The 44,906-nt window shown below is 65.4% G+C and carries 46 protein-coding genes; 18 read left to right on the top strand and 28 right to left on the bottom strand.

Annotated elements, in window-relative coordinates; genetic code table 11:
- Positions 1–216 precede the first annotated feature (216 nt).
- Entirely contained in the window at positions 217–1,086 is an 870-nt protein-coding gene (locus A0U87_RS15015; protein WP_048938356.1) for an FAD:protein FMN transferase, read from the top strand.
- 131 nt (positions 1,087–1,217) lie between these two features.
- Here A0U87_RS15015 and A0U87_RS15010 read toward each other — a convergent pair whose 3' ends face one another.
- The 7 genes from A0U87_RS15010 to A0U87_RS14980 form a co-directional block, all read right to left on the bottom strand.
- Complete coding sequence (locus A0U87_RS15010; protein ID WP_137405662.1) at positions 1,218–1,559, bottom strand: hypothetical protein; 342 nt, start codon at positions 1,557–1,559, stop codon at positions 1,218–1,220.
- A 262-nt stretch (positions 1,560–1,821) separates the two neighbouring features.
- On the bottom strand, positions 1,822–4,359 hold the full coding sequence (locus A0U87_RS15005) for a sulfite reductase flavoprotein subunit alpha (protein WP_137405661.1): 2,538 nt from the start codon (positions 4,357–4,359) through the stop codon (positions 1,822–1,824).
- Between the two features lie 101 nt (positions 4,360–4,460).
- Complete coding sequence (locus tag A0U87_RS15000; protein ID WP_004210495.1) at positions 4,461–4,730, bottom strand: SemiSWEET family transporter; 270 nt, start codon at positions 4,728–4,730, stop codon at positions 4,461–4,463.
- A 142-nt stretch (positions 4,731–4,872) separates the two neighbouring features.
- The gene (metH, locus tag A0U87_RS14995) at positions 4,873–7,476 is read right to left on the bottom strand and encodes a methionine synthase (protein ID WP_048938358.1); all 2,604 of its coding nucleotides are present in this window, start codon (positions 7,474–7,476) and stop codon (positions 4,873–4,875) included.
- Between the two features lie 83 nt (positions 7,477–7,559).
- Positions 7,560–8,606 carry a homocysteine S-methyltransferase family protein gene (locus A0U87_RS14990; RefSeq protein ID WP_048938359.1) on the bottom strand — a complete coding sequence of 349 codons (1,047 nt, stop codon included), beginning with the start codon at positions 8,604–8,606 and terminating at the stop codon, positions 7,560–7,562.
- A gap of 98 nt (positions 8,607–8,704) precedes the next feature.
- Positions 8,705–9,625, bottom strand: a complete 921-nt coding sequence (gene metF, locus A0U87_RS14985; RefSeq protein ID WP_037516237.1) for a methylenetetrahydrofolate reductase — start codon at positions 9,623–9,625, stop codon at positions 8,705–8,707.
- The gene (locus A0U87_RS14980) at positions 9,622–10,593 is read right to left on the bottom strand and encodes a metalloregulator ArsR/SmtB family transcription factor (protein WP_048938360.1); all 972 of its coding nucleotides are present in this window, start codon (positions 10,591–10,593) and stop codon (positions 9,622–9,624) included. Before A0U87_RS14980 ends, metF begins: the two co-directional genes overlap by 4 nt.
- Before the next feature lie 213 nt (positions 10,594–10,806).
- Here A0U87_RS14980 and A0U87_RS14975 point away from each other — a divergent pair, with 213 nt between their 5' ends.
- Positions 10,807–11,025, top strand: a complete 219-nt coding sequence (locus A0U87_RS14975; protein WP_004210488.1) for a hypothetical protein — start codon at positions 10,807–10,809, stop codon at positions 11,023–11,025.
- An 84-nt stretch (positions 11,026–11,109) separates the two neighbouring features.
- Positions 11,110–11,343 carry a hypothetical protein gene (locus tag A0U87_RS14970; RefSeq protein ID WP_048938361.1) on the top strand — a complete coding sequence of 78 codons (234 nt, stop codon included), beginning with the start codon at positions 11,110–11,112 and terminating at the stop codon, positions 11,341–11,343.
- A gap of 58 nt (positions 11,344–11,401) precedes the next feature.
- Here A0U87_RS14970 and A0U87_RS14965 read toward each other — a convergent pair whose 3' ends face one another.
- A complete protein-coding gene (locus tag A0U87_RS14965) occupies positions 11,402–11,845 on the bottom strand; it encodes a glycine zipper 2TM domain-containing protein (protein ID WP_010336747.1) in 444 nt (147 codons plus the stop codon).
- Between the two features lie 183 nt (positions 11,846–12,028).
- Here A0U87_RS14965 and A0U87_RS14960 point away from each other — a divergent pair, with 183 nt between their 5' ends.
- Positions 12,029–13,012 carry an esterase-like activity of phytase family protein gene (locus tag A0U87_RS14960; RefSeq protein ID WP_048938362.1) on the top strand — a complete coding sequence of 328 codons (984 nt, stop codon included), beginning with the start codon at positions 12,029–12,031 and terminating at the stop codon, positions 13,010–13,012.
- Between the two features lie 188 nt (positions 13,013–13,200).
- Here A0U87_RS14960 and rpmB read toward each other — a convergent pair whose 3' ends face one another.
- Positions 13,201–13,494 (bottom strand): 50S ribosomal protein L28, encoded by a 294-nt coding sequence (gene rpmB / locus A0U87_RS14955; RefSeq protein ID WP_004210484.1) that lies wholly within the window; start codon positions 13,492–13,494, stop codon positions 13,201–13,203.
- 153 nt (positions 13,495–13,647) lie between these two features.
- Between rpmB and A0U87_RS14950 the strand changes: the two genes are divergently transcribed.
- Together A0U87_RS14950 and A0U87_RS14945 are read left to right on the top strand one after the other, a co-directional pair.
- The gene (locus A0U87_RS14950) at positions 13,648–13,869 is read left to right on the top strand and encodes a hypothetical protein (RefSeq protein WP_048938363.1); all 222 of its coding nucleotides are present in this window, start codon (positions 13,648–13,650) and stop codon (positions 13,867–13,869) included.
- Positions 13,870–14,043: 174 nt separating this feature from the next.
- A complete protein-coding gene (locus A0U87_RS14945; protein WP_048938364.1) occupies positions 14,044–14,502 on the top strand; it encodes a nucleoside deaminase in 459 nt (152 codons plus the stop codon).
- On the opposite strand, the gene A0U87_RS14940 is transcribed toward A0U87_RS14945, so the two are convergent.
- Positions 14,464–16,377, bottom strand: coding sequence for a hypothetical protein (locus A0U87_RS14940; protein ID WP_048938365.1), 1,914 nt, complete (start codon positions 16,375–16,377; stop codon positions 14,464–14,466). The two genes, A0U87_RS14945 and A0U87_RS14940, sit on opposite strands and share 39 nt — an antisense overlap.
- 44 nt (positions 16,378–16,421) lie before the next feature.
- Here A0U87_RS14940 and A0U87_RS14935 point away from each other — a divergent pair, with 44 nt between their 5' ends.
- On the top strand, positions 16,422–16,838 hold the full coding sequence (locus tag A0U87_RS14935; protein WP_048938366.1) for a GtrA family protein: 417 nt from the start codon (positions 16,422–16,424) through the stop codon (positions 16,836–16,838).
- An 18-nt stretch (positions 16,839–16,856) separates the two neighbouring features.
- On the opposite strand, the gene A0U87_RS14930 is transcribed toward A0U87_RS14935, so the two are convergent.
- The gene (locus A0U87_RS14930; protein WP_048938367.1) at positions 16,857–17,750 is read right to left on the bottom strand and encodes an AraC family transcriptional regulator; all 894 of its coding nucleotides are present in this window, start codon (positions 17,748–17,750) and stop codon (positions 16,857–16,859) included.
- Between the two features lie 189 nt (positions 17,751–17,939).
- Here A0U87_RS14930 and A0U87_RS14925 point away from each other — a divergent pair, with 189 nt between their 5' ends.
- Complete coding sequence (locus A0U87_RS14925) at positions 17,940–18,671, top strand: SDR family oxidoreductase (RefSeq protein ID WP_048938405.1); 732 nt, start codon at positions 17,940–17,942, stop codon at positions 18,669–18,671.
- Positions 18,672–18,887: 216 nt separating this feature from the next.
- Here A0U87_RS14925 and A0U87_RS14920 read toward each other — a convergent pair whose 3' ends face one another.
- Genes A0U87_RS14920 through A0U87_RS14910 form a run of 3 tightly spaced genes read right to left on the bottom strand, consistent with a single transcriptional unit; the run spans position 18,888 to position 21,332 of the window.
- Positions 18,888–19,691, bottom strand: a complete 804-nt coding sequence (locus tag A0U87_RS14920) for a LytTR family DNA-binding domain-containing protein (RefSeq protein WP_004210477.1) — start codon at positions 19,689–19,691, stop codon at positions 18,888–18,890.
- A complete protein-coding gene (locus tag A0U87_RS14915) occupies positions 19,688–20,794 on the bottom strand; it encodes a histidine kinase (RefSeq protein ID WP_010336741.1) in 1,107 nt (368 codons plus the stop codon). Before A0U87_RS14915 ends, A0U87_RS14920 begins: the two co-directional genes overlap by 4 nt.
- A 55-nt stretch (positions 20,795–20,849) precedes the next feature.
- Positions 20,850–21,332, bottom strand: a complete 483-nt coding sequence (locus A0U87_RS14910) for a helix-turn-helix domain-containing protein (RefSeq protein ID WP_010336740.1) — start codon at positions 21,330–21,332, stop codon at positions 20,850–20,852.
- A gap of 121 nt (positions 21,333–21,453) precedes the next feature.
- On the opposite strand from A0U87_RS14910, the gene A0U87_RS14905 reads away from it, so the two are divergent.
- Positions 21,454–23,559, top strand: coding sequence for a bifunctional (p)ppGpp synthetase/guanosine-3',5'-bis(diphosphate) 3'-pyrophosphohydrolase (locus tag A0U87_RS14905; protein WP_004210474.1), 2,106 nt, complete (start codon positions 21,454–21,456; stop codon positions 23,557–23,559).
- Positions 23,560–23,626: 67 nt separating this feature from the next.
- Here the strand turns inward: A0U87_RS14905 and A0U87_RS14900 are convergent, their stop codons facing one another.
- A complete protein-coding gene (locus A0U87_RS14900; RefSeq protein ID WP_048938368.1) occupies positions 23,627–24,016 on the bottom strand; it encodes a hypothetical protein in 390 nt (129 codons plus the stop codon).
- Between the two features lie 371 nt (positions 24,017–24,387).
- On the opposite strand from A0U87_RS14900, the gene rplJ reads away from it, so the two are divergent.
- The 3 genes from rplJ to A0U87_RS14885 all read left to right on the top strand — a co-directional run bounded on the left by rplJ (position 24,388) and on the right by A0U87_RS14885 (position 26,941).
- Positions 24,388–24,903: a 50S ribosomal protein L10 gene (gene rplJ, locus A0U87_RS14895; protein ID WP_048938369.1), complete on the top strand. Its 516-nt coding sequence runs from the start codon at positions 24,388–24,390 to the stop codon at positions 24,901–24,903.
- Positions 24,904–24,975: 72 nt separating this feature from the next.
- Positions 24,976–25,350 carry a 50S ribosomal protein L7/L12 gene (rplL, locus tag A0U87_RS14890; RefSeq protein ID WP_004210471.1) on the top strand — a complete coding sequence of 125 codons (375 nt, stop codon included), beginning with the start codon at positions 24,976–24,978 and terminating at the stop codon, positions 25,348–25,350.
- Between the two features lie 169 nt (positions 25,351–25,519).
- Entirely contained in the window at positions 25,520–26,941 is a 1,422-nt protein-coding gene (locus tag A0U87_RS14885; RefSeq protein WP_137405660.1) for a carboxylesterase family protein, read from the top strand.
- A 15-nt stretch (positions 26,942–26,956) separates the two neighbouring features.
- Here the strand turns inward: A0U87_RS14885 and A0U87_RS14880 are convergent, their stop codons facing one another.
- Positions 26,957–28,396, bottom strand: a complete 1,440-nt coding sequence (locus A0U87_RS14880) for a porin (protein WP_048938370.1) — start codon at positions 28,394–28,396, stop codon at positions 26,957–26,959.
- Positions 28,397–28,642: 246 nt separating this feature from the next.
- On the opposite strand from A0U87_RS14880, the gene A0U87_RS14875 reads away from it, so the two are divergent.
- Both A0U87_RS14875 and A0U87_RS14870 read left to right on the top strand, forming a co-directional pair.
- A complete protein-coding gene (locus tag A0U87_RS14875) occupies positions 28,643–30,151 on the top strand; it encodes an ABC transporter substrate-binding protein (protein ID WP_048938371.1) in 1,509 nt (502 codons plus the stop codon).
- Between the two features lie 65 nt (positions 30,152–30,216).
- Complete coding sequence (locus A0U87_RS14870) at positions 30,217–30,639, top strand: DUF4112 domain-containing protein (RefSeq protein ID WP_010336734.1); 423 nt, start codon at positions 30,217–30,219, stop codon at positions 30,637–30,639.
- A gap of 6 nt (positions 30,640–30,645) precedes the next feature.
- On the opposite strand, the gene A0U87_RS14865 is transcribed toward A0U87_RS14870, so the two are convergent.
- Genes A0U87_RS14865 through A0U87_RS14835 form a run of 7 tightly spaced genes read right to left on the bottom strand, consistent with a single transcriptional unit; the run spans position 30,646 to position 38,391 of the window.
- A complete protein-coding gene (locus A0U87_RS14865; protein ID WP_048938372.1) occupies positions 30,646–31,353 on the bottom strand; it encodes a ribonuclease T in 708 nt (235 codons plus the stop codon).
- On the bottom strand, positions 31,346–32,200 hold the full coding sequence (nadC, locus tag A0U87_RS14860; RefSeq protein WP_048938373.1) for a carboxylating nicotinate-nucleotide diphosphorylase: 855 nt from the start codon (positions 32,198–32,200) through the stop codon (positions 31,346–31,348). Before nadC ends, A0U87_RS14865 begins: the two co-directional genes overlap by 8 nt.
- On the bottom strand, positions 32,197–34,323 hold the full coding sequence (locus A0U87_RS14855) for a prolyl oligopeptidase family serine peptidase (protein WP_048938374.1): 2,127 nt from the start codon (positions 34,321–34,323) through the stop codon (positions 32,197–32,199). The genes nadC and A0U87_RS14855 overlap by 4 nt, the downstream gene beginning before the upstream one ends.
- Before the next feature lie 32 nt (positions 34,324–34,355).
- Positions 34,356–35,759: a phospholipase D-like domain-containing protein gene (locus A0U87_RS14850; RefSeq protein ID WP_048938375.1), complete on the bottom strand. Its 1,404-nt coding sequence runs from the start codon at positions 35,757–35,759 to the stop codon at positions 34,356–34,358.
- 24 nt (positions 35,760–35,783) lie between these two features.
- The gene (gene nadA, locus A0U87_RS14845; protein WP_048938376.1) at positions 35,784–36,770 is read right to left on the bottom strand and encodes a quinolinate synthase NadA; all 987 of its coding nucleotides are present in this window, start codon (positions 36,768–36,770) and stop codon (positions 35,784–35,786) included.
- Positions 36,771–36,814: 44 nt separating this feature from the next.
- Entirely contained in the window at positions 36,815–37,528 is a 714-nt protein-coding gene (locus tag A0U87_RS14840; RefSeq protein WP_048938377.1) for a DUF4230 domain-containing protein, read from the bottom strand.
- Positions 37,513–38,391: an MBL fold metallo-hydrolase gene (locus tag A0U87_RS14835; RefSeq protein WP_048938378.1), complete on the bottom strand. Its 879-nt coding sequence runs from the start codon at positions 38,389–38,391 to the stop codon at positions 37,513–37,515. Before A0U87_RS14835 ends, A0U87_RS14840 begins: the two co-directional genes overlap by 16 nt.
- Positions 38,392–38,502: 111 nt before the next feature.
- Between A0U87_RS14835 and A0U87_RS14830 the strand changes: the two genes are divergently transcribed.
- From A0U87_RS14830 to A0U87_RS14820, 3 genes are all read left to right on the top strand, one after another.
- On the top strand, positions 38,503–38,793 hold the full coding sequence (locus tag A0U87_RS14830) for a GIY-YIG nuclease family protein (RefSeq protein WP_048938379.1): 291 nt from the start codon (positions 38,503–38,505) through the stop codon (positions 38,791–38,793).
- Between the two features lie 205 nt (positions 38,794–38,998).
- Positions 38,999–39,889 carry a tyrosine recombinase XerC gene (locus A0U87_RS14825; protein ID WP_048938380.1) on the top strand — a complete coding sequence of 297 codons (891 nt, stop codon included), beginning with the start codon at positions 38,999–39,001 and terminating at the stop codon, positions 39,887–39,889.
- 74 nt (positions 39,890–39,963) lie between these two features.
- Positions 39,964–40,257, top strand: a complete 294-nt coding sequence (locus A0U87_RS14820) for a hypothetical protein (protein WP_048938381.1) — start codon at positions 39,964–39,966, stop codon at positions 40,255–40,257.
- A 6-nt stretch (positions 40,258–40,263) separates the two neighbouring features.
- Here A0U87_RS14820 and A0U87_RS14815 read toward each other — a convergent pair whose 3' ends face one another.
- The 4 genes from A0U87_RS14815 to rsmI form a co-directional block, all read right to left on the bottom strand.
- Positions 40,264–40,863 carry a DedA family protein gene (locus A0U87_RS14815; protein WP_004210450.1) on the bottom strand — a complete coding sequence of 200 codons (600 nt, stop codon included), beginning with the start codon at positions 40,861–40,863 and terminating at the stop codon, positions 40,264–40,266.
- A gap of 141 nt (positions 40,864–41,004) precedes the next feature.
- The gene (gene gshB / locus A0U87_RS14810; RefSeq protein ID WP_048938407.1) at positions 41,005–41,979 is read right to left on the bottom strand and encodes a glutathione synthase; all 975 of its coding nucleotides are present in this window, start codon (positions 41,977–41,979) and stop codon (positions 41,005–41,007) included.
- A gap of 130 nt (positions 41,980–42,109) precedes the next feature.
- Complete coding sequence (locus A0U87_RS14805; RefSeq protein WP_010336721.1) at positions 42,110–42,463, bottom strand: YraN family protein; 354 nt, start codon at positions 42,461–42,463, stop codon at positions 42,110–42,112.
- Positions 42,460–43,317, bottom strand: a complete 858-nt coding sequence (gene rsmI, locus A0U87_RS14800; RefSeq protein WP_137405659.1) for a 16S rRNA (cytidine(1402)-2'-O)-methyltransferase — start codon at positions 43,315–43,317, stop codon at positions 42,460–42,462. The genes A0U87_RS14805 and rsmI overlap by 4 nt, the downstream gene beginning before the upstream one ends.
- 56 nt (positions 43,318–43,373) lie before the next feature.
- Here rsmI and A0U87_RS14795 point away from each other — a divergent pair, with 56 nt between their 5' ends.
- On the top strand, positions 43,374–44,534 hold the full coding sequence (locus tag A0U87_RS14795; RefSeq protein ID WP_199909726.1) for a penicillin-binding protein activator: 1,161 nt from the start codon (positions 43,374–43,376) through the stop codon (positions 44,532–44,534).
- Between the two features lie 37 nt (positions 44,535–44,571).
- Here the strand turns inward: A0U87_RS14795 and A0U87_RS14790 are convergent.
- Positions 44,572–44,906: ABC transporter ATP-binding protein (locus A0U87_RS14790; protein WP_137405658.1), on the bottom strand; the 335-nt coding region annotated here is incomplete at its 5' end.

The raw sequence follows: 44,906 nt of genomic DNA, 5'->3' as shown, positions 1-44,906 counted from the left end.
GGGCGCGCAGGGCGGCAAGCCGCAGGGCGCACCGCCCGCGCCGCCGGCCGGCCCGCCGCAGAAGCGCGCCTCCTACATCACCACGCTGGAAGTGCTGGCGCCCTGACCCGGCCCGCCGGCAATCCCGTCCGGATCGCGATAGCGCCCGACCTGTCGCCCGAGCAATTTGCCGGGCGCCAGCGTCAGGGCGCTATCGTCACTTTGGGCGGGCCGACCATGGGCACCACATGGTCGGCCCGCATCGTCGATCCGCCCGCCGACTGCCAGACCCATGTCGAGGCCGTGCTGGCCGCCGTCATCGGCGAGATGAGCAATTGGGAAGCCGGCTCCGACATCAGCCGCTTCAACCGCAGCCCGATCGGCCAATGGACCCGCCTGCCGCCCGCGATGATGGGCGTGCTGCGCGCGGGCCTGTCCATGGCTCGTCTGTCGAACGGCGCCTTCGACCCGGCGATCGGCGGCATCGTCGCGCGCTGGGGCTTCGGCCCGGCCCTCGCCGGCGGCAGCGCCACCGCCTCGGTCGCGCCCTGGACCTGCATCGAACTCAATGGCGACCGCGCCCGGCGCACCGCCGACGTCGCGCTCGATTTTTCCGGCATTGCCAAGGGCTATGCCGTCGACGCGGTCGCGGCCTGCCTGCGCAGCCTCGGCCTCCCCAACTTCCTGGTGGAGATTGGCGGCGAACTACGCGGCGAAGGGGTGAAACCCGATATCCAGCCCTGGTGGGTCGATGCCGAAGTGCCGCCGGGCCTCGACCTCCCGACGCTGCGGGTCGCGCTCTGCGGCCTTTCCATGGCCAGTTCGGGCGATTATCGCCGCTACCGGATGGAGGGCGATCGCCGCCTGTCGCACAGCATCGATCCCGCGACCGGCACGCCCATTGCGGAGGGCGTGGCTGCCGTCACCGTGCTCCATGCCTCGGCCATGCTGGCCGACGCCTGGGCGACCGCGATCACCGTGCTGGGCGCCGATCGCGGCATGGCCCTCGCCACCCGCCACAACCTCGCCGCCCGCCTCATCCTGCGCACCGAAACCGGCGGCCAGGAATATATGACCCCCACCCTCGCCGCCATGCTGGCCGACTGAGGCCGACTTTGGGCAAGGTGGCGCCCCAGAGGGCGGGAATGGGTGGATTTTAGTCAGTCAGCTTTTGGGGATATGACGGACCTTAGCTGACCTTGCGCCGTAAAAGACCTTTGGGCAACAATCGCCCGATTTCAGTCATACGCTGCGTCTGCGGCAAGCACAGCTAAGTCAGGCATCTCTCCCACACTTACTGATGGTAGGTAAGATGCCGCAGACAGAGCTTCTGGATCTTGTTCTATCCAGTGCGCGAACCCTGCATCCGTCCAAGAGTAGGGGACAATCTGCGCTCGATTAAACAAGAAGATGACGAGCCGTTCCGCTATGGTTTTACCCCACTCGGTCGCATCGTCATCAGATTGGCTTATGATCCATATACCGGTGCTCGACTCGTAACCTGTTCCTTCGCTGGCGTTTATCTTGGCTTCGCGAGGATTTTCGAAACCGAACCGGAAGAGACGCTTAGCGAGCATCAAGGCAAAGTAGCCTGACAACCGCGCCCGTCAACGGCAGTTGCCCACTTATTCGGACTTCGGCTTGTCATCTGAATGAGCGGCGGGTTCCAGGGATGCGGATGATCTGACGGAATGACGAGAAATGGTCGTTAGCCGCCCTACCCACATCCGTCATGCCGGGCTTGACCCGGCATCCCACTTTTCTATGCAACAGATAAAGAAGCGGGACCCCGGCTCAAGGCCGGGGTGACGATGGCAGCTTCTGGTCGCTTCCAATCCGTCCTTAATAGACGTCGCGCTTGTAGCGGCCGGCCTCGGCCAGGTCATTGAGCATCGCCTCGCCCAGGATCGCGATCAGCGCCTCATGGACGCTCTGCGCCATGCCTTCCAGGCTGCCGCAGACCAGGATGGTCGCGCCCTGGCCGATCCGTTCGCGCAGTTCCGCGCCGGCGTCCGCCAGCAGATGCTGGACATAGCGGCCGCAATCCGCATCGCGCGAGAAGCTGCGATCCAGCCGTGCCAGCGTGCCGTCCGCCAGCCAGGTCGACAGTTCCGCATCGAAATAACGCTCATGCGCCCGGCTGCGCTCGCCGAACAGCAGCCAGTGGCCGCCCATCCCGTCATGGGCGGCGGCGCGCAGATGGGCGCGCAGCCCGGCGATGCCGGTGCCATTGCCGATCAGGATCATTGCGCCGCGCGCCACCGGATCGGTGCGGAAGCCCGGATTGGGCCGCACCCGCATCATCGTCGTCTCGCCCGGCGCCATATGCGCGGTCAGCCAGCCCGAGCCGATGCCCAGCCGCCCGTCCCCATCGCGCACCTGCCGCACGACCAGGTCCAGCACGCCATCGGCCATGATCGATGCCGCCGAATATTCGCGCGCCGGCAGCGGGCGCAGCGCCCGCGCCGCCGCCATGGTGAGCGGGGTTCCGGCTTCGGGCAGCATCGCGCGTGCCAGTTCCGCCCGCAACTCCGCCGGCACCGCGATCAAGTCGCCCTCGGGCGCCTGGCTGGCCAGCAGCGCCTCGACCGCCTCGGGCGCGTTGCAGGGGTGCAGTTCCACGATATCGCCCGCCTGCCATTCGGGCACGTCCGTGCCGACCGGCTCGAACTGCAGATGATAGGCGGTGAGCGCCGGACTGTCGGGATTGAGCGCATGGCGCGCCACCAGTCGCCACGGCGTGAACGGGATCACCATCTGGCCCCGATCGCCCTCGCCCGCGCCCAGATCATGCAGCGCATCATGCCAGGCCCGCTCTGCCGCTTCATCTTCATGCCCCATGGCGATCAGCGGGAAGAGCGGCTGCGCGCCCGCCCCCGCCATCCAGCCGTCGACCGCGATGCCGAAGGCACAGAAATCGGGATATTCCCGGTCGCCGATCGCCAGCACGCCATAATGGAGATGACCAAGATCGATCGGGCCGCCGCGCAGCAACCGGCTGGCAAAGCCGCGCGCCATATCCGGCGGCTCGCCCTCGCCATAGGTCGAAACGACGAACAGGATTCGCTGCGCCCCCGCCAGCATATCGCGGGTCAGCCGGCCGACCGGCACCACCTGTGCCCGCACCCCGCCATGGGCCAGCGCCTGCGCCGCATTGCGCGCGCGGATCTCGGCCGTCCCGGTCTGGCTGGCATAGGCGATCAGCAGGTCGCCGCCGCCCATGTCGCCGCCCGCAACCGCCGCGGCATCGCCGGCCAGCGCCCGCGCCGCCTGCTTGCGCTTGCGGCGCGACAGATAGAGCAGGAAGCCGGTCACCGTGAACAGCGGCATGGTGAGGCTGGTCAGCATCATGATGATGCGGCCGGGCAGCCCGAAAAAGGCGCCGCGGTGCAGTTCATAGACGCTCTGGGTGATGATCACGCCCAGCGGCCGGCGATCATAGAGGTCGCGCTTCTCCAGCGCATAGCTGGCCGGATCATAGCTATATTTGTCGATCTGGCGCAGATGGCGCGCCCCTTCGGGCCGGGCGTCGAAGCTGATCGTCTTCATCGGCTGCGACGGCGCCGGCTGGGTGATGCGCACCCAGATATAGTCATTGCCGGTGGCGCGGCGGAAGGCGGTCCAGGCCGGATCGATCGACGGGCGCGGCGCGATCCCCTCGCGCTTTTCCGTCCGCCGCCCTTCTTCGCCCGGCGCCTTGCCGGTCAGGCTGTATATCACCCCCTGCCGATACCAGTCATAGCTCCACCACAGGCCAGTGAGCGCGCTCAGCAGATAGAAGAGCAACACCCAGGTGCCGATCACGACATGCAGCGCGCGCCACAGGTTGCGCCCGGTCTTGCGCAGGTCCAGCACCAGCCAGGCGCGCCAGTCCAGCGCCTGCCGCGGCCAGCGCAGATAGAGGCCGGACAAGGCGAAGAAGATCAGCGAGATCGCGCTGAAGGCGGTGATCTGCCGGCCGATGCCATTGCCGCCGCCCGGCAGCGCCAGCCAGCGATGCAGATCGTCCATCAGGTGGAAAAAGCCTTCGCCCGCCGGCGCACCCAGCCAGGCGCCGGTGGCCCGATCGACCTGCCCCTGCTTGCGGCCGCGCCCTTCGCTCGACGACAGGCGCACGCTGTGCGACCGGTCGCGCGCCATTTCCCAGTCCAGCCGCGCGATATAATAGCCCGGATGGTCGGCCTGCACCCTGGCGATCAACTGGTCGGGCGACAGGTCCGGCCCAGCCGGCACGCCGGGCGCATAGAGGCGCGGCGACAGCGCCTCGCTGATCTCATCCTCGAAGCTCATGGTCGCGCCGGTCACGCCCATCAGCGCCAGCACCAGGCCGGCGGTGATCCCCAGGAACCAGTGGATCTGGAACAATATGCGCTTGGTCACCTAGGCTCCGTTGGCTGTCATCCGAAAGCCCAGCCTATTACGCATCTGCAATATGAATGCAATTGCGACTTAGTTTCAAGCAGACCGGGTCAAGATCCGCCCTAAAGCGCGGTGTAGAGGCAGGTCGCGCCCAGGATGATACCGGGCACATTGGCGACGATGATCGGCCAGTCCTTGTCCTTGTGCAGCCAGCCATAGGCCGCCCACAGACAGGTATTGAGCACGGTCGCCAGCGGCTGGATCACCGATCCCTTGTCCCCGGCAAGGTTCATCCGGATCTGGTCCAGATAGGAACCATACATGAGGATGGCGGTGACGGTCGCGATCCAGCCGACCACCCGCAACGTCCGCTCGTCGAGATGCCGTGCCATCCTGCCCCCATGCCTGTCGTCGGCGGCACTTAGCCACCGACCGCCGCCCGCGCGCAAGACCGCAATTACCCGGAGACGCGCATGGCACCGCCGGGCATGGGGGAGCAGGCAACCTCCCCCCGATGGAGGGAGGCGCCGGGCGTCAGTCCAGGTTGGGGCGCAGATAGCGTTCGGCGGTTTCCAGGTCGATGCCACGGCGCTGGGCATAATCTTCCAGCTGGTCGCGGCCGACGCGGGCGACGCCGAAATATTCCGCCTGCTGGTGGCCGAAATAGAAGCCGCTGACCGCTGCCGTCGGCAACATGGCAAAGCTTTCGGTCAGGGTCGCGCCGGTCGCGTGGTGCGCGTCCAGCATCTCGAACAGGATCGGCTTCAGACTATGTTCCGGGCAGGCCGGATAGCCGGGCGCCGGGCGGATGCCGCGATATTCTTCCTTGATCAGCGCCTCGTTGGTCAGCTGCTCGCCCTCGGCATAGCCCCAGAGCGCAGTGCGGACATAATGGTGCAGCCGCTCGGCGAAGGCTTCAGCGAGACGATCGGCCAAGGCCTTCAGCAGAATATCCGAATAATCGTCGATCGCATTCTTGAAGCGAGCCAGATGCGGCTCGATGCCATGGATCGACACGGCAAAGCCGCCCATCCAGTCGCCATCATGACTGATGAAGTCGGCCAAGCACATGTTCGCCCGGCCTTCGCGCTTGGCGATCTGCTGGCGCAGCATCGGCAGGGTATAGTGCTTCTCGTCCTCGACATGAACGATGATGTCGTCGCCCTGACGACGGCAGGGCCACAAGCCGGCGACGCCGCGCGCGGTCAGCCACTTCTCGTCGATGATCTTGCCCAGCATCTTCTGCGCGTCGGCGAACAGGCTGCGGGCGCTTTCGCCGACAATCTCGTCCTCCAGGATGGCGGGATAATTGCCGGCCAGTTCCCAGGCGCGGAAGAAGGGGGTCCAGTCGATATAGTTGACCAGATCCTTCAGATCCCAGTCGGGGAAGCGGTGGGTGCCGGGCAGCAGCGGGCGCGGCGCCTTCAGGCTCTCGTCCATTTCGAAGGCGTTGGCGCGGGCGTCCTCAAGCGACAGGAGCTGGCTCTGCCCCTTGTTCGCGCGGGCGACGCGGACATGCTCATAATCATCCTTGGTCTTCTGGACGAAATCGGCCTTTTGCGTTTCGGAGACGAGCGCCGTCGCCACGCCCACCGCACGGCTGGCGTCGAGCACATGGACGACCGGGCCGGTGAAGGCGGGGTCGATGCGCAGCGCAGTGTGGACGCGCGAGGTGGTCGCGCCGCCGATCAGCAGCGGCATGGTCATGTTGGCGCGCTGCATTTCGGCCGCCACCGTCACCATCTCGTCGAGCGAAGGGGTGATGAGGCCGGACAAGCCGATCATGTCGGCGTCATTCTCGTTCGCTGCCTTGATGATGTCCTGCCAGGGCACCATCACGCCCATGTCGATCACCTCGAAGCCGTTGCACTGGAGCACGACGCCGACGATATTCTTGCCGATATCATGGACGTCGCCCTTGACGGTCGCCATGATGATCTTGCCCTTGCCCTTGGCGCCGGGTTCCTTGGCCGCCTCGATATAGGGCAGCAGATGGGCCACCGCCTTCTTCATGACGCGGGCGGACTTCACCACCTGGGGAAGGAACATCTTGCCCGCGCCGAACAGGTCGCCGACGACGTTCATGCCGTCCATCAGCGGGCCTTCGATCACCTGGATCGGCTTTTCGGCGGCGAGGCGGCATTCCTCGGTGTCTTCCACCACATACATGTCGATGCCCTTGACCAGCGCATGTTCGAGGCGCTTGGCGACCGGCCAGCCGCGCCATTCCTGCGCGGCCTTTTCCGATGCGGCATCCTTGCCCTTGAAGGATTCGGCGAGCGCGACGAGGCGATCGCCGGCTTCGGGATCGCTGTTCAGCAGCACATCCTCGCACGCCTGGCGCAGCGCCGGGTCGATCGCGTCATAGACGTCCAGCTGCCCCGCATTGACGATCGCCATGTCGAGGCCGGCGGGGATGGCGTGATAGAGGAAGACCGAGTGCATCGCCCGGCGCACCGGTTCGTTACCGCGGAAGGAGAAGGAGAAGTTCGACAGGCCGCCCGAGATATGGACGTGCGGGCAGCGCTTCTTGATCTCGCGGCAGGCTTCGATGAAGTCGACGCCGTAGTTGTTATGCTCCTCGATTCCCGTCGCGACGGCGAAGATATTGGGATCGAAGATGATGTCTTCGGGCGGGAAGCCGATCGTCATCAGTAGCTTGTAGGCGCGCTCGCAAATCTCGACCTTGCGGGCCTGGGTGTCGGCCTGGCCGGTCTCGTCGAAGGCCATGACCACCACGGCCGCGCCATAGGCCATGCAGAGACGGGCGTGATGCAGAAAGGCCTCTTCACCTTCCTTCATGCTGATCGAGTTGACCACCGGCTTGCCGGAAACGCATTTCAGACCCGCTTCGATGACTTCCCATTTGGAACTGTCGATCATCACCGGCACGCGGCTGATGTCCGGTTCCGACGTCATGAGCTTGAGGAAAGTGGTCATTGCCTCGACCGCGTCGAGCAGGCCCTCGTCCATGTTCACATCGACGATCTGCGCGCCATTTTCGACCTGCTCGCGGGCGATGTCGATCGCCGCGGCATAGTCGCCGGCCATGATCAGCTTCTTGAACTTGGCGGAGCCGGTGACGTTGGTGCGCTCGCCGATATTGACGAAGGTGGCGGTGGAGGTCTGCGTGGTCATTCTATCAATCCGTTCGCTTCGAGCCTGTCGAGAAGCGTTGCGCGCCCGGTTCTCGACAAGCTCGAACCGAACGGAGGGTGGTTTTACGCCGCGATATGCATCGGTTCGAGACCCGCGAGGCGCGTCACGACCTGCAGTTCGGGCACCTGGCGCGGCTTGTGGCCGTCCAGCGCCTTCGCCACCGCGCCGATATGGGCGGGCGTGGTGCCACAGCAGCCGCCGACCATGTTGACCAGCCCTTCGTCCACCCACTGACGGATCAGCTTCGCGGTGGTTTCCGGCAGCTCGTCATATTGGCCCAGTTCATTGGGCAGGCCGGCATTGGGATAGGCCAGGATCAGCGTGTCGGCATTCTTCGACAATTCGGCCAGATAGGGCCGCAGCAGGTCCGCACCGAAGGCGCAGTTCACGCCGATGGTCAGCGGCTTCAGGTGCCGCAGCGAATACCAGAAGGCGTTGATCGTGTGGCCCGAGAGATTCCGGCCCGACATGTCGGTGATGGTGAAGCTCAGCATCACCGGCACCGAGCGACCTGCCGCTTCCTCCGCCTCGCGCGCGGCCATGCCGGCGGCCTTGGCGTTGAGTGTATCGAAGCAGGTTTCGATCAGCAGGAAGTCGACGCCGCCGGCGATCAGCGCGTCGCACTGTTCGCGATAATCGGCCTTGAGCGTATCATAATCGACCTCGCGATAGGCGGGATCGTTGACGTCGGGCGAGATGCTGAGCGTCTTGTTGGTCGGGCCGATCGAGCCGCAGACGAAGCGGGGCTTGCCGTCCTTGGCCGTCGCCTTCTCGCAGGCAGCACGGGCGATCTTGGCGGCGGCAACATTGATGTCCCACACCAGATGTTCGCAGCCATAATCGGCCATCGCGATCTTGGTGGAGGAGAAGGTGTTGGTCTCGATCATGTCGGCGCCATTGTCGAGATAGGCGGTATGAATGCCCTCAACGATGTCCGGCCGGGTCAGGCAGAGCAGGTCATTATTGCCCTTCTGGTCCTTGGCCAGGTCCAGAGACCCACGATAATCGGCTTCGGTCAGGCCGTGCTTCTGGATCGACGTGCCATAGCCACCGTCGAAGATCAGGATCTTTTCCGCCGCCAGGGCGCGCAATTTCTGTTCAGCGTTCATCGTCATATCCCCTCGTCCCGTTCGGTTCGAGCTTGTCGAGAACCCTCGCGCAACCGGTTCTCGACAAGCTCGAACCGAACGGAGGGGATGGTTTCAAATCAGGCGTCCACCGTCACCTGCGGGCGCAGGCCCAGCAGGTGGCAGATCGCATAGCTTAGTTCCGCCCGGTTGAGCGTATAGAAATGAAAGTCGCGCACGCCGCCCATATAGAGATTGCGGCACAGTTCCGCCGCCAGCGTGGCGGAGACGAGCTGGCGCGCGGCGGGATGCTGGTCCAGCCCGTCGAACAGGCGGCCCATCCAGGCGGGGACATCGGTGTTGCACATCGCCGACATGCGCTGGACCGCGGCGAAATTGCTGACCGGCATGATGCCGGGAATGACGTCCGCATCGATGCCGGCGGCGGCGACCGTGTCTCGGAAGCGGAAGAAGGTGTCCGCCTCGAAGAAGAATTGGGTGATCGCGCGGGTCGCGCCGGCATCGATCTTGCGCTTCAAATTGTCGATGTCGCTCTGCGCGCTCAGCGCATCGGGATGGGTTTCGGGATAGGCAGCGACCGAAATCTCGAAATCATGGCGCTTGCGCAGCCCCTCGACCAGTTCGGCCGCGCCCTTGTACCCATCGGGGTGCGGCTGGAAGGCGGTGCCGGCCTCCGGCGGATCGCCGCGCAGCGCGACGATATGGCGCACGCCCGCTTCCCAATAGGCGTCGGCCACTTCGTCGATCTCGGCCTTGCTGGCGGCGACGCAGGTCAGATGCGCGGCGGCGGCCAGCGGCGTTTCCTTGGCGATGCGCGCGACCGTATTATGGGTACGCTCGCGGGTGGAGCCGCCCGCGCCATAGGTCACCGACACGAACTTTGGCGCCAGCGGCGTCAGCGTCTCGATCGCCGACCAGAGCTGCTCCTCCATCTTCTCCGTCTTGGGCGGGAAGAATTCGAAGCTCACATTGAGGTCGCCGGCCAGATCCGCATAGAGCGGCCCTTCGGCATCATGGCGGGCGCGGTCAGTCTGGGTCATGCGGAAATCCGTTCTTCGATGGGCAGGATGTCGGCGCCGCGCTGGCGCCCGAGCCACAATTGTACCGTCAGTTCCTGGCCGGGCAGCATGTCCACCCGCTCCAGCTCCAGGCCCGCCTGCGCGAACCAGCCTTCGATCTGCATGTCGGAAAAGCCCAGCCGCGCATGCTGGTCGCGGGTGCGCAGCTCCTCGCGTTCATGGGCGGCGAAATCGACGATCAGCACCCGGCCGCCGGGGCGCAGCACCTGCGCCGCCTGCGCGATCACCTGCTCGGGCGCCTGGGCATAATGCAGCACCTGATGCAGCAGCACCGTGTCGACGCTGGCGGGGTCGATCGGCAGCGCGCTAAAATCGCCGAGCAGCAGCGCATATTTGTCGCCGGCATCCTCGGGCAGCTTGGCGCGGGCCAGCCGCAACATATCGGGGCTGCGATCAAGCGCCGTCACCTGAGCGGCGGCAGGGCCGAACAATTCGATCATCCGCCCGGTGCCGGTGCCAATGTCGAGCAGATGGCCGATCGCCTGCCCGTCCAGCATCGCGCGCATCGCCGCTTCCACATCCGCCTCGGCGACATGAAGCGAACGGATCGCATCCCATTCCTCGGCATGTTCGGCGAAATAGGCTTCGGCGGCGCGCGCACGCTCGGCCCGCACGGCGGCAAGGCGCGCGAGATCCGCGCTCTGCCATGCGGCTTCGGCGGCCGACGGCTGCAACTGGTCGAACAGGGTGATGAAGGGTTGGACCGACGCCTTCTGGCCCAGCCGCAGGAAGACCCAATTGCCCTCCTTGCGCCGTTCGACCAGGCCGGATTCCACCAGGATGCGGATATGGCGCGACACGCGCGGCTGGCTCTGGTCGACCACCTGCGCCACTTCGCCCACGGCCAGTTCCATCGCCCGCAGCAGGTGGACGATGCGCAGCCGCGTCGGGTCTCCAAGAGACCGGAAAATGTCGAGGGCGCCACTCATGAAGCAATCATATAAAGAAATCTTTATATGCGTCAATGGCCGTCCATTGCGGGCACTTCCGACAAAAACCGCGCCTTATCAGGCCCTCCCGCTCAGGAATGGGATTGCCTTGCTTCGCCCAAAGCATTACGAATCAGCGCGCAGGCGCAATGGGGGGTGAGCTTTTCTCCGAGAGTGGTCTGCATCTTTTTTTTCTCTGAGAGGGGTTTGCCCATGTCCAAGTCGATTGCTCTTTCGCTCGTTCTCGCCGCTTCGCTGGGTCTGGCTGCTTGCGGTGGCCACACCGCCGAAAACGCTGCCAACAACGCCGCCAACGCTGCTGAGAACGCTTCGAACGCTGCCGACAACGCCATGAACGCCGCGATGAACGCTGCCGACAACGCTGCGAACGCCGCTTCGAACGCGACCAACAACGTCGCCAACGCGATGTAATTTCCCTTTCGGGAAGAGTTTCTTGGGAAAGGGCCGCACCGGAAACGGGAGCGGCCCTTTTCTTATGCGCGAAAGGATCGGCGAGTGACCAAGCGACCTGCCCTGCTGCTCCTGCTGGCGCTGGGCGCCTGCAATTCCGGCCAGGATGATGGCGTCGGTGGCGTCAGCACGGCCGAAGCCAGCGCGCTCAATGCCGCCGCGGCGCAGTTGGATGCGCGCGCCGGTGCAGCATCACCGCAGGAGGCCGGGCTCAACCCCGCTGCCGTCGTGGCTGCCCGCGCCGACCGGCGACAGGCCGGGGGCAACGCCGCCCGATAGCAAAAAGGCCGCCCCCTTAACGGGGACGGCCCTTCAAAGTCACCAGATGGGGTGACGCTCAGCAGTTGCGATCGATCGCGCGGCCAGCCAGCGCACCGACGCCCGCGCCGATGATGGCGCCCGTGGTGCCGTCGCCCCGGCCATAGCGGCCGCTGCCCCGACCAACCTCGTTACCGAGCAGGCCACCGGCGATCGCACCGATGATGGTGCCGCCCGTGCCATTGTCCCGGCAGCGATAGCCGCCACGATAACCGCGATAATCATTGCGGTAATAATTGCCGCGATAACCGCCGCGATAGCCACGGTCGCCGCGATAATAGTCGCCCCGATAACCGCGATAGCCACGGTCACCGCGATAGCCGCGATCACCCCGGTAATAGTCGCCGCGTTCATAGCCGCGGCCCCAGCCATCGCGCGCCATGGCGGGCGTCGCGGTGACGGCGAGGGAGGCAGCGCCCATGGCGAGCGCAGCACCCAGATTGATCAGATACTTCATCTTCATGGCGTTGCTCCTCAGATTGCCATTTCCGCGGTGAACCGGACGAGCCGATCACCAGGATTGATGCCCTTATGACTGATTCGCGTTGAGTGGAGCCTGAATGGCGGTGACAGCCACCGTTCAGCTGCCAACGCTTCGCCACTCCCCTGCTGCGTCCCGCCGACATTTCCCCTATGGCAGAGCGCGATGCGTCGAATCCTGATCGTTCTCGCTCTTGCGATCCTGCTGCTGCCTGCTCCGCCGTCCACCAAGCCCGCCGCCGTGCGACCGGGCACCTTGCTGGTGACGGCGCGCGCCGTGCCGCTCGACAGCAGCGATCCCGATCGCCGCCGGGTCGGCACACTCACCTATCTGGGCGGCTGGCAGCTTGGCAGCGACAATCCGGGCTTTGGCAGCATATCCTCGCTGCTGGTCGACGGGCCGGGCCAGATATTGGCGCTGAGCGATGCCGGCGTGCTGATGGGCTTCCATGTCGGCCCCGGCCGCCCCAGCCGCCGGCCCTTCATCGCGCCGCTGCCGGTGCGGGCGCAGGATAGGGAGCGGCCCTGGTGGTCCTGGGATTCGGAATCCATGACCCATGATCCGGCCAGCGATCGTTATTGGGTCGGGTTCGAGCTGCTCCAGGCGATCTGCCGCTATTCGCCCGGCTTCGCGCGGGTGGAGGCGTGCCGGACCTGGCCCGAAATCGTCGCCTGGCCCAAGACCGGATCGATCGAATCCTTCACCCGCTTGCCCGATGGCCGCTTCATCGCGATCGGCGAGATGGGCATGACCGCCGACGGCCATCATGACACATTGCTCTGGTCGGGCGATCCGGCCGAACATGACACGGCCGATCCGATCCATCTCCATTATGTCGCGCCGCAGGGCTATCGTCCGACCGACATGGTCGCGCTGGACGATCGCCATCTGCTGGTGCTGAACCGGCGCCTGACCCTGCAGGAACTGTTCACCGCGACGATCGCGATGATCGAGCTGCCTGAGAATCCCGCACAGAACACGGAACTGCGCGCCCGGACGCTGGCGCGGCTGGCGCCACCGCTGCTGGCCGACAATTTCGAAGGACTGGCGCTCAGCCGGGAACAGGGCCGGACGATCCTGTGGATCGCCTCCGACGACAATCACGAATTCTTCCAGCGCACCTTGCTGCTGAAATTCCGATTGGATTGATCAGGGTCGCGGCGCAACACCAGCCCGCCCCCCCCCACCCGGCCTCCCATTCCAGGATATGCTGTTGGGAGGCCGGGTGGGGGTGCGGGCTGGTGCGGCGCATTCCCTGCTCAGCAGGGAATATCAGAAAACGCAAAAAAGCGGCCTGTTGCCAGGCCGCTTCTTATGCCGAAACGAATCGAAGCGAATCAGGCGGCTGCGGCAGCCTGCTTCTTAACGATGTCGCGCTTCAGGCGACGGGCCTTCAGCGACAGCTTGTCGTCGCTGGTCTTGACCAGCCAGTTGTCGAGGCCGCCATTATGCTCGACCGAGCGCAGACCATGGGTCGACACGCGCAGCTTGACGGTGGTTTCCAGCGTTTCGGAGATCAGCGACACGTTCTGCAGGTTCGGCAGGAACACGCGCTTGGTCTTGTTGTTGGCGTGGGAAACATTGTGACCCACCTGGCGACCCTTACCGGTCAGCTCGCAAATGCGCGACATAGTCAATCAACCTTTGAAATTCGGGTTCGTTCGGAAAGCGGCGCCGATAGCGGGATTCCCGCTCGCCGTCAACCTTCCGCTCGGTTCGTGGCACTATCGCAACCATTTCACCGGGCCCCGCGTTCATCCCCCCGTTCAATAGAGGAGAGTGCCATGCGTTTCATCGGCGGATTGCTGCTGATCGCGCTTATCGTCATCGGCGCCGGGATAGCAACCGGATTCATCGACCTGCAGAAGACTCAGGAAGGTCGCCTGCCCGAAGTGCAGGTAAAACAGGGCGCCCTGCCCAAATATGAGGCGAGCGTCGCCAAGGTCGAAGTGGGCAGCCGCAACGAAACGGTCGAGGTTCCGACCGTCGACGTGAAGAAGCCCTGAGTCGATTCGCGGGTTTTTGATGCGCCTCCCGGCGCATGGACGGCACCAGCCCGCACCCCCACCCGGCCGCCCAACAGCCTATCCTGGAATGGGAGGCCGGGTGGGGGTGCAGCCGAGTCCCGCGCCTTCCGCTGAAGGCTGGTGCGGCTCTCCCTCTCCGACTAAGGCGGGGTCATGACCTCGCCCTTTCCCTTGCCCGAACCCATGCGCCGCGCCTTTGCGCTGGCCCGCGCGGCAGAGGCAGCGGGCGAAGTTCCGATCGGCGCCGTGGTCACGCGCGATGGCGTCATCATCGGCGAGGGCGAGAATCGTAACCGCCGCGACAATGACCCCACTGCCCATGCCGAAATGGTCGCGATTCGCGCCGCAGCCACCCGGATCGGCGATTTCCGCCTGACCGGCTGCGACCTGTGGGTGACGCTGGAGCCGTGCCCGATGTGCGCGGGCGCGATTTCCCACGCGCGCGTCGCCCGGCTCTATTATGCGGTGTCCGACCCCAAGGGTGGCGCGGTCGAACAGGGACCGCGCCTCTTTGCCCAGCCGCAATGCCTGCACCGCCCCGAAATCTATGGCGGGCTGGCCGAGGCGGAGGGATCAGCGCTGCTGCGCGACTTTTTTGCCGCCCGGCGCTGAATAATCAATCTTGTACAGCGTGTAGGGCAGCGTCATCGCCGTCTTGAGCGTCACCGGCTGCAACCAGGCGGGAATCGTGCCGCGCATCAGGTCCGCGTAGAAGCCGCGCGGGCTGCGCGACTGATAGATGGTCCCTTCGGGGAAATTGGGACAGACCAGCAAATAGGTCGCATGATGCTTCGCCGCGATCGGGCGGAAGGCGTCGGCCGGCCCATCATAGGCATGATGCATGTCAAGGATCGTCGCGCCATTGCGATGATAGGGGCCGGCCACCGCGCTATGATGCGTCGTGGCGATGATGCGCGGCCCCAGGTCGACCATGGTGAAGATGGTCGCCGGCGGCAGCTGGTCCAGCACTTCCAGCGCCGGCAGGGTGCGACAGCGGCCATTGGCCTTCTTGATCGCGTCGGTGCGGGCGACGGCGGACGGGCGCCAGGGCTTGGGCTTGGTGCCGGTCGCCTGCTGCCACAGCGCGATCACCTGCGGATAGAGCGGATAGGCAAAGGCAATGGCGCCGACCAGCAGCGCGCCGATCCCCGCCAGGATGCGCACCCGGCGCGATCCGGTGAAGATCGCCGTCACCAGCCGCCATCCGGCCCAGGCGGCAGGCGGGATCGCCAGCAACTGCGCCGCCGGCCCGGCGCGCAGCTGCCAGAAGAGCAGAGCGGTCGAGAAAAGCATCATCAGGCCGATCGTCGCGAAGGCCCAGAGCCGGTCGCTGTCGCGCCGCAGTTCCCATAGCGCCCAGAGCAGGCCAAGAAGGCCCACCGCCGGCAGCGCCATCAGCGGCACGACCAGGCTCTGCGCCTGCGCGGTGATGGGCTTTGCCTCGCGGATATTGGCGAGCCAGAGCTGCTGCAGCTCAGGCGAGATCTGATAGGGGGTCAGGCATTGCGGCCAGTTCAGGAAGAAGAACAGACCCACCGCCCCGCCGACGATCATGCCGGCGATCAGCCGCTGCCACCAGAGCCGCAGCGGCAGGCGGCCGAGCAGCACCATGCCCGCACCGGCCGCGCCGAACACCGCGACCCATATGGGCGAGATGGCGTCGCACACCATGTGGCGATTGTCGTAGCTGGCGAAGAGGACGTAGCAGAGCGAGGTCGCCCCCGCGAGGCTGAGGCCATAGGGCAGCATCCGCCGCCCGGCGCCATCGCGGAACACCCAGCGCAGCGCCACCAGCGCGCCGCCGGCGGCGAGATAGACGATCATCTCCATGCCGATCGCCACCGACAGGGCGCTCGACACGCCGGCCACCACGCCGCCGCGCAACCAGTTGCGATCGATAAGCCCCGCCATCATCGTCAGCGCCAGTGCCAGCTGCCAGCCATGATGGTCGATCCGCATCGGCGCGAACATGCCCAGGCCCATCTGCGCGGCGAGCGGCGCCAGCACCGCGAACAGCCAGGCCCAGCGCGCACCGACCGCGTCGCCCGCCAGCCGGCGTGCGATCGACCCCAGGCTCAGCATCAGCAGGAACAGCGGCAGCAACGGCGCGATCGCGCAGGCAAGTCGGTCGGCCAGATCCTGTTCGACAAAGGCGCGGAAGAACAGCATCAGCCCGGCGAGCGGGATGTCGACCAGCCGCGACCAGTGGATATTGGCACCGCCCGGCGGATCGAGCCGATATTGGCGCAGATCATACCAGCCTTGCCCGGCAAGCCAGTCCTTGACCTGGACGAAGCGGATATTGTCGTCGGTGTCGCTGAGCGTCAGCCAGTGGATGGCGGGCCAGCGGTCGACCAGCATGCCGACCAGGATCGCGATCCAGATCAGGAAGGTCAGCCACTTCCAGTGGCGATCGGCATAGGCGGTGAGGATCGCGAACCAATGGGACGCGCGGGCGCGGAAAGCAGGCCAGCTTTGCAAATTCATGGCCGGTGGATTAGACGCTCCACACCAAAGCGCAACGGGGCTCCATGAAAATCATCGACCGACTGTCGCCGGCCCATCAGGCCCTGTTCTGGCAGATATTGCGCTATGGCATCAGCGGCCTGTTCATCACCGCCTGCCAGGCGGCGATCTACTGGACGCTGGCGGCGCCGGTGGGCCTCCATCCACAGGTCGCCAACGGCATCGGTTATCTCTGCGCGGTGGCCATCGGCTATGTGCTGCACAATGCCTTCACCTTTCGCGGCCATGGCAGCCAGTCGGGCCATGCCGCGCGCGGTTTCCGCTTCGTCGCGGTCTCGCTGATCAGCTATGCGCTCAACGCCCTGTGGGTCTATCTGTGCGTCACCCATATGCGCTGGCCCGAATGGTCGCCGATCCCGGCGATGATCTTCCTCACCCCCGCCGTGGTGTTCGGCCTCAACCGGCAATGGGTGTTCCGCTAAGGGAAATACCCCCCGATCTCAGATCGCCAGCGCCCGGTTCGGCATGGCGCGCAAGCGGCCGACGTCGCGCTGCGGTGGCGCGCCGAACAGGCGGCGATATTCGCGACTGAACTGGGACGGGCTGTCATAGCCGACCTGATAGCCAGCCTCGGCCGCGTCGATCCGCTGTGCCAGCATCATCTGCCGCGCCTGCTGGAGCCGCAGCTGCTTTTGATATTGCAGCGGCGTCATCGCCGTCGCCCGGCGAAAATGATCGTGGAAGCTCGACAGGCTCATGCCGGCAAGATCGGCCAGCACCGGGCCGCTGAACGGTTCGCGATAATGGGCCTTGAGCCAGCGGATCGCGCGCGCGATTTGGCCGGTGCGGCTGTCACCATTCGCAATCGCGCGCAGCAGCCCGCCGCTCGGCCCCATCATCAACCGCAGCAGCAATTCCCGTTCGACCAATGGCGCCAGCAGCGCGGCGCTGTCCGGCTGGCCGAGCAGGCCGGTGAGCCGGCTCGCCGCGTCCAGCAGTTCGGGCGTGATCGGATGGAGCGAGAGCGCCCGCCCCTCCTCCACCGCCGCAGCCGCCGGCAGGGCCAGCGCCATGTCGGACAGCATCGCCGGGTCGAGATAGAGGCAGAAGCAGAGATAGGGGCTGTCCGCATCCGCCTGCGTCACCGTGCCGGTGATCGGCAGGTCGAGCGTGGCGACCAGATAGCTGGCCGGGCCATAGGCTATGACCGCGTCGCCCATCATCACCTGCTTGGCGCCCTGCGCGATGATGCAGAGAGCCGGGCGCTGGAGCATATGCACCGGCTCGCCCGGCTGCGACCAGCGCACCAGCGTCAGCCGCGGGATCAGCGTGTCGACTATGCCGTCCGCGTCCATATGGCGGGCGATCTGCTCGCCCAGATGCTCATGGCTCATGCGCACCCCCTTCCAGGAATTTCAGGCAATCTGAATAGCCCATAAGCCCGCCAATAGCCACTTCCGATCATTAATTCGGAATATCGTACAATCATGGCGCAGGACCATTCTACCGCTCCACGGCCGGACGGGCGCATTCCTGCTCCATCGGATCGGATGTCGATCCGCCCCAAGGATGGAGCTTCAATCATGGCTATCGAGAACAAGGTCATCGCGATCACCGGCGCCAGCAGCGGCATTGGCGAGGGCACGGCGCGGCTGCTGGCGGCGCGCGGGGCGAAGCTGATGCTGGGTGCCCGCCGCACCGACCGGCTGGCCGCGCTTGCCGACGAACTCAATGCTGCCGGCGGCCAGGTCGCTTTCCGCGCGCTCGACGTCACCGACCGCGCCGATGTCGAAGCGTTCATTGCCGCAACCGAAGCCGAATTTGGCCGCATCGACGTGCTGGTCAGCAATGCCGGGCTGATGCCGCTGTCGCGCTTCGACAGCTTGAAGGTCGAGGAATGGGACCGGATGATCGACGTCAACATCCGCGGAGTGCTGCACGGCATCGCCGCCGCCCTGCCCCGCTTCAAGGCCCAGGGCAGCGGCCATTTCGTCAATATCGCGTCGATCGGCGGCTATCGCGTCTGGCCGACCTGCGGCGTCTATTCGGCGACCAAATATGCGGTGCGCGCCATTTCCGACGGGCTGCGGATGGAGCACGATGACATCCGCGTCACCATCGTGTCGCCCGGCGTAGTCGAATCCGAACTGGCCAGCACCATCACCGAAGCGGGCGCCGCCGCCGCAATGGAGGATTTCCGCGCCATCGCCCTGACGCCGGACGCGATCGCCCGCGCCATCGCCTATGCGGTGGAGCAGCCCGACGATGTCGATGTGAATGAATTGATCGTCCGTCCGGTGCGGACGATGGACTGAGGAAGAGACCATTTGAGAAATGGCTGTACCAGCCCGCTCCCCCGCCTAACCACCCGATCCAGTGTCATCCTGTCGGGTGGTTGGGCGGGGGAGCGGGCTGGTACCGTACCGAAAAATCGCTCTTTCGCGATTTTTCCAAACAGACTCCGGGATCGGTTCAGGCCATCGCGCACCAAACGGCCGGCCGCCCCTGCACGGGCGGCCGGCGCCGTTTCGTCAGTGGACGAAACGCGCGACGACGTCGCGGTAGGAACGGCTGACCTTCACCTGGGCGCCGGATTCCAGCACCAGGAAGCATTCGCCGTTGGTATGGGGCTTCACCTGACGCACCTGGCTCAGGTTGACGATGGTCGAGCGATGGACGCGCTGGAAATTGCGCGGGTCGAGCCGCTTTTCCAGATCCTTCATCGTCTCGCGCAGGATCAGCGAATTGTCGGCGGTATAGATGCACATATAGTCGCCCGCCGCGTCGATCCGCTCGATCGAATCCACGTCGACGCGGAAAATCTGCCCGCGATCCTTGATGTTGATGAGCTTTTCGAAGCGGTTCGACGCCGGCGCATCCTCGTCGCCATTGGCAAAGTCGTGCATCGCGTCGGGCGCCACTTCGGCCAGCACCTCGCGCAGCTTTTCCGCTTCCTGCACCTGCTTCTTCTCGGACAGGCGCAGGCGCACCCGGTCGAGCGCATCGGCCAGGCGGCCTTCATCCACCGGCTTCATCAGATAATCGACCGCCTGTGCCTCGAAGGCGCGGATCGCATGGTCGCTATAGGCGGTGACGAAGATGAACAACGGTGGTTCGACCTCCATCATCCCCTGGACGACGGAGAAGCCGTCGAAGCCGGGCATCTGGATATCGAGGAACACAAGGTCGGGTTTATGCGTCTTGATGGCACGGATGGCTTCGCGGCCATTGGTGCAGGTCTCGATGATTTCGACATCCTCATGCGCTTGCAGACGGAGCTTAAGGCCTTGGATAGCCAGGCTTTCGTCGTCGACGAGGATTGTTCTGATGGTCATGCGGCCACTTTCGATGTTTCATCCATGTTAAGCGGAATTTCGATGATGACCGAAAATCCGCTTTGCGTGGAACGCGTTTCGAACCGCTGTCGTTCCCCGAAGGCCTGAATTAACCGGTCCCGGATGTTCGGCAGGCCGACGCCCGTCCCCTCGCTGACCGGAATGTGTGGCTTCATTGCGCCATCGTTCAATCCCGGCCCGCTGTCCGACACGACGATCCGGACATTTTCACCGGCGGGTTGCGCCGAGACCGAGATTTCCGCCCCTTCCTCCTTGGGCGTGACCGCATATTTGATCGCATTTTCCACCAGCGGCTGCAGCAGCAGCGACGGCAGGCGTGCGTGGGCGACCGAAGGATGGACGTCGAAGGACGGACGCAGCCGGTCCTCGAAGCGCATCTTCTCGATCTCCAGATAGAGTTTCAGCGTCTCGATCTCCTGCTCGATCGTCACATGCGCGGTCGGCTCGTTGATCAGCGTATAGCGCAGGAAGGAGGACAGCCGCGACAGCATCGCATTGGCGCGCGTGGTTTCCTTGAGCAGCACCAGGGTCGAGATGGAATTGAGCGTGTTGAACAGGAAATGCGGATTGAGCTGATAGCGCAGCATGGCGAGTTGCGCGCTCGACGCCTGATTCTCCAGATGCAGCAGCTGGTCCGCCTGTTCCTCCACCGTCAGGTAGAAGTTGATCGCATAATAGAGCGCCGACCAGGCGCCCAGCAGCGTCATCGACAGATAGAAGGCGCCCAGGAACAGCTGCAACCCGGCGGTTTCGCTGCCCTTGTTCTGGGTCGAAAAGACCCAGGCATCGATGAAGGCGACCATCGCGGCGGCGGCGACCACGGTAACGATCGACGCGCCCCAGGTCAGGATCGGCCGCTGTTTCTGCAGAAAACGGAAAGCGACCGCGATCAGCAAGGTCGCCGAATAGCCGGTGACGGTGGAGATCAGCACCGGGATCAGGCTGGACAGCGGCTGACCATTGGCGATGGTGGACGACCCGCGCAGTAGGAAGGCCCCGGCCCAGCCAAGCGACTGGAGGTTCCAGAAAGCGCGATTCTTGTCCGCGAAAAAGGGTTTGGGCTGCAGGGGATGGACTGACATTACCGACAGCCTAGGCGATTTCAGCGCCATGGTGAAGCCGCCCCGTCGTCCGGTATCAGGCCGCCGCAGCCGGCTCTTGCGCCATCGGGGTCACTTCGTCGCGGCACAGCCAGACCAGATCGCTCAGGTCCAGCGTGCGGCCGTCATGCGCCTGGATCGCGATCGCGCGGATCGGCAGGCCATCGCGCTTGTCCGCCAGCACCTGGCAGAAGGGCGGAGCGCTGCCCCATTTCTCGCCCCACTGGCGCAGTGCGATCATCGCGGGGGCCAGTTCCTGGCCCTTTTCGGTCAGCCGATATTCGACCTTGCGCCGGTCGCACTGCATCGGCTGGCGCAGCATGATGCCATTTTCGACGAGCCGCGCGAGGCGGTTGGCCAGGATATTGCGGGCGATGCCCAGCGTCGACTGGAACTCCTCGAAATGGCGAATGCCCGACAGGGCGCCCCGCAGGATCAGGAAGGACCAGCGCTCACCCATCGCCTCCAGCGCGGCGGGAAGGGCGCATTGTTCCAGGTCCTGGGCAAGATTATGTTTCATGATGTCGATCTAATAGCGCAAAGCGGCGACCGTTGCAAAAGTTGCACAAAGGCAACCCAAATCACACAGATCGGGATTTTTTTGTTGCGCTGCAAGGCGCTTCCCACACAATCGGGAAACGATGCTACGTCAATATGAACTTGTCGAACGGGTAAAGCGCTACGATCCGGATGCGGATGAAGCGATGATCAACCGCGCTTATGTCTTCTCCGTCCAGAAGCATGGCAGCCAGAAGCGTGCCAGCGGCGACCCCTATTTCAGCCATCCGATCGAGGTCGCGGGTATCCTGACCGACTTCTATCTGGACGACCAGACGATCGTGACAGCGCTGCTGCACGACACGATCGAGGATACGCTGGTCACCTATGACGAGATCGAGGAGGCGTTCGGCAAGGATGTCGCCCGCATGGTCGACGGCGTGACCAAGCTTTCCAAGATCGAGGCCATGTCCGAAAATGAGCGGGCGGCCGAGAATTTGCGCAAGTTCCTGCTCGCCATGTCGGACGATATCCGCGTGCTGCTGGTGAAGCTGGCCGACCGGCTGCACAATATGCGCACGCTGCACTTCATCAAGAATGAGCAGAAGCGCCGCCGCATCGCCAAGGAGACGATGGACATCTATGCCCCGCTGGCGGAGCGGATCGGCATGTATGACTTCATGCGCGAGATGCAGCTTCTCTCGTTCCGCGTGCTGGAACCCGAAGCCTATGACAGCATCACCAAGCGGCTGGAGCAACTGAAGGAAGGCGGCCATGACAAGGTCGACCGGATCGGCGCGGAGCTGCAATTGCTGTTGGGCGGCCATAATCTGTCCGTCACCGTGTCGGGCCGCGAAAAACATCCCTATTCCATCTGGAAGAAGATGCAGGAACGGCACATCAGCTTTGAACAGCTGACCGACGTCATGGCCTTCCGTGTCATCACGGAAACGACCGAGGATTGCTATCGCGCGCTCGGCGTCATCCACCAGACCTTCAAGATGGTGCCGGGCCGGTTCAAGGATTATATCTCCACCCCCAAGCGCAACGGCTATCGCTCGCTGCACACCACGGTCATCCATCAGGAAAATGCCCGTATCGAGGTGCAGATCCGCAGCCGCGACATGCATAATGACGCCGAACTCGGCCTTGCGGCGCACTGGGCCTACAAGCAGAAGGGCGACGCCACCGACCAGAATGCGGCCTGGCTGCGCGACCTGGTCGAAATCCTGGAACAGAGCCAGGATGCCGACGAGCTGCTCGAACATACCCGCATGGCGATGTATCAGGATCGCATCTTCGCCTTCTCGCCCAAGGGCGAGCTGCACCAGTTGCCCAAGGGATCGACCCCGGTCGACTTCGCCTATGCCGTCCACACATCGCTCGGCAACCAGACGGTCGGGGCGAAGGTGAATGGCCGGGTGGTGCCGCTGCGCACCTCCCTTGAAAATGGCGATCAGGTCGAAATCCTGAAATCCGCCGGCCAGGAACCCCAGCCCGGCTGGCTCAGCTTCGCCATCACCGGCAAGGCGCGCGCCGCCATCCGCCGCTTCATCCGCCAGAAGCAGCGCGGCGAGGAAGTGGCGCTGGGCGAAAAACTCTATGAGGAGATCATCGGTCGCTTCTCGCCCGAACTGGCGAGCGAGCTGGGCGACAAGGCGCTCAATGCCGCGCTCAAGCGGCTGAAACTGGAGGATCGTGCTTCGCTGATGGTGGCGATCGCCACGCATCGGTTGCTCGATTCCGAAGTGATGGAGGCGCTGATCCCCGGCTCCACCAGCGGCCAGGAACTGGAAGAAGCCCATCCGCGCCAGCATGCCCCGGTCTCGATCCGCGGCCTGACGCCGGGCATCGCCTACAAGCTGAGCGAATGCTGCCACCCGGTGCCGGGCGACCGCATCGTCGGCATCCGCCGCACCGGCGAGCCGATCGAGGTCCACACCATCGACTGCCGCACGCTGGAGGCGGGCCAGGACGATGACTGGGTCGACCTGAGCTGGGACAGCAAGTCCAAGGGCGGCACCGCCCGGCTGCAGGTCATCGTCAAGAACCAGCCCGGCGCCCTCGCCGCGGTCGCCAATGTGTTCGGCGCGACCAAGGCGAACATCCTCAACCTGCAACTGGTCAATCGCGAAGGCCCCTTCCACACCGACATCATCGACCTGGAAGTGGCCGACGCCCAGCATCTGAGCCGCATCGTCTCGGCGCTGCGCGCCCTCGACACGGTGGTGCAGGCGGACCGGGTCTAGGACAGAAGCAGCGGTGGGGGACGGCGTCCTCCACCGCCAACCGCCGCATTATGCCGGGATCGATACGCTACAATATGTAGCATTGGCGAAATTCACACCAAAAGCTCTCGGCCAATTCCCGCTCATGCGACAAAATCCGCTGCTCGCGGCTCATGGCAAAATAGCTGGCCGGAACTTGCTCCGCCGACCAATTGCGTTCGGACAGCCGCTCTGCCGCGGCACGCAATTCAGTGGGGCAGGCATATCCCAGCGCATTGACCTCACGATCATCGAGCGGACGCCAATTCTTCACCTTGCGAACGACCGGTGCCATGCAATCATGCCAGGCAATTATAGCGACAAGCGATGCCCGCTCATCCGGCGGCATATCTGTCAAATCCTCGGGCTCGGCATAGCCAGCGCTGCCCAACATCGTGCAGCAGAATGCGCTAAGCGCCACATTCACCCAAATATGCATAGCATCATCATGCTATCGCCCGCCCTACGAGGACACAATGCCGTTGCGCGATCGCAACCGTTCCTCGCCAGATTCCGCGTGACAGCATGGCTCAAAATCTGTAAGGGCGCCCCAGCAGACCCGTGGCTCATGCCATTGGTCTTCCGTCCGAGACAGTTGGTGAAGGGAATTTGCCCTTCTTAATCTCCAGCCTAGACGGGGAAAAGTTCTTTACCGGACGGGCCATGCGCCCGATTCGGGTCTGCCTGATTTCCCTTTCGAGGATATGGGCCAGTCGATCTCTCCCCTTCGGACTTAACTGCCCCATGGCTTGCCATGGGTTTTAGCCGTTCGCGTAGCGCAAGCGACGCGAACATGAAGTGGAGAATGGCATGGATCGTAATCAGAAATCTGAGATCGTCTCCGCGCTGAACGCTCAGCTGGCAGAAGTTGGTGTGGTCGTCGTGACCCGCAACCTCGGCATGACCGTCGCCCAGTCGACCGTCCTGCGCCAGAAGATGCGCGACGCCGGTGCGTCCTACAAGGTTACGAAGAACCGCCTCGTCAAGATCGCCCTCGAAGGCACCGACTATACCGGCATCAGCGACCTGCTGGCCGGCCCCGTCGGCCTCGCCTCCTCGGTCGATCCGGTTGCAGCCGCCAAGGTTGCAGTCGATTTCGCGAAGACCAACGACAAGCTTGAGATCGTTGGCGGCGCGATGGGCGAAGTGCTGCTCGATGCGGAGGGCGTCAAGGCCCTGGCATCGATGCCGTCGCTGGATGAACTGCGTGCGAAGCTGGTCGGCCTTCTGGTCGCCCCGGCTACCAAGCTCGCAACCGTCACCCAGGCACCGGCTGCGCAGCTTGCGCGCGTCTTCAACGCCTATGCGGAGAAGGAAGCGGCCTGAGCCGCCCCTCATCCTCATTAACTTTTGAACCTCATTTGTTCGGGGCAATCGCCCCTTGGAAGGAATTGAAAAATGGCAGACATCAACGCTCTGGTCGATCAGCTCTCGGCCCTCACCGTCCTCGAAGCCGCTGAGCTGTCGAAGGCTCTGGAAGAAAAGTGGGGCGTTTCGGCCGCCGCTGCTGTCGCTGTGGCCGCTCCGGCTGCTGGCGGCGCCGCTCCGGCTGCTGAAGAGCAGACCGAATTCGACGTGATCCTGACCGGCGACGGTGGCAAGAAGATCAACGTCATCAAGGAAGTCCGCGCCATCACCGGCCTGGGCCTGACCGAAGCCAAGGCTCTGGTCGAAGGCGCCCCGAAGGCTGTCAAGGAAGGCGCCAGCAAGGACGAAGCCGAAAAGCTGAAGAAGCAGCTGGAAGAAGCCGGCGCGACCGTCGAGCTGAAGTAAGCTGTTGCGGCCTTGCTTCGGCAAGGCCCGGCTTTCCGGTTGCAACCGGAGAAATTTGGGGTGGTGCCTTCGGGTGCCGCCCCTTTTTCTTTGTCCGATCAAGCTGATTGATTTCCGCGCCATATTTGCCTCTATTCCCGCCCACAGAATGGAATGGAGGATGCAGGCGATGCGGCGGACCACTATCATCGGGCTGGGCGCCCTGTTGCTCGGCACCAGCGCCCTTGGCACAGCCCCGCTCGCCGCCCGTTCCCCCACGCCCCAGCCGCAGATGGCCCAGACCGAAGCGGGAATCGTCCATGGCGCGCTCGACGCCGGGGTGGAAAGCTGGAAGGGCATTCCCTTCGCTGCGCCGCCGGTCGGCGACCTGCGCTGGCGCATGCCCCAGCCCGTGGCCCGCTGGCAGGGCGTGCGCGAAGCCACCGCCTATCGCAACGACTGCATGCAGCTGCCATTCCCCAGCGATGCGGCCCCGCTCGGCACCCCGCCGGCGGAGGATTGCCTCTACGCCAATGTCTGGAAGCCCGCCGGCGCCACCGCCAAGCTGCCGGTCCTGTTCTGGATCTATGGCGGCGGCTTCGTGAATGGTGGCTCCTCCCCGCCGACCTATGCGGGCGCGGCGCTGGCGAAGCAGGGGCTGATGGTGGTCAGCTTCAACTATCGGCTCGGCCGCTTCGGCACCTTCGCCCACCCCGCCCTTGCCGCCGCGAACGAGGACAAGGGCCTCGCCGGCAATTACGGCCTGATGGACCAGGTCGCGGCGCTGCAATGGGTGAAGCGCAACATCGCCCGTTTCGGCGGCGATCCCGCCAACATCACCATCATCGGCGAAAGCGCGGGCGGTATGTCGGTCCATGCCCTGCTGACCTCGCCTTTGTCACAGGGCCTGTTCCAGCGCGCGGTCATCATGTCGGGCGGCGATGGCCAGATGATGGGGCCAAAGGATGGCAGCGCCGCGACGATCGGCGAAGCCTTTGCCGCGACCAGGGGGATCAAGGGCAGCGACGCCGCCGCGCTCAAGGCGCTGCGCGCCCTCCCCGCCGACCAGGTGATTGACGGCCTCAACCTGGAGGGCATGTTCAAGGGCCAGCTTGGCCCCTACAGCCCGCCCTTCCCCGACGGCAGGATCGCGGTCAATCCCGCCGCCGCCTATGCTGCCGGCAATTTCGCCCATGTACCGGTGATGGTCGGCGCGACCGGCGCCGACATTGGTGGCCCCACGGGCTTCATGGTCGGCGGTGCCCGCACCGTCGCCGCCACGCTCGCGGCGGCGAAGCTGCCGGTCTACGCCTATCGCTTCGACTATGTCGCCACTTCGGTGGGCGAGCCCGGTGCGGGCCATGCCACCGACATCCCCTATTTCTTCGATACCCAGGCGATCAAATATGGCGCCGCGACCACGCCACGCGACAATTCAATGGGTCGCACCATCAGCGCCTATATCGTCAATTTCGCGCGCAGCGGCGATCCGAACGGCACCGGCCTTGCCGCCTGGCCGCGCTATGACGCGAGCGAGGATCGGATCATGTTGTTCAACCCCGACGGCAAGGCCGCAGCGCAGAAGGATCCGCTACCGCCGGTCACGCCCTGACAGGGGCATGCCCGGTCAGTAGTTCCACTGCACCTGGGTGCGGATCAGATTGCCTTCCGCCCGGCCGGTGCGCCGTTCGTCGGCTTCGGCGCGCTTCATCCGGGCATAGGCGAAGGTGAATTCCAGCGCCTTCCACGGCTGCCATTCCACACCCAGTTCGAATTCGTCGGTTTCCAGCCGCGGCGCGTTGGTGCCGGCCTTCCATCCGCCGCGATAATGCTGCCAGCGGGCATAGGGCATCAGCGCGCCGATCGTCTCGGTCGGCAGGCGATACATCATCTGGACATAGCCGCCGCTCAGATTCTTGGTCTCGATCGACTGGCTGTCCAGGTCATATTCCGGCCCCTTGCCCCAATTCCATTCGGCCTGGATGCCGAAGGGCTGGGGATAGAGAATGGCGTGCAGGCCGACACGATCATCGTCATAGGCAATCGTGCTGACGCCGCCGCTGCGCAGTTCGGGCTGCACATCGTTCATCATTGCCGATCCGCCGATTTCCAGCACCTGGCCCTCAAAGGCATCGCCCAGCCCATCCAGCTCGAACGGCCAGGTCGCGAACGCCACCTTCATCAGCCCGCGATTCTGCTCGGTCCGGTTGGTGCCCTGCCCGTTGAAGACGCCAAGGCCAAAGGCGCCATAATTGCCGAACAGCTTCTGCCCGTCATGCCCCAGCCGGTCCCAGATCTGCTGCACCGATGTCGGCGTATAATAGCCGACAATGCCCAGGTCGCGCTCGCTCGGCACCGCGCTGTTGATCGCGTCGCTGCGGTCGAGCGTCAGCCGGTTGGACGAGGACTGCATATTCTCCCAGCCGAACGGCACTTTCGACTGACCTAAGCGCACACGCCAATTCTTGTCCTTGTCGAGGTAGACATCGGCATAGGCATCGCGCAGCTGGACGAAGCCCTCGCGCCGCTCGCTGCCCGCCTGGTTGTTCACCGCCGACGCGAAATCGGATTGGAGATAGAGCGACACCCGATCGGACACATCGCCCTGCAGCACCAGCCGCGCCCGGCGCAGCGAAAAACCGCCGCGATCCGAGATCGAACTGTCATGGGGCGAACGGAGCCGGGACTCGCCGGTCGGCGCCGTGTCGTCGCCCGACAAGAAGGCGTTGTAGCGCATCTGGGTATAGCCGCGCAGCGACAGCTTCTCATACCAGGCCTTGGACTTGGGCGCCTCGGCCGACACCGGGACGGCCGCCGGCGCGGCCGGCGCAGCGGCCAGAGCGACGGGCGCAGCAGGCGGCGAAGCGGCGTCCACTGCGGGCACCGGCGCGGCCGCCACCGGCTGCGTGCCCTTGTTGGCGGCCAGTGCGGCGGTCAGCGCCTGCACCTGCGCCTTGAGTTCGTCGATCTGGCGCTGCAAGGCCGCATTATCCTGCGCCTGTGCCGGCGTGGAGATCATCAGCGTCGCCAGCGCGGTGCCGGCGGCCAGTCGCAATCGGAGCGTCATTCCTGTCCATTCCCCTGTTTCGGGGACGCCAGTATGAATCTTATGTTACATCGCAGCGTCTTTCAGATGTCGCTTTTGTGACATCGGCAAAAGCGCCGATCGCGGTTGGCGGCGGCGCCCCATCGGGCTGGAGCAGATTTCGATCCGGCCGTGCCGGATCGGCTGCTCCATATTTTTGATTTCCCGCCTTTTCCGAGTCATCAGGTGATTCCACCTGATTGGAAAACGCTTTAAGCCCGTTCCTGCATGTTTGCCGTCCCGCCCCGCCTGCGCGCCCTGTCGCGCCGCGCCGCCCTGATCGCCGGGGCCAGCCTCGGCCTCGCGCTCGGCAGCTGCTCCGACGAAGGCAGCGGCCCGGTGGTGGTCAGCGTCATCGGCAGCCGAACCGAACTTGCCAAGCCCTTGCAGAATCTGCCCAATCCGGCAGCCAAGCTGATCCTGGAGGCCACCGCCCAGGGGCTGGTCGCCTTCGATGCCGGCGGCGACATCTTGCCGGCCCTCGCCCAGCGCTGGGTGGTGGAGGATGATGGGCGCAGCTATATTTTCCGCCTGCGCCGCGCCTTCTGGGCCAATGGCGCTCGCGTCACCGCGCCCGATGTCGCCCGCATGCTGATGGCGCGGATCGAGATGCTGCGCCAGCTCGACCCCGACGGACCGCTCGACGCGGTGCAGGCGGTCGTGCCGATGACCGGCGAGGTGATCGAGATTCGCATGGCCGCTGCCCGCCCCTATGTGCTGCAGATGCTGGCCCAGCCGCAAATGGCGGTGTTGTCGCGCGACGGCGGCACCGGCCCCTATCGCAGCGTCTGGCGCAGCGGCGCGGCGATGCTCGCCCCGGTCGATCGCCTCAGCGGCGACGATGCCGACAGCGATGAGGAGGAAGCCGGCGTCCCCGCCTGGCAGACCCGCGTGCTGCGCGCCGAGCGCGCGTCGCTCGCCATCATCCGCTTCCGCGAGAAACAGTCGGCGCTGGTGCTGGGCGGCCGCTATGCCGACCTGCCCCTGCTGGTGCCCGCCGGCATCGATCGTGACGCCGTGCGAATGGACCCGGTGCAGGGGCTGCTGGGCCTTGCCGTCACCGGCAAGGGCGATCTGCTCGACGATGACGGCGTGCGCGCCGCGATCAACATGGCGGTCGATCGCAACCAGCTGCTCCAGATGTTCCCGCTGGGCGGCTGGGCGATCAGCGAGCAGTTGCTGCCCGGTCAGCTCGACCTGCCGGTGGCGCCGCCCACGCCCGGCTGGGTCGGGCAGGCGATGGATGATCGCCGCGCACAGGGCCGCGCCATCATCGACCGCTGGCGTGGCACCCATGGCGATCCGCCGCCGCTGCGCATCGCCCTGCCCGCCGGCCCCGGCTCGACCCTGTTGTTCGGCCTGTTGGCGCGCGATCTGGGCGCCATCGGCCTGGCCGCAGAGCGGGTCGATCTGGCCGACAAGGCGGACCTGTCCCTGATCGACGAGGTCGCCGCCTATGACAGCGCGCTCTGGTATCTCGGCCGCATCGGCTGTGCCCGCAAGATTCACTGCAGCCCGGAGGGCGAAGCCGCGCTGCAGGCCGCCAGCCTCGCCAGCACGGCGGAGGAGCGCGCCGCCCGCGTCGCCCAGGCGGTGGGCCTGATTCAGGGCCATGATGGCTATATTCCGCTCGGCGCACCGATCCGCTGGTCGCTGGTGTCGAAACGGCTCAGCGGCTTTCTGCCCTCGCCGCGTGGCCGCCACCCATTGAACCATCTCTTCCGCAGCACCAACTAAGGGTCTGCGCCCTTTTTGCCGCACCGGACGTTATCCGGCCGCACAGGGCTTTGGAGAGTGATGGAATGCCCGTTTCGGCCAAGCAGTTCGATGACCTTGTTCGTGACATGCCCGGCTTCGGCCGCGACCCCGCTTCGATCCGTCGCCGGATCGAGATGATGGAGGCCGTGCTGGAGGGGCTGTTCGTCATCCCCGGCACGAAGCGCCGGGTCGGCATGGACAGCCTGATCGGTCTCGTCCCCGTCGTCGGCGACATCGCGACCGCCGCCATGGGCGCCTGGATTGTGTGGGAAGCCCGCAATCTCGGCCTGTCGAAATGGCAGCTCACCCGCATGGCCGCCAATGTCGGCGTCGACACGCTGGTCGGTGCCATCCCCTTTGCCGGCGATATCTTCGACTTTCTCTACAAGTCGAACACGAAGAATCTGCGCATCATCCGCAAGCATCTCGATCGCCACCACCCCTCGACGGTGACGATCGACGGTTAATCCCGGTCAGCGACGCGGCTCGATGCGCAGTTGCGCCCGGTCGCGCACGCCGCCCTGTTGCGGCGGACAGGCCATGTAGCGATATTTGCGGTCCATGCAGATCCACACTTCGCTCAGCGCGCCGTCGCGGCTGACGTTCAGGCGGATGCCATCGGCGACCATGCCCTTGTTCTGTGCCGCGAACGCCTTGGCGAAATCCTGTGCCGACAGGGTCGGCCGCTGTGCCAGTGCATCCATGTCGGGGAAACGCACCGCCTGATAGAGCTTGCGCGACAGGGCGAAGAATTTGGTCGGCGTGGTCGGCATGCAGGTGCCATGCTTGACCCACTCATGCTGGATCAGCTGCACCGAAGGCGTCGAACAGAGATGATCGCTGATCACCTTGCGCGGCAATGGGGCGGCCGGTTTGCAATATTGCGGCCATTCCTTGCCGTAGCCGTCGGGCCACAGGCCATGCAGGGTGAAACCGAAATCATTGCCCGACCCGCACTGGAACGCATCGCGGGCGCCGCCCCGCGACGTCTTACAATATTGCGGGCTCCAGCTGACGGCCAGCGTGTAATAGCCGATCGGCAGCACGCGCTTGGGTTCGTCGGCGCTCGGCCCCTCCACTTGCGGGCGGGCGATGATCTCGGGCAGGCGGCACTGATTGGCCTGGGCATGGGCGATGCCGGGCAGCAGCAGGGCGATCAGGGGCAACAGATATTTACGCATGGGAAAAATCCAGTCCGATGTCGGCGGCAGGGGCAGATTGGGTGAGGCGGCCGACGCTGATATAGGTGACGCCGGTGTCCGCCTTGGCGCGGATCGTCTCCAGCGTGACGCCGCCCGATGCTTCGGTCGGCACCCGCCCGCCGACCAGGGTGACGGCGCCGCGCAGCGTGGCTGCATCCATATTGTCGAGCAGCAAATGGGTAGCGCCGGCGGCCAGCGCCGGCTCGATCTGGTCGACCCGGTCGACCTCGACGATGATCTGGGCGATGCCGGCGGCAACCGCACGGCGCGCCGCTTCCTCGACCGACCCGGCGACCGCGACATGATTATCCTTGATCATCGCCGCATCCCACAGGCCCATGCGATGATTGGTCGCGCCGCCCATGCGGGTGGCATATTTCTCTAGCCGGCGCAGACCGGGGATCGTCTTGCGTGTATCCAGCAAGGTCGCGCCCGTGCCCAGGATCGCGTCGACATAGGCGCGGGTCATGGTGGCGATGCCGGTCAGATGCTGCACCGTGTTGAGCGCCGATCGCTCGGCCGTCAGCAGCGCGCGGGCCTTGCCCCGGATGCGCATGATGTCGGTCCCCGCCGCCACCCGGTCGCCATCCTGGTGCAGCAGCTCGATCTCGACATCGGGATCGAGCGTCCGGAAGAAGGCGACCGCGATCGGCAGGCCGGCCAGCGTCACCGCGTCGCGGCTGTCCATCACCCCGTCGAAGATCGCATCGGCCGGGATCACCGCCTCGCTGGTGACGTCGCGGCCGTCCGGCCCCAGATCTTCCGCCAGCGTCGAAGCGACAAAGGCGTCGAGATCGAACCCTTCCAGCGTGAAAGCCGCGCTCACTTCTTCTTCTCCACCAGTTCGCGGGTCAGGAAGGCGTGCAGCAGCGCCGCGCGCACCGCATCCTCGGCATGGTCGGCGCCGACCGAATGGCCGCCCTCGCGATATTCATGATAATAGACCGTGCTGCCAGTCGCCTTCAGCTTCGCCGCCATCTTGCGCGCATGGCCCGGATGCACCCGGTCATCCTTGGTCGACAGGTAGAAGAAGGCGGGCGGATACTGCGCCCCGGCCTTCACATTCTGATAGGGCGACCATTTGGACATGAACGCCCAGTCGGAGGGCACATCGGGATCGCCATATTCCGCCACCCACGAGGCGCCGGCCGACAGATGCGAATAGCGCTTCATATCCTCCAGCGGCGATCCCGCGATCACCGCGCCATAGAGGTCGGGCCGCTGGGTCATCGCCGCGCCGACCAGCACGCCGCCATTGGAGCGGCCGGAAATGCCGATATCGCCCTTGGTCGACACGCCGGTCTTGACCAGATCCTCGGCCACCGCCGCCAGATCGTCGAACGCATTCTGGCGCTTCTCGCGCAGCGCGTCCTGATGCCAGGCCGGGCCATATTCGCCGCCGCCGCGGATATTGGCGAGGACATAGGCATTGCCATCCTCGACCCAGAACAGGCCCAGCGGCCCGGCGCGATAGGGTTCGGTGGTGAGGTAGGTCGGCGTCTGCGCCGCACGGAACCCGCCATAGGCATGGATGAACGCCGGCACCGGTCCCGTCACGCCCTTCTTGCGCGCCAGGAAATAGGGGATCTTCGTCCCGTCCTTCGACGTGGCGAAGCGCTGCTCCACCACGAACTGGCTGGCGTCGAAGCGCGCGGGCAATTGCTGGATCGTGCGCGCCGCCCCCTGCGCTCCCGCCACCATCAGGCTGGGCGGCGTCAGCATCCCCTCGACCGAAGCGAAGACCCGGTCGCCCTTGTCGTCGGTGCCGACCAGATGGACCGTCGCCTTGTCCGCCAGCGGCACCGAACGGCTGGTCCAGCGGCCGGTGGCAGCGTCGCGGGTCATCGCCAGCAGCGCGCCCGACACATTGTCGAGCTGCTTCACCCACAGGATATTGTCGGTGGTGCGCACTTCCTCGACCACGGAGGTCGCGGTCGGCTTCAGCACGACCTGCGGCGCCCCCGCCTTGCCCGCCGCCACATCGGCGATCGGCCAGGACACCAGCGATCCGGTCGGAATGTCGCCCAGCGGCTTGTTCAGCAGCACGATCATCTGGCCGCCGATCAAGCCACGGAAATCGGCCGTATCGGGCACCGGTGTGCGGATCAGCTGGCCGTTCGCGCCCTCGATATAGAGGTCGTTGGTGTAGAAGGTCAGCGCCCGGTCGATGAAGACCCAGCGTTTGTCGCCATCCTGCTCGACGCGCGGCCGCACCGAAATGTCGCTGTCGACGCCTTCCTTGACCAAAGTTGCGGCCGACAATGGCGTGCCCCGCTTCCAGCGCTTGACGATGCGCGGATAGCCCGACGCGGTCAGCGATCCCGCGCCATAATCGGTGCCAACCAGCAACGTGTCCTTGTCGGCCCAGGCGACGTCGCTCTTGGCTTCGGGCAGGGTGAAGCCGCCCTCGACGAACTTGCCGGTGGCGAGGTCATATTCGCGCACGACATCGGCATCGGTGCCGCCCGCGCTCAGCGAGATCAGGCAGCGACCATAATCGGGCGCCAGGCAATCGGCGCCATGCCAGACCCAGCTCTTGCCCTCGGCCTTGCCCAGCGCATCGACGTCGATGATCGTCGTCCAATTGGGCTTGCCGGCCAGATAGGATGCCAGGTCGCTCGACCGCCACAGGCCGCGGGGGTTCTTCGCGTCGCGCCACAAATTGGTGACCCGGTCGCCCATCACCTTGTCCGGCACCGCGATCTGGCTTTCATCGTCCAGGATCGCGCGCGCCCGCGCCCGGTCCGCCTCGAACCGCGGGCTGGCCCGCAACAGCTTTTCCGTCTCGCCATTCCACTGCTCGACCTGCGCGATCGCCTTGGCGCCCTCGATATCCTCCAGCCAGAGATAGGGATCGTCACCCGTGGCGGGCGCGGCGGCGATCAGGGCAGGAGCGGAAGCGATGGCGATCGCCATCAGGGCGGAACGGAGCGTCAGCTTATGTCTCATGGCCCGATGCGATAGGCGATGATGCGGGGCCGTTACAACAGCGAGCCGACCATCCGCGCGACATTTTCCGCAACCTTGCGATAGAGCGGCCGGGCGCGCCATATTTCGCGGTCCAGCGTCTCCGCCCGCGCCATGAAACGGCGCTGCACCACCTCCACCGCCGCCACCGTTTCCGCGTCATAGAGGAGCAGGCTGGCTTCCTCGTTCAGCTCGAAACTGCGCATGTCGACATTGGCGGAGCCGACCACCGCCAGCCGACCGTCGATGCTGACGGTCTTGGCGTGGACGAATTCGGGCCGATGGGCGTGGATGCCGATGCCCGCCGCCATCAGCTCGGCATAATAAGAGGATTGCGCCGCATGGACCAGCCACTGGTCGACCGGCTTGGACACGATCAGATCGACGGTCACGCCGCGCAGCACCGCCGTGCGCATCGCATCGACCAGATCATCGTCGGGGATGAAATAGGGCGTCACCAGCATCACATGGCTGCACGCCTGATGCAGTTGCCACACCAGCAGCGTCTTGAACCCTTCCAGCGGATAGTTGGACCCGCTCGGCAGCAATTGCGCCACCGCGTCGCCGGCCGGTTCGGGAATGGTCACCGGCCCTTCGGGCAACTGGTGCGTCTCCATATACCAGTCGGCCCGCACCAGCGCCTCCAGCTCCGCCACCACCGGCCCGGTCACCCGCGCCACCAGTTCCTGGTTGACGATGCCGGGCTTGAAGTCGCGCGCGACGATATTCTGCGATCCGACATGGCCGATCGTCCCGTCGATCACGAACAGCTTGCGATGGTTGCGCATGTCGCGCCTTGTCCGCCCGCGGATCCAGCGGAACGGCAAAGCGGCGCACAGCTCCACCCCCGCCGCCGTCAGCATCGCTTCCATCCCCTTGCGCCAGGGACGCGATCCGACCGGATCATACATGACCTGCACGGTGACGCCGCGCTTCACCGCCGCGCCCAGCGCATCGGCCACGCGCTGTCCTACCGCATCATCGGCGAAGATATAGACGAGGATGCGGATGCTGTGCTGCGCGGCATTGATGTCCGCCACCAGCCGATCGATCGCGACGATATAGTCGAAGATCAGATCGACCCGGTTGCCGCCGGTCGCCGGCATCTTGCCCAGCTTCGCGGCCAGGTCGACGATCGGATCGGGCGGCGGCGCATGGGGCGCAAGCCGCGCCGCAATGCCGCCGAACCAGGGATCAAGCTCGCCAAAGCGATCGCGCCGCCATTCGGGGAAACGCGGGCTGCCGATCGTCCAGAACAAGAGCAGTCCCGGCACCGGCAGGAAGAAGATCAGCAGCAGCCACGCCCGCGTCGCGGCCGGCGATCGACGAAAGGGCACGGCGATCAGCGCGCCGATGCGGATCGCCCATTCCAGCGCATAATAGGCCAGGCCCAGTTCGCTGTCGGGGAGGTTGACCATGTGACCGACCTCCCCCGTCTATGCTCAGCGAGCGCCCAGATCGCCCTGACCGACCGTGCCGCTGGCCATTTCCAACATCCGGTCCAGGCTCTTCTTGGCGGCGACGCGCAGCGTCTCGTCCATCTCGATGCGCGGGCTCAGGTCGCGCAGCGACAGATAGAGCTTCTCCATCGTGTTGAGCGCCATATAGGGACAGATATTGCAGTTGCAGTTGCCGTCCGCGCCCGGCGCGCCGATGAAATTCTTGTCCGGCACGCTTTTTTGCATCTGGTGGATGATATGCGGTTCGGTGGCGACGATCAGCGTGTCGCCCGGCATCGTCTTGGCAAAGTCCAGGATGCCGCTGGTCGACCCGACATAATCGGCATGGTCGACGATATAGGGCGGGCATTCGGGATGCGCGGCGACCGGCGCCTGCGGATGCTGGGCCTTGAGCTTCAGCAATTCGGTCTCGCTGAACGCCTCATGCACGATGCACACGCCCGGCCACAGCAGCATGTCGCGGCCCAGCTTGCGCTTGAGATAGCCGCCCAGATGCTTGTCGGGGCCGAAGATGATCTTCTGCTCCTTGGGGATCTGCGCCAGGATCTTCTCGGCCGACGACGATGTCACGATGATGTCGGACAGCGCCTTCACCTCGGCCGAACAGTTGATGTAGCTCAGCGCAATATGATCGGGATGCGCCTCGCGGAACGCCTTGAACTGGGCGGGCGGGCAGCTATCCTCCAGGCTGCAGCCGGCGTCCATGTCGGGCAGCACGACGATCTTCTGCGGCGACAGGATCTTGGCCGTCTCCGCCATGAAGCGCACGCCGCAAAAGGCGATGACATCGGCGTCGGTCTCGGCCGCCTTGCGCGACAGTTCCAGGCTGTCACCAACGAAATCGGACAGATCCTGAATTTCGGGCGACTGGTAATAATGGCCCAGGATGACAGCGTTGCGCTCCTTGCGCAGGCGGTCGATCTCCGCGCGCAGGTCCGTCCCCTGCGGAATATCGGTGAAAGCGTTCATACCCTGTGACTCCTCGGTCCCTTTGCGGGGTCTTGGCACGCGCCCTAGCGTTGTGGGCGCTTGTTTGCCAGTACCTCGTTGATCGGCGTCGTGACGTCCCATTGCTCGCGATTGGGCCGTTCCGCCGGGAAGGTGACGATCACCCGCGCATCGCCCTGCCCGGCCGCTGCCAGCGGCGCGGCCATCAGCTTCACCAGCGCGGCCCGGCCATATTCGCGCGCCTGCGCCATCCGCTCGGGCGACCCGGCCGATTTGGCGGCCCGCGCCTGGGCATAGGCGGACGTGCGCCGGCTCAGTTCCTCGCCCGCCTCGCGCGTCACGAACAGGCCGCTGGTGCGCACCAGAGTGCGCTGGCTCTCGTCCACATTGGGCTTGCCGACGGTGACATCGGGCGCGTTGACGATCAGGGTGCGGCGCTCCGCATCCCATTCCAGGTCATCCGCGCCGATCGCACCGACATTGACGAAATAATCGACCGAAAAGGGCATCTTCACCACCTGGTCGGACTTCAGCCAGCCAAAGCCGCGCACATCGCGCGCGCTGCTCTGGATCGTGCCGCTGAGTTCGGAAACCTTCAGGCTGCTGGTACCGGCGATCCTTTCGGCAATGACCTTGGTCACCACCGTCCCGTCATCCTCGACGCTCACCACATAATCGCGATTATAGCGTTGCCATCCGACCAGCATCGCCCCGCCGACGATCAGGATCAGCAGCGCGACCGCGACCGGCCCGGCATAGCGCTTCAGCGCATCTGCCATCGACCATCCTCCAGCGGCGCAGCCATGCCCCGGCCATTGAGGTCGATCAGATGTGCCAGCACCGATCGCCCGGCCGCCCCGTAGAGGCGCGGGTCCACGCCCTTGTACATTTCCGCCACCATGTCGGGGATGGCGCTGTCGCCATTGCGCTCCAGGAAGCGCATGATCTGGCCCTCGCGCTGCTTGCGATGGCCCATCATGCCGCGCACCAGCCGCTGCGGATTTTCCACCGGCTCGCCATGGGCCGGATAATAGACGATATCGTCCCGCTCCAGCAGCCGCTGCATCGAGCGCATATAGGCAGTCATGTCGCCATCGGGCGGGGAAATGACGCTGGTCGACCAGCCCATCACATGGTCGCCGGTGAACAGCGCCTTGTCCTGCGCCAGCGCAAAGCAGAGATGGTTGGAGGTATGGCCCGGCGTCGCCACCGCCTCCAGCGTCCAGCCGGTGCCGGCCACCACTTCGCCATCGCCCAGCACCCGGTCGGGCCGATAGTCCGCGTCGAATGCCGCATCCGCGCGCGGCCCGTCGTCGCTCAGCGTCAGCGGCGCACAGCCGATGATCGGCGCCCCGGTCAGCGCGCTCAGCGGCCGGGCCGCCGGACTATGGTCGCGATGGGTATGGGTGCACAGGATCGCCACCACGCGCCGCCCGCCGATCGCGGCGATCAGCGCGTCGAGATGCTCGGCCTCGTCCGGCCCCGGATCGATCACCGCCACATCCGCGCCGCCGACCAGATAGGTCTGGGTGCCGGTATAGGTGAAGGGCGACGGATTGGGCGCCAGCACGCGCGCCACCAGCGGCGACAGCGTCATCAGGATGCCGGTCGGCAAATCGGCCGGATCGAACGGGGTAGCCATGGCCCCCATGTGCCCATTTCCCGGCGGATTTCAAGGGCACGCTGCCATTCCAGAATATACGTCATGCCAGCGAAAGCTGGCATCTCAGGCCTTTATATGTAGCATCGCCGGATGGCGCAGGGCGGCTATACCTACATCATGACCAACAAGCCGGGCGGCGTCCTCTATATCGGCGTCACCACCGATCTCGCAGCACGCATCGATCAGCATCGGCGCGGCACCGGATCGATTTTCTGCCGCAAATATGGGCTGACACGTCTGGTCCTCGTCGAACATCACACGGATATCCTGCTGGCGATCAGTCGGGAGAAAACGCTCAAGGCCTGGAAGCGCGATTGGAAAATCCGCCTGATCGAACAGGCCAACCCGGACTGGGATGATCTCTTCGACCATATCGCCTGAAGGCGACAGACCCCAGCCTTAGCTGGGGTGACGATCAGGGAGGAGAGCGCTACCTGTCCTACATCGCCCCCCTCTGCTAGGCTGCCGCCATGCGCCACGCAGCCCCTCCCCGCATCCCCCGCTCCACGCAACAAGATTTCCAACTCTTGTTTCATATTATCAAAATGTGCGGGAAATATGCGAAGTTAAGCGCGGCATTTACAACATGACCCCCGCCCTCCCAGAACGCTGGCGCCAGCATCTCAGCCTCGACCGGCGGCGATCCACCCATACGGTGCGGGCCTATGTCGCCACCGCCGAGCGGCTGGTCGCCTTCCTCGCCGAGCATCAGGGACAGGCCGTGACCGCCGCCAGCCTCGCCCGGCTGGAGCAGGCGGACCTGCGCGCCTATCTCGCCAGCCGCCGGGTCGACGGCATCGGCAATATCTCCGCCGCGCGCGAATTGTCGGCGGTGCGCGGCTTCCTGAAATTTGTCGGCGGCGCGGAGGCCCGCATCCCCCAGCTCAAGGGGCCACGGGTCAAGCGCGGCCTGCCCCGCCCCATCTCCCCCGACGAAGCACTGGCGCTCGCTGGCGACATTGCCGAGGGCGCGCGCGAGGACTGGATCGGCGCGCGCGACTGGGCGGTGCTGCTGCTGCTTTATGGCGCGGGCCTGCGCATTGGCGAGGCGATGGGGCTGATGGGCGACGTCATGCCGCTGGGCGATACGCTGCGCGTCACCGGCAAGCGCGGCAAGACGCGGCTGGTGCCACTGCTGCCGCAGGTCCGTTCCGCGATCGAGGCCTATGCCGACCAATGCCCCTGGTCGCCGGAACGCGACCAGCCGCTGTTCCGGGGCGCGCGCGGCGGCCCACTCTCGGCCGCGCTCATCCGCCGGTCGGTGCAGGGTGCGCGCGGGCGCCTCGGCCTGTCGGACCGGACCACGCCCCATGCGCTGCGCCACAGTTTCGCGACCCATCTGCTCGGCCGGGGCGCGGACCTGCGCAGCTTGCAGGAACTGCTCGGCCATGCCAGCCTGACCTCGACCCAGGTCTATACCCAGGTCGATGCCGCCCATCTGCTCGACGTCTATCGCGCCGCCCATCCCCGCGCCTGAAACGGCCATGGATTCGCCGTAATCCTGCGTCAGCCTCGCTGGCAGATCCCCGTTGCGACCGGAGGAACCCCTGGATGCTGCGTCTGTTGATGGCCCTGCAAAGCGTTGGCGGCACCGACATCCCGCCCGATTTCGACCTTCAGAAGGTGCAGCCCGCGCCCAATCCCAACGCCATCGTCGTCACCGGCCGCCGCCGCGACGAGCGGATCGACCGCGAGGTCGCCGCCACCAGCGACGAGCCACCGCTCGGCCGCGCCGAAACCACCCTGTTCGGCAAGGTGAAGGGCAATGTCCATGTCGAGAGCCAGGGCATGGGCGACGGCACCACCTCGCAGCGGGTAATGGTGGGCATCAAATTGCCCTTCTAACCAGGCTTATCCCTTGGGCCGCCAGGTCGCCAATCGCCAGAGATAGAGCAGCACCGCGCCGACCACGCAGGCGGTCGCCACCGGCCCGACATATTTGTCGATGTCGCGGAAATTCTGGCCGAGCAGGAAGCCGGCATAGGCCAGCACCAGATTCCACACCAGCGCGCCGCCGGCAGTCCAGATCAGGAAACGGACATGCCCCATGCGGAACAGGCCGGCGGGCAGCGAGATCATCGTGCGGAAGGCCGGCATGAAGCGGAAGACGAAGACGACGATCTGGCCATATTTGCCGAACAGCCGGTCCAGCGCCTCGACATCGCGCCATTCCAGCGTCGCCCAGCGGCCGAAGCGATCGACCAGCGGCTTCAACCGGCCAAAGCCCAATATATGGCCGACCAGATACCAGAAATAATTGCCGATCGTGGTGCCCAGCGTGCCCGCCAGCAGCAGCCATTCCATCGCCATCCGCCCCTGGCCGACGCGGATGCCGCCAATCCCCATGATCAGTTCGGATGGGATCGGCGGAAACACATTTTCAAGGATCATCAGCAGGAAGATCCCCCAATAGCCCCCCGCATCGATCAGCCGCAGCACCCAGTCGGTCATGCCCCTATGTCCGTTCGTGCTGAGTAGAGGCTGAGCGAAGTCGAAGCCTCGTATCGAAGCATCGCGTGCAACATCCTTCGATACGCCATTTCGACATGCTCAATGGCTACTCAGGACGAACGGAGGAATGGCGCACATCCGTCAGGCCGCCGCCCGTGCCGCCAGGCGCGCGTCGATCGCGTCCCAGATCAGGCCGCCGGTGTCGGTGCCGTCGAACGCGTCGATCGACACGATGCCGGTGGGCGACGTCACGTTGATCTCGGTCAGCCATTCGCCACCGATCACGTCGATGCCGACGAACAGCAGGCCGCGACGCTTCAATTCCGGACCCATCGCCTCGCAGATTTCCCGCTCGCGATCAGTAAGCACCGTCTTGGCGGCCGATCCGCCGACCGCCAGGTTGGAGCGGATTTCGCCCGCACCCGGAATGCGATTGACCGCACCCGCGACCTCGCCATCGACCAGCACGATGCGCTTGTCGCCCTGCGCGACGCCGGGGATGAAGGCCTGGACCATGAAGGGTTCGACCCACGAGGCCTTGAACAGTTCCACCAGCGACGACAGGTTCGCGCCATTGCTGCCGACATGGAACACTGCAACCCCGCCATTGCCATAAAGCGGCTTCACCACGATCTCGCCATGCTCGGCCAGGAAGCTCTTCACCTCGGCCAGGTCGCGCGTGATCATCGTCGGCGGCATGAAGCGGGCATAATCGAGCACGAACAGCTTTTCGGGCGCATTGCGGACGCTGGCAGGGTCGTTCACCACCAGAGTCTCCTCCTGCACCCGCTCCAGCAAATGGGTGGCGGTGATGTAGCTCAGGTCAAAGGGCGGGTCCTGCCGCATCCACACGACATCGACATCGCGGCCCAGGTCCAGCATCTCCGGCTCGCCCAGCGCATAATGATCGCCCTCGACCTTCTGCACCTTCACCGGCCGCGCCTTGGCCAGCACCCGGCCGTCGCGATAGGTGAGGTCCGGCGCCAGATAATGATAGAGCTTATGCCCCCGCGCCTGCGCCGCCAGCATGATGTGGAAGGTCGAATCGCCGGCGATCCTGATCCCTTCCATCGGGTCCATCTGCATGGCGACGGTCAGGGGGTTGAGTTCGGTCATCTTCATTCCTTTTACCGTTCGCCCTGAGCGAAGTCGAAGGGCTCCGCCGAGCGTTAGCGAGGTGACTTGCCTTCGCTGGCGCTCAGGCGCGGGCTTCGACTTCGCTCAGCCCGAACGGAATGGAGAGCCTTCACCCCCCATGCCAGACATTGGCCAGATGGCGTGGCGGGCGGCCCGGCGCAAGGAGGATGACGTCAATTCGCATGTCGTCTCCGGGTCTTGCCAGCTGATGCCATAATATTTCGGCGCTCGCCGCCACCCGTGCCAGTCGGCGTTGGTCGATCGCGACGTCCAGCTCGGCATCGGTGGCGCGGCTCTTCACCTCGACAAAGGCCAGCATCGCGCCCTTGCGCGCGACCAGGTCGACCTCGCCCGCGGGCGTGCGCAGGCGCTGGCCGATAATCTGCCAGCCCTTGAGGCGCAGCCACCAGGCAGCGATGCGTTCGGCCTGCCGGCCGCGCTTCTCCGCCTGCTGGCGGTTCACGCCTCGCGTTCCCCTTTCAGCTCATTCGCCCGGTCATAGAGCGTCCGCCGGTCGAGCCCCAGCTTCTTGGCCACCTCGCCCGCCGCCTTCGACACCGGCAGCCGGGTCAGCGCCTCCCGCAGCGCCGCGTCGGCATCCTCGGCGCTGGCCGGGGGTGCCTCGCCGGGCGGGCCGACGATGACGACGATCTCGCCCTTGGGCGGGGCATCGGCATAGCGAGCGGACAGCGCGGTCAGTGTGCCGGTCGTCGTCTCCTCGAACGTCTTGCTGATCTCGCGACTGACCGCCGCCTCGCGATCGCCCAGCGCCGCCGCCATCGCCGCCAGACTATCCGACAGGCGCGGCCCGCTTTCGTAGAAGACCAGGGTCGCGCGCAATGCCACCACCTCGGCCAGCACGTCGCCGCGCGCCTTCGCCTTGTTCGGCAGGAAGCCCATGAACAGGAACCGGTCGGTCGGCAGGCCCGACAGGGTCAGCGCCGCGATCGCCGCGCTCGGCCCCGGCAGGGTCGTGATCTTGCGCCCCGCCGCCCGCGCATCGCGCACCAGCTTGTAGCCCGGATCGGAAATCAGCGGCGTCCCCGCGTCCGACAGCAGCGCCACCGATTCGCTCGCCATCCGCTCGATCAGCCGTTGCCGCACATTTTCGGCGCTATGGTCATGATAGGGAATCATCGGTCGATCCGACCCCGCATGGCGCAGCAGCCTTGCGCTGACCCGTGTATCTTCCACGGCGACCACGTCGGCCAACCGCAGGACTTCGGCCGCGCGCGGCGTAAGGTCTCCAAGGTTGCCGATCGGCCCCGCCACGATGTAAAGCCCGGGCTCAAGCCCGGATGCCAATATAGTTTCCATAAGGATCCCAGATGACAGAGACGGATGCCCCCCGGCAAGCGAACATGTTCGCGGCGATGAAGCGCAGCGCGCGATTGCTGTTCGTTGCCAGCACCATCATGCTTGCCGCCTGTCAGTCGATCGTGCCCAAGGGCCCCGGCCCTGCCCAGCCCACCGGTCCCGCCAAGCCGACCGGCCCGGAAGTGACCCAGGGCCTGCCGACCGACACTGCGCGCCACCGCGTCGCACTGCTGGTCCCGACCAGCGGCCCCAATGCCGGTGTCGGCCAGTCGATCGCCAACGCCACCACCCTGGCGCTGATGGACATCAAGACCGACAAGGTCCGCATCACCACCTATGACACCGCCACCGGCGCGGCAGCCGCCGCCAACCGGGCGCTGGCCGACGGCAACCGCCTGATCCTGGGACCATTGCTGGCGGATGACGCTCGCATCATCGGGCCGATCGCGGCCAAGGCCAATGTGCCAGTCATCAGCTTCTCCAACGACACCAGCGTCGCGGGCAGCAACATCTTCCTGATGGGCTATACCCCCAACCAGTCGATCGAACGGGTGATCGGCTTCGCCCGTCAAAAGGGCCTGTCCAATTTCGGTGCGCTGGTGCCGCGTGGCACCTATGGCGAGCGCGCCGGCAATGCGCTGTTGCGCGCGGTCGAACAGGCCGGCGGCACGGTCGTGTCGATGCAGACCTTCGACCGCACCCCCGCCTCGATCACCGCTGCGGTCAAGAAATTGCAGGCCTCGTCCAGCTATGACGCGCTGCTGATCGCCGACAGCGGCCGGGTCGCGCTGCAGGTCGCGCCGATCGTGCGCAAGAATGGCGGCGCCAATGCCCGCCTGCTCGGCACCGAAATCTGGAATACCGAAGAATCGCTGGCCGCCAGCCCCGTGCTGCGCGGCGCCTGGTATGCCAGCGTGTCGGACAGCCTTTATCGCCAGCTCGCGACCAAATATCGCACCCGTTACGGCAGCGCGCCCTTCCGCCTGTCCTCGATGGGCTATGACGCGGTGTTGCTGACGGTGCGGATCGCCCAGGACTGGAAGCCGGGTTCGCCCTTCCCCACAGCGCGCCTGCGCGATCCGGGCGGCTTTGCCGGCATCGACGGCGCCTTCCGCTTCAACCGCAACGGCATCGCCGAACGCGCACTGGAAGTGAGCGAGGTCGGCGCCGGCACGATCAGCGTGGTCGATCCCGCCCCGCGCGGCTTCGGCAATTAAGCAAAGGGGGCCGGAAGGCCCCCTTTTTCGTTACGGATCAGACCCGCGCCGTCGGCACGATCAGCGGCAGGCCGTCGCTGACGTCGATCCGCGCGGCGACGCCATAGACGGATGCCAGCCGCTCCGGCGTCAGCACTTCCATCGGCGCGCCGTCCGCCACCAGCGCGCCGCCATCCATCAGCAGCAGCCGATCGCAATAGCGCGCCGCCATGGCGAGGTCGTGGAGCACGGTGACGACCAGCGCCCCGCCCTGCGCCTGCGCCCGCAACAAGGCCATCACATCGATCTGGTGGCCGGGGTCGAGCGCGGCGAGCGGCTCGTCGGCGATCAGCGCCGGCGCGCCCACCGCCAGCGCCCGCGCGAGCAGCACCC

The organism is Sphingobium sp. MP9-4 (assembly GCF_005281675.1).
In the GTDB taxonomy this organism is placed as follows: domain Bacteria; phylum Pseudomonadota; class Alphaproteobacteria; order Sphingomonadales; family Sphingomonadaceae; genus Sphingobium; species Sphingobium yanoikuyae.
The sequence above is the reverse complement of the archived record's forward strand: the minus strand, read 5'-3'. Positions and strand labels throughout refer to the sequence as shown.

Bases quoted from the DNA above. Each gene is read 5' to 3' on its own strand.
- A0U87_RS14900 (WP_048938368.1), bottom strand. From the start codon at position 24,016: ATGCATATTTGGGTGAATGTGGCGCTTAGCGCATTCTGCTGCACGATG.
- A0U87_RS14850 (WP_048938375.1), bottom strand. From the start codon at position 35,759: ATGGTCAACCTCCCCGACAGCGAACTGGGCCTGGCCTATTATGCGCTG.
- A0U87_RS14945 (WP_048938364.1), top strand. From the start codon at position 14,044: ATGACCTCGCCCTTTCCCTTGCCCGAACCCATGCGCCGCGCCTTTGCG.
- A0U87_RS14915 (WP_010336741.1), bottom strand. From the start codon at position 20,794: ATGTCAGTCCATCCCCTGCAGCCCAAACCCTTTTTCGCGGACAAGAAT.
- A0U87_RS14980 (WP_048938360.1), bottom strand. From the start codon at position 10,593: ATGAGTGGCGCCCTCGACATTTTCCGGTCTCTTGGAGACCCGACGCGG.
- A0U87_RS14835 (WP_048938378.1), bottom strand. From the start codon at position 38,391: ATGGCTACCCCGTTCGATCCGGCCGATTTGCCGACCGGCATCCTGATG.
- A0U87_RS14815 (WP_004210450.1), bottom strand. From the start codon at position 40,863: ATGACCGACTGGGTGCTGCGGCTGATCGATGCGGGGGGCTATTGGGGG.
- A0U87_RS14870 (WP_010336734.1), top strand. From the start codon at position 30,217: ATGCCCGTTTCGGCCAAGCAGTTCGATGACCTTGTTCGTGACATGCCC.
- rpmB (WP_004210484.1), bottom strand. From the start codon at position 13,494: ATGTCGCGCATTTGCGAGCTGACCGGTAAGGGTCGCCAGGTGGGTCAC.
- A0U87_RS14880 (WP_048938370.1), bottom strand. From the start codon at position 28,396: ATGACGCTCCGATTGCGACTGGCCGCCGGCACCGCGCTGGCGACGCTG.
- A0U87_RS14925 (WP_048938405.1), top strand. From the start codon at position 17,940: ATGGCTATCGAGAACAAGGTCATCGCGATCACCGGCGCCAGCAGCGGC.
- A0U87_RS14965 (WP_010336747.1), bottom strand. From the start codon at position 11,845: ATGAAGATGAAGTATCTGATCAATCTGGGTGCTGCGCTCGCCATGGGC.
- A0U87_RS14840 (WP_048938377.1), bottom strand. From the start codon at position 37,528: ATGGCAGATGCGCTGAAGCGCTATGCCGGGCCGGTCGCGGTCGCGCTG.
- A0U87_RS14855 (WP_048938374.1), bottom strand. From the start codon at position 34,323: ATGAGACATAAGCTGACGCTCCGTTCCGCCCTGATGGCGATCGCCATC.
- A0U87_RS14865 (WP_048938372.1), bottom strand. From the start codon at position 31,353: ATGCGTAAATATCTGTTGCCCCTGATCGCCCTGCTGCTGCCCGGCATC.
- A0U87_RS14905 (WP_004210474.1), top strand. From the start codon at position 21,454: ATGCTACGTCAATATGAACTTGTCGAACGGGTAAAGCGCTACGATCCG.
- rplL (WP_004210471.1), top strand. From the start codon at position 24,976: ATGGCAGACATCAACGCTCTGGTCGATCAGCTCTCGGCCCTCACCGTC.
- A0U87_RS14875 (WP_048938371.1), top strand. From the start codon at position 28,643: ATGTTTGCCGTCCCGCCCCGCCTGCGCGCCCTGTCGCGCCGCGCCGCC.
- metF (WP_037516237.1), bottom strand. From the start codon at position 9,625: ATGACCCAGACTGACCGCGCCCGCCATGATGCCGAAGGGCCGCTCTAT.
- A0U87_RS15015 (WP_048938356.1), top strand. From the start codon at position 217: ATGGGCACCACATGGTCGGCCCGCATCGTCGATCCGCCCGCCGACTGC.
- A0U87_RS14940 (WP_048938365.1), bottom strand. From the start codon at position 16,377: ATGAATTTGCAAAGCTGGCCTGCTTTCCGCGCCCGCGCGTCCCATTGG.
- A0U87_RS14930 (WP_048938367.1), bottom strand. From the start codon at position 17,750: ATGAGCCATGAGCATCTGGGCGAGCAGATCGCCCGCCATATGGACGCG.
- A0U87_RS14950 (WP_048938363.1), top strand. From the start codon at position 13,648: ATGCGTTTCATCGGCGGATTGCTGCTGATCGCGCTTATCGTCATCGGC.
- A0U87_RS15000 (WP_004210495.1), bottom strand. From the start codon at position 4,730: ATGGCACGGCATCTCGACGAGCGGACGTTGCGGGTGGTCGGCTGGATC.
- A0U87_RS14825 (WP_048938380.1), top strand. From the start codon at position 38,999: ATGACCCCCGCCCTCCCAGAACGCTGGCGCCAGCATCTCAGCCTCGAC.
- A0U87_RS14795 (WP_199909726.1), top strand. From the start codon at position 43,374: ATGAAGCGCAGCGCGCGATTGCTGTTCGTTGCCAGCACCATCATGCTT.
- metH (WP_048938358.1), bottom strand. From the start codon at position 7,476: ATGACCACGCAGACCTCCACCGCCACCTTCGTCAATATCGGCGAGCGC.
- A0U87_RS14830 (WP_048938379.1), top strand. From the start codon at position 38,503: ATGGCGCAGGGCGGCTATACCTACATCATGACCAACAAGCCGGGCGGC.
- A0U87_RS14975 (WP_004210488.1), top strand. From the start codon at position 10,807: ATGTCCAAGTCGATTGCTCTTTCGCTCGTTCTCGCCGCTTCGCTGGGT.
- A0U87_RS14920 (WP_004210477.1), bottom strand. From the start codon at position 19,691: ATGACCATCAGAACAATCCTCGTCGACGACGAAAGCCTGGCTATCCAA.
- A0U87_RS14990 (WP_048938359.1), bottom strand. From the start codon at position 8,606: ATGAACGCTGAACAGAAATTGCGCGCCCTGGCGGCGGAAAAGATCCTG.
- A0U87_RS14935 (WP_048938366.1), top strand. From the start codon at position 16,422: ATGAAAATCATCGACCGACTGTCGCCGGCCCATCAGGCCCTGTTCTGG.
- A0U87_RS14960 (WP_048938362.1), top strand. From the start codon at position 12,029: ATGCGTCGAATCCTGATCGTTCTCGCTCTTGCGATCCTGCTGCTGCCT.
- A0U87_RS14885 (WP_137405660.1), top strand. From the start codon at position 25,520: ATGCGGCGGACCACTATCATCGGGCTGGGCGCCCTGTTGCTCGGCACC.
- gshB (WP_048938407.1), bottom strand. From the start codon at position 41,979: ATGACCGAACTCAACCCCCTGACCGTCGCCATGCAGATGGACCCGATG.
- A0U87_RS14910 (WP_010336740.1), bottom strand. From the start codon at position 21,332: ATGAAACATAATCTTGCCCAGGACCTGGAACAATGCGCCCTTCCCGCC.
- A0U87_RS14820 (WP_048938381.1), top strand. From the start codon at position 39,964: ATGCTGCGTCTGTTGATGGCCCTGCAAAGCGTTGGCGGCACCGACATC.
- nadA (WP_048938376.1), bottom strand. From the start codon at position 36,770: ATGAACGCTTTCACCGATATTCCGCAGGGGACGGACCTGCGCGCGGAG.
- rplJ (WP_048938369.1), top strand. From the start codon at position 24,388: ATGGATCGTAATCAGAAATCTGAGATCGTCTCCGCGCTGAACGCTCAG.
- rsmI (WP_137405659.1), bottom strand. From the start codon at position 43,317: ATGGAAACTATATTGGCATCCGGGCTTGAGCCCGGGCTTTACATCGTG.